52 protein-coding genes and 2 pseudogenes (1 of these 54 cut by a window edge) are annotated in these 56,530 nt (G+C 62.0%); 24 read left to right on the top strand and 30 right to left on the bottom strand.

Annotation, left to right across the window (positions count from 1 at the left end):
• Positions 1 to 25: 25 nt before the first annotated feature.
• Positions 26 to 4,462, top strand: a complete 4,437-nt coding sequence (locus tag BKP54_RS28685; RefSeq protein WP_210190576.1) for an autotransporter domain-containing protein — start codon at positions 26 to 28, stop codon at positions 4,460 to 4,462.
• Between the two features lie 162 nt (positions 4,463 to 4,624).
• Here BKP54_RS28685 and BKP54_RS28690 read toward each other — a convergent pair whose 3' ends face one another.
• On the bottom strand, positions 4,625 to 5,512 hold the full coding sequence (locus BKP54_RS28690) for a helix-turn-helix domain-containing protein (RefSeq protein ID WP_025429138.1): 888 nt from the start codon (positions 5,510 to 5,512) through the stop codon (positions 4,625 to 4,627).
• 114 nt (positions 5,513 to 5,626) lie between these two features.
• Between BKP54_RS28690 and pobA the strand changes: the two genes are divergently transcribed.
• A complete protein-coding gene (gene pobA, locus BKP54_RS28695; protein ID WP_025429137.1) occupies positions 5,627 to 6,799 on the top strand; it encodes a 4-hydroxybenzoate 3-monooxygenase in 1,173 nt (390 codons plus the stop codon).
• On the opposite strand, the gene BKP54_RS28700 is transcribed toward pobA, so the two are convergent.
• Together BKP54_RS28700 and pcaQ are read right to left on the bottom strand one after the other, a co-directional pair.
• Complete coding sequence (locus tag BKP54_RS28700; RefSeq protein WP_025429136.1) at positions 6,796 to 7,317, bottom strand: GNAT family protein; 522 nt, start codon at positions 7,315 to 7,317, stop codon at positions 6,796 to 6,798. The genes pobA and BKP54_RS28700 overlap by 4 nt on opposite strands.
• Positions 7,318 to 7,419: 102 nt before the next feature.
• Positions 7,420 to 8,346, bottom strand: coding sequence for a pca operon transcription factor PcaQ (gene pcaQ / locus BKP54_RS28705; protein ID WP_084815293.1), 927 nt, complete (start codon positions 8,344 to 8,346; stop codon positions 7,420 to 7,422).
• Between the two features lie 93 nt (positions 8,347 to 8,439).
• On the opposite strand from pcaQ, the gene pcaD reads away from it, so the two are divergent.
• From pcaD to BKP54_RS28730, 5 genes are all read left to right on the top strand, one after another.
• On the top strand, positions 8,440 to 9,252 hold the full coding sequence (gene pcaD, locus BKP54_RS28710) for a 3-oxoadipate enol-lactonase (RefSeq protein WP_025429134.1): 813 nt from the start codon (positions 8,440 to 8,442) through the stop codon (positions 9,250 to 9,252).
• Complete coding sequence (gene pcaC, locus BKP54_RS28715) at positions 9,245 to 9,649, top strand: 4-carboxymuconolactone decarboxylase (RefSeq protein ID WP_025429133.1); 405 nt, start codon at positions 9,245 to 9,247, stop codon at positions 9,647 to 9,649. The genes pcaD and pcaC overlap by 8 nt, the downstream gene beginning before the upstream one ends.
• Before the next feature lie 13 nt (positions 9,650 to 9,662).
• Positions 9,663 to 10,412 carry a protocatechuate 3,4-dioxygenase subunit beta gene (pcaH, locus tag BKP54_RS28720; protein ID WP_084815270.1) on the top strand — a complete coding sequence of 250 codons (750 nt, stop codon included), beginning with the start codon at positions 9,663 to 9,665 and terminating at the stop codon, positions 10,410 to 10,412.
• Positions 10,412 to 11,026: a protocatechuate 3,4-dioxygenase subunit alpha gene (gene pcaG, locus BKP54_RS28725; protein ID WP_084815271.1), complete on the top strand. Its 615-nt coding sequence runs from the start codon at positions 10,412 to 10,414 to the stop codon at positions 11,024 to 11,026. The genes pcaH and pcaG overlap by 1 nt, the downstream gene beginning before the upstream one ends.
• Before the next feature lie 117 nt (positions 11,027 to 11,143).
• Complete coding sequence (locus BKP54_RS28730; protein ID WP_084815272.1) at positions 11,144 to 12,199, top strand: 3-carboxy-cis,cis-muconate cycloisomerase; 1,056 nt, start codon at positions 11,144 to 11,146, stop codon at positions 12,197 to 12,199.
• 99 nt (positions 12,200 to 12,298) lie between these two features.
• Here the strand turns inward: BKP54_RS28730 and BKP54_RS28735 are convergent, their stop codons facing one another.
• From BKP54_RS28735 to BKP54_RS28745, 3 genes are all read right to left on the bottom strand, one after another.
• Complete coding sequence (locus BKP54_RS28735; protein WP_084815273.1) at positions 12,299 to 12,634, bottom strand: tetratricopeptide repeat protein; 336 nt, start codon at positions 12,632 to 12,634, stop codon at positions 12,299 to 12,301.
• A 33-nt stretch (positions 12,635 to 12,667) separates the two neighbouring features.
• Positions 12,668 to 13,258 (bottom strand): flavin reductase family protein, encoded by a 591-nt coding sequence (locus BKP54_RS28740; RefSeq protein WP_025429128.1) that lies wholly within the window; start codon positions 13,256 to 13,258, stop codon positions 12,668 to 12,670.
• 61 nt (positions 13,259 to 13,319) lie between these two features.
• Positions 13,320 to 13,928 carry a superoxide dismutase gene (locus BKP54_RS28745; RefSeq protein ID WP_025429127.1) on the bottom strand — a complete coding sequence of 203 codons (609 nt, stop codon included), beginning with the start codon at positions 13,926 to 13,928 and terminating at the stop codon, positions 13,320 to 13,322.
• A gap of 105 nt (positions 13,929 to 14,033) precedes the next feature.
• Between BKP54_RS28745 and BKP54_RS28750 the strand changes: the two genes are divergently transcribed.
• A complete protein-coding gene (locus BKP54_RS28750; RefSeq protein ID WP_025429126.1) occupies positions 14,034 to 14,732 on the top strand; it encodes a metalloregulator ArsR/SmtB family transcription factor in 699 nt (232 codons plus the stop codon).
• A 147-nt stretch (positions 14,733 to 14,879) separates the two neighbouring features.
• Here the strand turns inward: BKP54_RS28750 and BKP54_RS28755 are convergent, their stop codons facing one another.
• Positions 14,880 to 15,647 (bottom strand): 3-hydroxyacyl-CoA dehydrogenase, encoded by a 768-nt coding sequence (locus tag BKP54_RS28755; protein WP_025429125.1) that lies wholly within the window; start codon positions 15,645 to 15,647, stop codon positions 14,880 to 14,882.
• 314 nt (positions 15,648 to 15,961) lie between these two features.
• On the opposite strand from BKP54_RS28755, the gene queC reads away from it, so the two are divergent.
• From queC to BKP54_RS28775, 4 genes are all read left to right on the top strand, one after another.
• Positions 15,962 to 16,672, top strand: a complete 711-nt coding sequence (gene queC, locus BKP54_RS28760) for a 7-cyano-7-deazaguanine synthase QueC (RefSeq protein ID WP_025429124.1) — start codon at positions 15,962 to 15,964, stop codon at positions 16,670 to 16,672.
• The gene (gene queD / locus BKP54_RS28765; RefSeq protein WP_025429123.1) at positions 16,672 to 17,028 is read left to right on the top strand and encodes a 6-carboxytetrahydropterin synthase QueD; all 357 of its coding nucleotides are present in this window, start codon (positions 16,672 to 16,674) and stop codon (positions 17,026 to 17,028) included. The genes queC and queD overlap by 1 nt, the downstream gene beginning before the upstream one ends.
• Positions 17,025 to 17,753 carry a 7-carboxy-7-deazaguanine synthase QueE gene (queE, locus tag BKP54_RS28770; RefSeq protein ID WP_025429122.1) on the top strand — a complete coding sequence of 243 codons (729 nt, stop codon included), beginning with the start codon at positions 17,025 to 17,027 and terminating at the stop codon, positions 17,751 to 17,753. The genes queD and queE overlap by 4 nt, the downstream gene beginning before the upstream one ends.
• Before the next feature lie 467 nt (positions 17,754 to 18,220).
• Entirely contained in the window at positions 18,221 to 19,534 is a 1,314-nt protein-coding gene (locus BKP54_RS28775) for an alkyl/aryl-sulfatase (protein WP_025429121.1), read from the top strand.
• A 345-nt stretch (positions 19,535 to 19,879) separates the two neighbouring features.
• Here BKP54_RS28775 and pcaF read toward each other — a convergent pair whose 3' ends face one another.
• From pcaF to BKP54_RS28825, 9 genes and pseudogenes are all read right to left on the bottom strand, one after another.
• A complete protein-coding gene (pcaF, locus tag BKP54_RS28780) occupies positions 19,880 to 21,082 on the bottom strand; it encodes a 3-oxoadipyl-CoA thiolase (RefSeq protein WP_025429120.1) in 1,203 nt (400 codons plus the stop codon).
• Entirely contained in the window at positions 21,079 to 23,058 is a 1,980-nt protein-coding gene (locus tag BKP54_RS28785) for a 3-hydroxyacyl-CoA dehydrogenase NAD-binding domain-containing protein (RefSeq protein WP_025429119.1), read from the bottom strand. Before BKP54_RS28785 ends, pcaF begins: the two co-directional genes overlap by 4 nt.
• 11 nt (positions 23,059 to 23,069) lie before the next feature.
• Positions 23,070 to 23,466, bottom strand: a pseudogene (locus BKP54_RS28790) (RidA family protein).
• A gap of 92 nt (positions 23,467 to 23,558) precedes the next feature.
• Positions 23,559 to 24,755, bottom strand: coding sequence for an acyl-CoA dehydrogenase family protein (locus BKP54_RS28800; protein WP_025429117.1), 1,197 nt, complete (start codon positions 24,753 to 24,755; stop codon positions 23,559 to 23,561).
• A 2-nt stretch (positions 24,756 to 24,757) separates the two neighbouring features.
• Positions 24,758 to 25,600, bottom strand: a complete 843-nt coding sequence (locus BKP54_RS28805) for an enoyl-CoA hydratase family protein (RefSeq protein WP_084815274.1) — start codon at positions 25,598 to 25,600, stop codon at positions 24,758 to 24,760.
• Positions 25,601 to 25,602: 2 nt separating this feature from the next.
• Entirely contained in the window at positions 25,603 to 26,379 is a 777-nt protein-coding gene (locus BKP54_RS28810) for an SDR family NAD(P)-dependent oxidoreductase (RefSeq protein ID WP_084815275.1), read from the bottom strand.
• Positions 26,376 to 28,697: a bifunctional salicylyl-CoA 5-hydroxylase/oxidoreductase gene (locus BKP54_RS28815; protein ID WP_084815294.1), complete on the bottom strand. Its 2,322-nt coding sequence runs from the start codon at positions 28,695 to 28,697 to the stop codon at positions 26,376 to 26,378. The genes BKP54_RS28810 and BKP54_RS28815 overlap by 4 nt, the downstream gene beginning before the upstream one ends.
• A gap of 220 nt (positions 28,698 to 28,917) precedes the next feature.
• On the bottom strand, positions 28,918 to 29,442 hold the full coding sequence (locus tag BKP54_RS28820) for a MarR family transcriptional regulator (RefSeq protein WP_225906420.1): 525 nt from the start codon (positions 29,440 to 29,442) through the stop codon (positions 28,918 to 28,920).
• A 94-nt stretch (positions 29,443 to 29,536) separates the two neighbouring features.
• A complete protein-coding gene (locus tag BKP54_RS28825) occupies positions 29,537 to 30,310 on the bottom strand; it encodes a GntR family transcriptional regulator (RefSeq protein WP_025429113.1) in 774 nt (257 codons plus the stop codon).
• A 161-nt stretch (positions 30,311 to 30,471) separates the two neighbouring features.
• Here BKP54_RS28825 and BKP54_RS28830 point away from each other — a divergent pair, with 161 nt between their 5' ends.
• The 5 genes from BKP54_RS28830 to BKP54_RS28850 all read left to right on the top strand — a co-directional run bounded on the left by BKP54_RS28830 (position 30,472) and on the right by BKP54_RS28850 (position 35,551).
• Entirely contained in the window at positions 30,472 to 31,452 is a 981-nt protein-coding gene (locus BKP54_RS28830; RefSeq protein ID WP_025429112.1) for an ABC transporter substrate-binding protein, read from the top strand.
• 63 nt (positions 31,453 to 31,515) lie between these two features.
• Positions 31,516 to 32,295, top strand: coding sequence for an ABC transporter ATP-binding protein (locus BKP54_RS28835; protein ID WP_025429111.1), 780 nt, complete (start codon positions 31,516 to 31,518; stop codon positions 32,293 to 32,295).
• Positions 32,296 to 32,300: 5 nt separating this feature from the next.
• Positions 32,301 to 33,224, top strand: coding sequence for an ABC transporter permease (locus BKP54_RS28840; protein WP_025429110.1), 924 nt, complete (start codon positions 32,301 to 32,303; stop codon positions 33,222 to 33,224).
• Between the two features lie 15 nt (positions 33,225 to 33,239).
• Positions 33,240 to 34,487, top strand: a complete 1,248-nt coding sequence (gene kynU, locus BKP54_RS28845) for a kynureninase (protein WP_025429109.1) — start codon at positions 33,240 to 33,242, stop codon at positions 34,485 to 34,487.
• 92 nt (positions 34,488 to 34,579) lie between these two features.
• Entirely contained in the window at positions 34,580 to 35,551 is a 972-nt protein-coding gene (locus BKP54_RS28850; protein WP_025429108.1) for a pyridoxal-phosphate dependent enzyme, read from the top strand.
• A gap of 8 nt (positions 35,552 to 35,559) precedes the next feature.
• Here BKP54_RS28850 and BKP54_RS28855 read toward each other — a convergent pair whose 3' ends face one another.
• The 7 genes from BKP54_RS28855 to BKP54_RS28885 form a co-directional block, all read right to left on the bottom strand.
• On the bottom strand, positions 35,560 to 36,246 hold the full coding sequence (locus BKP54_RS28855; protein ID WP_025429107.1) for an ABC transporter ATP-binding protein: 687 nt from the start codon (positions 36,244 to 36,246) through the stop codon (positions 35,560 to 35,562).
• Positions 36,243 to 36,992 carry an ABC transporter ATP-binding protein gene (locus tag BKP54_RS28860; RefSeq protein WP_025429106.1) on the bottom strand — a complete coding sequence of 250 codons (750 nt, stop codon included), beginning with the start codon at positions 36,990 to 36,992 and terminating at the stop codon, positions 36,243 to 36,245. Before BKP54_RS28860 ends, BKP54_RS28855 begins: the two co-directional genes overlap by 4 nt.
• Positions 36,985 to 37,956 (bottom strand): branched-chain amino acid ABC transporter permease, encoded by a 972-nt coding sequence (locus BKP54_RS28865; protein ID WP_025429105.1) that lies wholly within the window; start codon positions 37,954 to 37,956, stop codon positions 36,985 to 36,987. Before BKP54_RS28865 ends, BKP54_RS28860 begins: the two co-directional genes overlap by 8 nt.
• 7 nt (positions 37,957 to 37,963) lie before the next feature.
• A complete protein-coding gene (locus tag BKP54_RS28870; RefSeq protein ID WP_025429104.1) occupies positions 37,964 to 38,884 on the bottom strand; it encodes a branched-chain amino acid ABC transporter permease in 921 nt (306 codons plus the stop codon).
• 93 nt (positions 38,885 to 38,977) lie between these two features.
• On the bottom strand, positions 38,978 to 40,117 hold the full coding sequence (locus BKP54_RS28875; protein ID WP_025429103.1) for an ABC transporter substrate-binding protein: 1,140 nt from the start codon (positions 40,115 to 40,117) through the stop codon (positions 38,978 to 38,980).
• Between the two features lie 42 nt (positions 40,118 to 40,159).
• Entirely contained in the window at positions 40,160 to 40,996 is an 837-nt protein-coding gene (gene kynA / locus BKP54_RS28880) for a tryptophan 2,3-dioxygenase (protein WP_025429102.1), read from the bottom strand.
• Between the two features lies 1 nt (position 40,997).
• A complete protein-coding gene (locus BKP54_RS28885; RefSeq protein WP_025429101.1) occupies positions 40,998 to 42,617 on the bottom strand; it encodes a benzoate-CoA ligase family protein in 1,620 nt (539 codons plus the stop codon).
• A gap of 325 nt (positions 42,618 to 42,942) precedes the next feature.
• Between BKP54_RS28885 and BKP54_RS28890 the strand changes: the two genes are divergently transcribed.
• Positions 42,943 to 43,794 carry an alpha/beta hydrolase gene (locus BKP54_RS28890; protein WP_084815276.1) on the top strand — a complete coding sequence of 284 codons (852 nt, stop codon included), beginning with the start codon at positions 42,943 to 42,945 and terminating at the stop codon, positions 43,792 to 43,794.
• A 204-nt stretch (positions 43,795 to 43,998) separates the two neighbouring features.
• Here BKP54_RS28890 and BKP54_RS28895 read toward each other — a convergent pair whose 3' ends face one another.
• From BKP54_RS28895 to BKP54_RS28915, 5 genes and pseudogenes are all read right to left on the bottom strand, one after another.
• Positions 43,999 to 44,913, bottom strand: a complete 915-nt coding sequence (locus tag BKP54_RS28895; RefSeq protein ID WP_057204686.1) for a TIM barrel protein — start codon at positions 44,911 to 44,913, stop codon at positions 43,999 to 44,001.
• 26 nt (positions 44,914 to 44,939) lie between these two features.
• Entirely contained in the window at positions 44,940 to 46,061 is a 1,122-nt protein-coding gene (locus BKP54_RS28900; RefSeq protein WP_084815277.1) for a sn-glycerol-3-phosphate import ATP-binding protein UgpC, read from the bottom strand.
• Between the two features lie 41 nt (positions 46,062 to 46,102).
• Positions 46,103 to 46,991, bottom strand: a pseudogene (locus BKP54_RS28905) (ABC transporter permease subunit).
• A gap of 7 nt (positions 46,992 to 46,998) precedes the next feature.
• On the bottom strand, positions 46,999 to 47,889 hold the full coding sequence (locus BKP54_RS28910; protein WP_057204681.1) for a sugar ABC transporter permease: 891 nt from the start codon (positions 47,887 to 47,889) through the stop codon (positions 46,999 to 47,001).
• A gap of 74 nt (positions 47,890 to 47,963) precedes the next feature.
• Positions 47,964 to 49,268 (bottom strand): extracellular solute-binding protein, encoded by a 1,305-nt coding sequence (locus tag BKP54_RS28915; RefSeq protein ID WP_245317922.1) that lies wholly within the window; start codon positions 49,266 to 49,268, stop codon positions 47,964 to 47,966.
• A gap of 801 nt (positions 49,269 to 50,069) precedes the next feature.
• On the opposite strand from BKP54_RS28915, the gene BKP54_RS28920 reads away from it, so the two are divergent.
• The 5 genes from BKP54_RS28920 (at position 50,070) to BKP54_RS28940 (ending at position 54,962) form a co-directional block, all read left to right on the top strand.
• Entirely contained in the window at positions 50,070 to 51,242 is a 1,173-nt protein-coding gene (locus BKP54_RS28920; protein ID WP_057204677.1) for an ABC transporter substrate-binding protein, read from the top strand.
• 391 nt (positions 51,243 to 51,633) lie between these two features.
• Positions 51,634 to 52,500 (top strand): branched-chain amino acid ABC transporter permease, encoded by an 867-nt coding sequence (locus BKP54_RS28925; protein ID WP_084815279.1) that lies wholly within the window; start codon positions 51,634 to 51,636, stop codon positions 52,498 to 52,500.
• The gene (locus BKP54_RS28930; protein WP_113568333.1) at positions 52,497 to 53,501 is read left to right on the top strand and encodes a branched-chain amino acid ABC transporter permease; all 1,005 of its coding nucleotides are present in this window, start codon (positions 52,497 to 52,499) and stop codon (positions 53,499 to 53,501) included. Before BKP54_RS28925 ends, BKP54_RS28930 begins: the two co-directional genes overlap by 4 nt.
• Positions 53,501 to 54,265, top strand: coding sequence for an ABC transporter ATP-binding protein (locus BKP54_RS28935; protein WP_084815280.1), 765 nt, complete (start codon positions 53,501 to 53,503; stop codon positions 54,263 to 54,265). Before BKP54_RS28930 ends, BKP54_RS28935 begins: the two co-directional genes overlap by 1 nt.
• Positions 54,246 to 54,962: an ABC transporter ATP-binding protein gene (locus BKP54_RS28940; RefSeq protein ID WP_057220321.1), complete on the top strand. Its 717-nt coding sequence runs from the start codon at positions 54,246 to 54,248 to the stop codon at positions 54,960 to 54,962. The genes BKP54_RS28935 and BKP54_RS28940 overlap by 20 nt, the downstream gene beginning before the upstream one ends.
• A gap of 73 nt (positions 54,963 to 55,035) precedes the next feature.
• On the opposite strand, the gene BKP54_RS28945 is transcribed toward BKP54_RS28940, so the two are convergent.
• Both BKP54_RS28945 and BKP54_RS28950 read right to left on the bottom strand, forming a co-directional pair.
• Complete coding sequence (locus tag BKP54_RS28945; protein ID WP_084815281.1) at positions 55,036 to 55,389, bottom strand: hypothetical protein; 354 nt, start codon at positions 55,387 to 55,389, stop codon at positions 55,036 to 55,038.
• Between the two features lie 194 nt (positions 55,390 to 55,583).
• A complete protein-coding gene (locus tag BKP54_RS28950; RefSeq protein ID WP_025429087.1) occupies positions 55,584 to 56,270 on the bottom strand; it encodes a GntR family transcriptional regulator in 687 nt (228 codons plus the stop codon).
• 205 nt (positions 56,271 to 56,475) lie between these two features.
• Here BKP54_RS28950 and BKP54_RS28955 point away from each other — a divergent pair, with 205 nt between their 5' ends.
• Positions 56,476 to 56,530 carry the 5' end (the start) of a 4-hydroxythreonine-4-phosphate dehydrogenase PdxA gene (locus BKP54_RS28955; RefSeq protein ID WP_057223056.1) on the top strand. The gene runs 989 nt beyond the window's last position, so the window shows 55 of its 1,044 coding nt (coding positions 1-55); the start codon lies at positions 56,476 to 56,478; its stop codon lies off the right edge, out of view.

Genomic DNA, 56,530 nt, shown 5'->3' on the forward strand with positions numbered 1-56,530 from the left:
CCGGCGGGGGGAGCGTCGGGAGGCGTTGGGGATTGGTGGCAGCGGTGGTGACGGCGGTGATGGCGCCGCGCTGATCGGTGGCGGCACATTGACGGTGAACACGCAGCTTACCGGCGGCAACGGCGGCAACGCCGGCGCCGGCGGCGACGTTACCGAAAAGCGCAATGGTGATGGCGGCATCGGCATTAGCGCGTTGAACGGCGGCACGCTGATCATCAATGGCAGCGTGACGGGCGGCGTGGCAGGAAGCGGCGGGACGGGCGGCGCGCATGGAGCCGGCATTTTTGGCCGAAACCTGGATGTAACCCTGGGCGCCTCCGGGTCGATCATCGGCGGCAATGGCGGCAGCGCCAATGCCATGACCTTCGATGGTGGTGCGAACACGTTCCGGTTTCTCGCGGCGACGCCGGGTCTTGCGGGCAACATCGCGATCAACAATTCCGCCAGCCTGACGATCGACCAGACCGGTAGTGGCAGGATCAGCAATACGATTACCGGCAATGGCTCCCTCATTAAATCCGGCAACGGCACGCTGACGCTGACGGGGATGAACACCTATACGGGTGCGACGAGCATTGCGGCTGGCGGCACGCTTGCGCTTTCCGGCCAGGGTCGGATCAGCGCCTCGAGCGGCTTGACCGCCAATGGCATCTTCGACGTCTCGGCGGCTTCATCGGCACAAATCAACTCGCTTGCCGGCAGCGGGCAGGTGGTGCTCGGTGGCAAGACATTGATGATCAACAACGCCGCGGGCACTTTCTCCGGCGCGATCAACGGCACCGGCGGCATCTCGGTCAATGGTGGCACGCAGGTGCTGACCGGCACCAACGGCTTCACCGGCGGTGCCGGTATCGCTCAGGGTGCGACGCTGCAGATCGGCAATGGCAGCACCGGTGGTTCGCTCGCATCTGATGTGACCAACTACGGTGCACTGACCTTCAACCACTCCGACAATGTCACCTATGCCGGCTCGATCAGTGGCCCCGGCTCGTTCTCCCAGATCGGCAGCGGCACGCTGACCTTGACGGCGACCAGCAGCAGCCGCGGTCCGGTGACGATCGGAACGGGCAGCACGCTGCAGCTCGGCAATGGCGGCACGACCGGCTGGATCGGCGGAACCAACAACTTCGTCGGCTCGATCACCAACAATGGTGCTCTGGTCTACAACCACTCCAACAATGTCAGCTATGCCGGCAAGATCAGCGGTACCGGCACACTTTCACAGGCCGGAACAGGCAGGCTCACACTGACGGGCGACAGCTCGTTGTTCGGCGGCGCAATGTCGGTTACGTCGGGTACGACTTATGTCAACGGCCAGCTTGGCGGCAACGTCAATGTCGGCACCGGCGGTACGCTCGGCGGATCGGGCAGGATCGCAGGCGACGTGACGGTCGATGGCACGCTTGCGGCCGGAAACAGCCCGGGCACACTGACGATCGGTGGTGACCTGATACTGAACGGTGGCTCCACATCGGTATTCGAGCTGAACACGCCCGGTATCGCCGGCGGCGTGGGTGCTGGCGGAAACGACCTGGTGAAGATCGGTGGCAACTTGACGCTCGGTGGCGCGCTGAACGCTCAGGTGGCATCCGCCGGATATTACCGGCTGTTCGAATATGACGGTTCGCTGTCGGGTAGTTTTGCCGCGACCGCGGCGACATCGACGGCGCCGGGCTTCAGCGTTGCCAGCCATCAGGTCCAGACGGGCATCGCCAAGCAGGTCAACCTGTCGGTGCTCGGCAGCGGCCAGACCCTGCATTTCTGGGATGGAGCAGATACGGCCGGCAATGGCGCGGTCAATGGCGGCACCGGCACTTGGACGTCGACCGGCACCAACTGGACGGGCGATCCGTTGCACGCCGGCATCAATGGCAGCTTTGGCGGATCCGTCGGCGTCTTTGCCGGCGCGACCGGTGGTGTGGTCAATGTCGTTGGCACGCAGAGCTTCGACACGCTGCAGTTCTCCACGACGACCGATGGCAGCGGTTACACCATCAATGGCGGCGTGCTCGCCTTCAATCCGGCTAGCGGCATGGCGGCAACGATCAATGTCGGCAGCGGCGTCGCAACGACGATTGGCACGGTGCTGCAGAACGGTGCAACCGGCAGCGGGCTCAACAAGGTCGGCAACGGTACGCTGACGCTGACGGGAATGAACACCTATACGGGCGCGACGAGCATTGCGACCGGCGGCACGCTTGCGCTGTCCGGCCAGGGGCGGATCAACACCTCGAGCGGCTTGACCGCCAACGGCGTCTTCGACGTCTCGGCGGCTTCATCGGCACAAATCAAGTCGCTTGCCGGCAGCGGGCAGGTGGTGCTCGGTGGCAAGACATTGATGATCAACGCCGCCGCGGGCACGTTCTCGGGCGCGATCAACGGCACCGGCGGCATCTCGGTCAATGGTGGCACGCAGGTACTGACCGGCACCAACGGCTTTACCGGCGGTGCCGGTATCGCTCAGGGTGCGACGCTGCAGATCGGCGACGGCGGCACCGGCGGATCCCTTGCATCTGATGTGACCAACTACGGTGCGCTGACCTTCAATCGCTCCGACAATGTCACCTATGCCGGCTCGATCAGCGGCCCCGGCTCGTTCTCGCAGATCGGCAGCGGCACGCTGACCTTGACGGCGACCAGCAGCAGCCGCGGTCCGGTAACGATCGGTACGGGCAGCACGCTGCAGCTTGGCAATGGCGGCACGACCGGCTGGATCGGCGGCACCGGCAACTTCGCCGGCTCGATCACCAACAATGGTACCATGATCTTCAACCGCTCGAACGACGTCAGCTTTGCCGGCACTTTTTCCGGTAGCGGTGCGCTGAGCCAGATTGGTACCGGCAAACTTACGCTGACGGGCGTCAACACATTTACCGGTGACACGGCCATCACGTCGGGTTCGCTGGTCGTCAACGGCTCGCTTGCAACCTCCCGCCTGACGACCATCTACCGCGGCGCTCGCCTCGGCGGCACCGGCACGCTTGGAAACACGACCATCCAGAGCGGCGGCGTGCATGCGCCCGGCAATTCGATCGGCACACAAACCATTGCCGGCAACTATACCAACAACGGCGTCCTACAGATCGAAGGCACGCCTGCGAGCACCGACAAGCTTATCGTTTCGGGCGCAGTTGATATTTCCGGTGCGACGCTTGATCTTCTGCTCTCTCCCAACACGGCGGCGAGCTGGAGCCCGGTCAACGGCCCGTTCATCCTCATCGACAAGCAGAGTTCAGGCGCCATAACCGGGACCTTTGCCTCGATCGTCGACAATCTGGTCTTCCTCGATCCGACCGTCGATTATAGCGGCGGCGACGGTAACGACCTGTCGCTTAAGCTGACCCGCAACGACATCAGCTTTGCCAGCGTCGCCCGGACGCGCAACCAGATTGCCGCTAGCACCGGTGTTGATGGACTGGGGGTTGCGAGCCCTATCGTCAATGCACTCTCGCTTGCAGCAACGCCTGAGGCCGCGCGCACGGCCTTCGACCTGCTTTCCGGCGAAGTGCATGCCTCCTTCCAGTCGATCCTGATCGAGGACAGCCGGTTCCTGCGCGACGCGGCAAACGATCGTTTGCGCTCGGTTCTTGGCGCTGTGGGTGCCAAGCAGACTTCCGGAAACATCACGGCGGCTGAGACGGGCGAGCTCGCCATCTGGTCGCAGGGTTTCGGCTCCTGGGGCCGATGGGATGGCGACGGCAATGCGGCAAAGGCGGATCGCTCCATCGGCGGCTTCTTCGTCGGTGCCGATACGCAGGTGGACGAATGGACCGTCGGCGCGCTTGCGGGCTATTCGCGCTCTTCGATGGACGTCGACGCACGGTTTTCTTCGGCGACATCCGACAACTATCATCTCGGGCTCTATGCCGGTGGACAATGGGGCGACGCTTCGCTGCGAACAGGCGCCGCCTATAGCTGGCATGACATTGAGACGAGCCGCTCGGTTTCGTTCCCAGGGTTCTCCGATCGTCTTGACGCCGACTATGATGCCGGCACCGGCCAGGTCTTTGGCGAGTTCGCCTATGCCGTCAGGACCAGCAAGGTCGAGTTTGAGCCGTTTGCCAATCTCGCCTATGTGCAGCTCAACCGCGATGGTTTTGCGGAACACGGCGGGGCAGCTGCGCTCGTGGGCAGCGACGCGTCGCAGGACACGACATTCACGACCCTCGGTCTGCGCGCAGCATCCAGTTTCGACCTCGGCGGTGTACTGGCAACGGCGCGCGGCACGATCGGTTGGAAACACGCCTTCGGCGATACGCTGCCGCTGTCGTCGAACGGGTTCTCGTCTGCGAGCACCTTTACCATCGCCGGTGTTCCGATCGCCGAGGATGCGGCGGTGCTCGAAGCCGGTCTCGACTTTGCTCTTACGCCGGATGCTAATCTCGGGCTGATTTACGCCGGACAGTTCGCCAGCGGCGTCAGCGATCAGACGTTCAAGGCAAATCTGAGCCTCAAGTTCTGAGGGATCCGATTCGACGCAGACAGCCGCTTGCCTAGGTCCTGTGTGATTTTGGCCGGCGGCTGTTTCGTTTCGGAAACGGAGGCGAAAAAGCAGGTGGCGCAATAGGCAGCGCCATCACCAGCGGCGCGCGGCCGGCTCGGCAATTGATTGCCATCAGAGTGCCTATGCTCCGAGCTTCGAGCGCTCGGCAAGCCGCCAGGCCCTCGGTGTCATGCCGGTCTGGCGCAGGAAGAAGCGAGAGAAATAGGCGGGATCGGCGAAGCCGAGCCGGAAGCTGATCTCCTGCACGCTGCCGCGGGTGAAGACCAGCTCGCGCCGTGCTTCATCCGTCAGCTTGCGCGCGATGATCTCGTGGGCGCTTTGGCCGGTGATGCTGCGGGCGATACGGTTGAGATGCGTCGGCGATAGGCCGATCTCGCGTGCGTAGAACGCTGCAGGCTTGTGCGCGCGATGATGTTGCTGGACGAGGCTGAGGAAAAGTTCGACGCGCTGTTCGTTTTCTGTGTCGGCGGCGTCGTCCTCGACGGGTTGCGCTTCATCGAGGCGGGCGCCCAGCGTCAACGCCGACGTCAGATAGGCATCGAGCAGGTCGGTGCGGTGGCTCCGGCTGGCTTCCCATTCCGCACCCAGCCGCGCAAGGGTCAATGCCACATAGCGGCCGTCGTCGCTGCCGTCGAGGCGGGTGAGACGTGGCGTCGCCATCCAGGCGCCGAGCCGGCTGCGCTCGCCGGGCGATACCCTGAGATGCGTGGCGAGGACCGTGAACACGAACCCGTCGACATCTCGGGAAAAGCGGAAGCCATGGCTGATCGCCGGCGGCACGGTGATCATCACCGGGGGACGAATAGGGTGCGCCGTGTCGCCGAACACTGCGTCTCCCGATCCGCCGGCAATGTACAAGATCTGAAAGAAACTCTCATGACGATGCAGCCCGATCTCCCAATGATGCAGGCTGCTGCGCGACGGGATCGTCTCACAATGCAGCCAGAAATCCGGCCGTTCCAGCGATTGTTCGCCGTAAAGCTGGTAGGTTGGAACCGTTCTTTTCATCGCCCGCACCCGTTGGTGATGTTCGATTAGTGCAATTTCCTGACCGAAATGTCCATTGAGCCTGATGGCTCTCCCGAGCAGAGTCTTGTCAAAAGGCAATTTCGGGAGGAATGCATGCGCACACAGGTCGTCATCATCGGGTCAGGTCCATCGGGCCTTCTCCTCGGGCAATTGCTGACCGGTGCCGGCATCGACAACGTCATCCTCGATCGCGTGAGCAAGGACTACATTCTTGGCCGGGTGCGGGCCGGCGTGCTGGAGGAGGGGACGGTCAACCTGATGGACCTTGCGAAGGCCGGCAAGCGCATGCATGCCGAAGGCCTGCCGCATGACGGCTTTTCGCTCGCCTTCGATGGCCGGGATCATCGTATCGACCTCTACGACCTGACCGGCGGCAAGCGCGTGATGGTCTATGGCCAGACGGAACTGACGCGCGACCTGATGGAAGAGCGCGCGCTCACCGACGCACCGTCGATCTACGCTGCGGCAAATGTCGAGCCGCATGATTTCGATGGTCACAATCCGTACGTCACCTATGAACTGGACGGCATAAGTCACCGTATCGATTGTGATTTCATCGCCGGTTGCGACGGCTTTCACGGGATCAGCCGCAAGTCGGTTCCTGAAAAGGCGATCCGCACCTTCGAAAAAGTCTACCCCTTCGGCTGGCTCGGCATTCTTGCCGATGTCCCGCCGGTCAGCCATGAACTGATCTACGCCAACCATCCGCGTGGGTTTGCCCTTTGCTCGATGCGCTCGCAGACCCGCAGCCGCTATTACCTGCAGTGCGCGCTCGACGAGAAGATCGAGGCTTGGACGGATCAGCGCTTCTGGGACGAACTCAGGCGGCGATTGCCGGCGCACCATGCCGAGGCGTTGGTCACCGGCGCGTCGTTTGAAAAATCGATCGCGCCGCTCCGCTCCTTCGTCGCCGAGCCGATGCGTTTCGGGCGGCTGTTCCTGGTTGGCGACGCCGCGCATATTGTGCCGCCGACCGGTGCCAAAGGTTTGAACCTTGCGGCAAGCGACGTGCACTACCTCTTCGAAGGGCTGCTGGAACATTACCAGGACCGCTCGAATGCCGGGGTCGAGGCCTATTCGACGCATGCCCTAGCGAGAGTGTGGAAGGCGGTGCGGTTTTCCTGGTGGATGACCACGATGCTTCACCGTTTTCCGGATACCGGCGATTTCGACCAGAAGATCCAGGAGGCGGAGCTCGATTATCTCACCCATTCGCGCGCCGCCTCGACAGCGCTTGCCGAAAATTATGTCGGGCTGCCGTTCTAAGCCAGGTTGTTCGCCGCGAGATCGCTGCGCAGCATGCCGTAAATGGCGGTGTCCCACCTGATATCGCCAACCCTGGCCGACGACCGCCGAACGCCTTCCCCGATAAAACCGAGCTTCAGATAGGTGCGGATTGCGGCCGTGTTGAAGGTATAGACGTTGAGTTCCAGTCGCTCGAAGCGGGCGTCTGCGAAGAAGCGCGCGATGATGCGCTGGAGAAACGGATGGGCGAGGCCTTGGCCACGAAGCCGCGGATTGATCGCCACGCGGCTGAGCCGACCGACGCCATTTTCCCAGTCGAGCGCGACCTGGGCGTGACCGGCCAGATTGTCGTCGACAATGCCGGCAAACATCCAGCGCGTCGGTGCATCCCCGGATGTCGAAGCTTGCATCTCCTCGAGCTGCGTCTCATCAAGCGGAAAGCGGAGCCCGGGCCCGCCCCATTGAATGAGCGCTTCGGCAGTCGGGAACCAGTCCAGCATGTCGGCAATGTGGTGTCCGGCGAAGATTTCGAGCTGCATTGGATCGATCGCATGGTGGTTTCGGTGAACGGATGAGGGCCGCAATCTCGGCTGACGAGGAGGTTTTGTAAAGGTGGCTCGGTGTCCGTTACCGGACGACCGTCAGGCTTTCGGCGCGATAGCCGCTGCCGCCTCGCGGATGGTCTGCATCAGGATGGAAAGCGGCAGCGACGGAATGGAGTCCGCGCGCATCGTCAGGCCAACCGGGCCCTTTGTCTCGCTGGTGTCGATCGGCAGGACCGCAAGTGTGCCATCCTCGATGTCGCTGGCAACGACACCCGCCGAAATGATCCAGATCGCGTCGCTGGCGCGCACGAAGGCGCGGCCGAAGGCGTCGGAGACCGTTTCGATCTGGTTCGGCAGGCCCGGTATGCCGTTGGCAATCAGGAAGTGTTCGACGAAGGGGCGGATGATGGAGGCACGCGTCGGCATCAGCACCGGGTAGTCGCCGAGATGAGCGAAGGCCGATTGCGCGCCGGAAAGCAAGGGATGACCGGCGCGAACGGCAAAAACCACCTGTTCGGAATAGAGGTGCTCGAAGGAAAGGCCGGTCATCTTTTCCGGTGCCGCCAGCCGGCCGACGACGAGGTCGAGATCGCCGACCCGCAACTGTTCGAGAAGCACGGCATTTTCGCCGGTGACGATCTTGATCCGTGCGCCTGTATCTTCCTTCAGGAAAAGCGACATCGCCTTCGGCATGATCCGTGTCGAGACTGTCGGCAATGCTCCGATGCGCACCGGTACGCCATCACCGGAGCGCTCCTGCGAGACCGAATCGAGGCCCTGGCGCAGTGCCGTCAGTGCCGCACCGGCATGGCGAAGAAAGACCTCGCCATAGCGGGTGATCTTGATGCCGCGTCCTTCGCGTTCGAATACCGCAACCCCCAGAACCTCTTCCAGCTCGCGGATCGTCTTGGTAACAGCCGGCTGGCTGACATGCAGAAGTTCGGCCGCCTTCATGACGCTCTTCTGCCTTGCGACCTCGACAAAAGTCTGCAGATGACGAAACTTGACCCGGGCGTCGACCATGGAATTCATAACTCTTGAGTTAATGGAATGCCGTGAAATATCATTTTACCTAACCAGATTAAACAGACAATTTGGTTGCAGAGGAGAAGCGCCGTGCAGTTTGCCCGCATCAACGACATCACAATCCACTATCAGGTCATCGGCGCCACGGCCGAGCGGCCGGTGCTGGTCTTTGCCAATTCGTTGGGCACTGACTTTCGCATCTGGCGTGACGTCATCGTGCGCCTTGCCGGCGACTATGCGATCGTTCTCTACGACAAGCGCGGCCACGGTCTCTCCGATATCGGTCCGCTCCCTTACGCGATCGAAGACCACGCCAATGACCTTGCCGGCCTACTCGACATGCTCGCGGTCAAACAGGCAATCGTCTGCGGCCTCTCGGTCGGCGGATTGATCGCCCAGTCGCTCTATCAACGGCGGCCGGATCTCGTGCGGGCCCTCGTTCTCTGCGATACCGCGCACAAGATCGGCACGCCGGAACTGTGGGCGCAGCGCATCGCGGCCATCGAAGCCCATGGCATTGAGGCGATCGCCGACGGCATCCTTGAACGCTGGTTCACGCCTGAGTTCCGACGCCCTGAAAATGCAGCGTTGATAGGCTACCGCAACATGCTGATCCGCCAGTCGGTAACGGGCTATGCCGCCACCTGCGGTGCGATCCGCGATGCCGATTATACCGAAGCGGCTGGGCGCATCGCCGTGCCCGTCCTTTGCGTCGTCGGCGACCAGGACGGATCGACGCCGCCGGATGTGGTGCTTGGCACCGCTCGCCTTATTCCCGGCGCCCGCTACGAGGTCATCCGCGATGCCGGGCATATCCCTTGCGTTGAAAAGCCGGAGGCACTGACTGCGGTATTGCGCGCCTTTTTTGAGATTGTAACGCATGGAGACAACAGCCATGAGTGATGCCTTCGCGCCCTCCGACCGCTATCGCCAGGGCATGGCGACGCGGCGGGCCGTCCTTGGCGACAACCACGTGGACCGTGCGCAATCGGCCTCGACCGATTTCGACCGGCCGTTCCAGGAACTGATCACCGAGGCGGCCTGGGGACACGTCTGGTCGCGACCGACCTGGACGAAACGCGAGCGTTCGATCGTAACCATCGCGCTTCTGGCGGCACTTGGCCAGGACGAAGAGGTTGCCATGCACGTGCGTGCGACCGCCAATACCGGCGCCAGCCGTGACGATGTCTGCGAGGCGCTGTTGCATGTGGCGATCTATGCCGGCGTTCCGGCGGCCAACCACGCAATCAAGATCGTCAAACAGGTCTTTGCGGAAATGGACGCCGGCAAGGCGGCCTGACGGGAGCAACGAGATGTCCGATAGAGCCAACCGGAAGCCGGAGACCGGCGCCTTTTTTCCCCGCGACAGGAACTGGCATGCGCCGGCGCTGACGCCAGGCTACAAGACCTCCGTGCTGCGCTCGCCGCAGAAGGCGCTTTTGTCTCTCGACGGCACCATTTCCGAAATCACCGGCCCGGTCTTCGGTCATTCGATTCTGGGCGAACTCGACAACGATCTCATCCACAACTTCGCCAAGCCGGGCGAAAGCGCGATCGGCGAGCGCATCATCGTTCATGGGCGCGTACTTGACGAACGCGGCCGGCCTGTTCCCGGCGCTCTTCTTGAATTCTGGCAGGCCAATGCCGGCGGGCGCTATCGTCACAAGAAAGAAAGCTATCTCGCAGCGCTCGATCCGAATTTTGGCGGCTGCGGTCGCACGATCACCGACGAAGACGGCTTTTACTCCTTCCGTACGATCAAGCCCGGACCCTATCCCTGGCCGAATGGTGTCAACGACTGGCGCCCTGCCCATATCCATTTCTCGGTTTTCGGCCACGGCTTTGCCCAGCGATTGATCACCCAGATGTATTTCGAGGGCGATCCGATGATCTGGAAGTGTCCGATCGTCAACACGATCGCCGATCGCCGTGCTATCGAGCAATTGATCGCACCACTCGATTGGGCAAACACCATCCCGATGGATGCGCGGGCATACAAGTTCGATATCGTCTTGCGCGGTCGCCGCTCGACGATGTTTGAAAACCGCATGGAGGGCAATTGATGGTCCAGGCGCTCGGCTATCTCAAGGAAACGGCGTCGCAGACAGCCGGTCCCTATGTGCATATCGGCCTCACGCCGAATTTCTGTGGCATCGGCGGCGTCTATGACGCCGACCTCGGCACAACGATGGTGAGCGAACGCACGCTCGGCGAACGCATCACCCTCAGCGGCCGGGTGCTCGATGGTACGGGGACGCCGCTTCGGGATGCGCTGGTGGAAATCTGGCAGGCAGACGCGGCGGGGCTCTACAATTCTCCGTCGGAAATGCGCGGCGCGGCGGATCCGAGCTTCTCCGGCTGGGGACGGTGTCCGACCGGTGCAGAAGACGGCGTCTTCCGTTTCGAAACGATCAAGCCGGGGCGCGTGCCCTTCAAGGACGGCCGGCCGATGGCGCCGCACATCACATTCTGGATCGTTGCGCGCGGTATCAATATCGGCCTGCATACGCGGATGTATTTCCCCGACGAAGCCGAGGCGAACGCCGCCGATCCCTTGCTTTTGCGCGTCGAGCATCGCCATCGCGTCGCGACGCTTGTCGCGACCGGCGGCGCCCCTAGTTATGTCTTCGACATTCACCTGCAGGGTGAGAAGGAAACGGTCTTCCTCGACATCTGAAGCCGGAATGTCACGCGAGAGGCCGATCCGTTGCATCTTGCTGCATGGACGGCGCAAGGCAGACCGTGGCATTCCGTTCAAGCGCGAGCGGGCATCGCGACATCAATCGGGGGGACCATGACCTATTCCGCTTTCGATCATCCTTATCTCTCCGGCCTTCTGGGCGACGAGGCGGTCGCCGCCGAGTTTTCGACTGCCGCCGACATTCATGCGATGCTCTCCTTCGAGGCGGCACTGGCGCGCGCGGAAGCGATCCACGGGGTCATCCCGGAAAGTGCTGCCGACCGCATCACCGAGGCCTGTCGCGGGTTTTCTCCGGATGTCGCAGCGCTCAGGCGGGCCATGGCTGTCGACGGCGTCGTCGTTCCTGAACTTGTTCGACAGTTGCGTGCGGCCGTCGGCGGTGAGGCCGCAGCGCATGTGCATTTTGGTGCGACCAGCCAGGATGTCATCGATACGAGCTTGATGCTGCGCATGAAGGCTGTTGCTGAGCTTTTCGGCACTCGTCTTGGTGATGTCGTTTCGGTGCTTGAGGAATGCGACGATCGATGGGGCGAGCGGATGCTGATGGGCCGCACGCGCATGCAGGCGGCTATACCAATCACGGTATCCGATCGCTTGCGCACCTGGATCGAACCCTTGCTCGATCACAAGGATCGGCTGCAGGCGATGGATCGCGACCTCTTTGCGGTCCAGTTCGGGGGTGCGGCAGGCACGCTCGACAAGCTGAATGACAAGGCCGACGATGTTCGTGCCACGCTGGCTGAGGAACTGGCGCTTGCCGACTTCCCGCAATGGCATAGCCAGCGTTCCGAAATTGCCGACTTCGCCAACGCGCTGTCGCTCGTCACCGGCAGCCTCGGCAAATTCGGGCAGGACGTCGCGCTGATGGCGCAGCAGGGCGATGAAATCGAACTTGCCGGTGGCGGTGGATCGTCGGCGATGCCGCACAAGCAGAACCCGGTTGCCGCCGAGGTGCTGGTGGCGCTTGCGCGGTTCAATGCGACGCAGCTTTCCGGCATCCATCATGCGCTGGTGCACGAGCAGGAGCGCTCCGGTGCTGCCTGGACGCTCGAATGGCTGATCATGCCGCAGATGGCGGGGGCAACCGCAGCGGCGTTGCGTCTAGCAGCCGAGCTTGCCGGCAATATCAGGCGGCTTGGCTCCGCCTGACGCCTAGCGCATCGCAATCCCTAGAAGTCGCGACTGCGCTTCAGGTTCTTGTTTTGCGCATGTCGGTATCGCCACTTTTGCGCGACATGCTTTGAGCCGTTAGGGCGAGCCTTTGTTCGCGGCCGCACACTGCTTGTCCAGCCGCTTGAGGAAGACGTTGATCTCGCGCGCCACCTGCAGGTCGCCCTTTTTCTCGGCCACGGATCGCCCCTCAGTCCAGATGCGCCGCGCCTCTTCGATGCGGTTCAGTTTCAGCATCGCCGCGCCGATGAGCTTCCAGGCGGCCGAATAGCTGGGATCGAATTCGATTGCACGCCTGAGGTGGAGAAGGGCGGTCTCGGCATCCGTCTCCTGCAGACAGATGCTGCCGAGGGTGAAGCGCAAGAGCGCGTCATCACGCCCGTCGTCCAGAAGTTTTTCAAGCACCTGTCGCATGATCGCTCCCAAATGGGTGTCCGTTCGCGCCGCTCAGAGTGTTGGGCACGAGGTGGCCGATGGCAATGGGCGCCCGCCAGATGTGGCGGAAAAGGGCGCCGATCGCTCAAGTGCCTGGTATTGCCGCTCGCTCCAGAGCAGCGGGTCGGCGTAGGCGGCGGTTTCCGTGGCGATGATCGTTCCGACAAAGAGCCGGTGGTCGCCGACGAGGATGGAAGCGCTGAGCACGCAGTCGAGCCCGGCGGCGGCACCGAGAAGACGCGGACGGCCGGAGGGCCAATCCGCCCAGATGCCGACGAGATAGCGACTGGCTGCCGCGACCCGGCCGGCGAAGGCATCGGCAACCAGCTCCTGCCCCTGTGCGAGCATCGCCAGCGCAAACCCATCCTGCTTCGAGATGGTGTCCGCAAGGCCGCTGTCGGCCTTGATCGAGACGACGATGGACGGAGGGTTTGCTGAAAGCGAGAAGACGGCGGTCGCTGTCCGGCCCAGGCACTCGGAGCCGCTGCCGGAACTGACGACGCAGACTGTGGACGCCAGCCGCGCCATCGTGTCGGCAAACTGAAGTCTGGTGACGGCACGTTCGGCGTGAGCGTCGATATCGACAGAGACGGTCTGGGTCATGGGCGCAATCCGGCTGAGGCATGGGCGTGGCGCCGCCGGCGCGGCGCCACGGTAGGCGTGATCAGGCGGACTTAAGCTCAGCCTCGGCAAACTCGTAGTTCGCCAGCCGGTCGAGGAAATTGCTGACATAGTCGGGGCGGCGATTGCGGTAATCGATGTAGTAGCTGTGTTCCCACACATCGAGACCGAGCAGGGCCTTGCCCTCATTTGTGGCGATCGGGTTTGAGCCGTTGGCGGTCTTCGTCACCTTGAGCTTGCCGCTGGCGTCGAGCACGAGCCAGGCCCAACCGGAACCGAACTGGCTGGTGGCCGCAGTCTTGAACGCGTCCTTGAAGGCGGCGACGCTGCCGAAGTCCTCCACGATCTTCTTCTCAAGACTGTCCGGAATGCGCCCGCCCTTGGGGGAGAGATTGTTCCAGAACAGAATGTGGTTCCAATGCTGTCCGGCATTGTTGAAGACCGGCGCCAGTTCGGCCCCACCGTTGGTATGGCGAATGATGTCTTCCAGCGAAAGGCCGGCGAGAGCCTGATCTTTTTCAACGAAGCCGTTGAGGGCGGTGACATAGGCCTGGTGGTGCTTGCCGTGGTGGAATTCCAGCGTCTCGGCGCTCATGCCGGCTTCGGCCAAAGCGCCGATGGAAAAGGGGAGGGAGGGGAGTTCGAAAGCCATGGTTGAAATCCTCTTCGGCCGGATGGAACGCAGCGAATGTCTTGTGCGAGATCCATCCGGCGTGTATTTAACAAGACAATTCTTTGTAAATCTCCGGGCAATAATATGTCAAGCGATCACTTGTTAAATCCGGATCAAAGCCAGGGACGTTCGCCGGCCGAACGCATCCTGCTGGCGCTGAAGCTGCATGGGCCGCAGACGGCGGCGGCACTCGGCAAGCGCCTGTCGATATCAGGTGAGGCGGCGCGCCAGCAACTCGTGCGCCTGGCCGAGGAGGGGCTGGTAAATTCCTGGTCGGAGGCGCGGGGCGTCGGCCGACCGTCGCAGTTCTGGGGGCTGACCGCCTCGGGCCATGCGGAATTTCCCGATACCCATGCGGAGTTGACTGTCCAGCTGCTGCGCACAATCCGCCAGACGCTCGGCGACGCGGCGGTCGATCGGGTCATCGCGGCGCGCGAGGAGGAGACGCGAACCGGCTATCGCGCAGCGCTCGACGGCGCCATTAGCCTGCGTGATCGGGTGGAGAAGCTCGTGCGCCTGCGAACCGCCGAAGGCTACATGGCCGGCTACGAGGAGACGGGCGACGGCACTTTTCTCTTCGTCGAGAACCATTGTCCGATCTGCGCCGCCGCTGCCAGTTGCCAGGGCTTTTGCCGTGCGGAGATCAATATCTTCCGCGACATTCTCGGTCGCGACGTCGCGGTCGAGCGCACCGAACATATTCTCGCCGGCGCACGCCGTTGCGCCTATGTCATTGCCCCGGCTCAATCGCGGGCGGTGCACGGTGAGCGTTCCGGCGCCTGATTTTCAGATGCTGTACGGAAATGCTTGTGGCGCCGCGCGACAAACACGGCGTCCAAGGGATGCCATACCGTTCGAAACACGCTGCCTGTTCAGACAGTAGCACATTTGGCCGGACGCAACGCGCATCCGGGCTCTCAGATATCAGTCTCAGCGTGCGCCCATGCGAAGCGCTCCGTCGAGGCGGATGACTTCGCCGTTCAGCATCCGGTTTTCGCAGATATGCTGGACAAGGGCCGCGAATTCCTCCGGCTTGCCGAGGCGCTGCGGGAAGGGAACGCTCTTGCCGAGCGAGTCCTGTACTTCCTGTGGCATGCCGGCCATCATCGGTGTTTCGAAGATGCCCGGCGCGATCGCCACGACACGGATGCCGTGCCGTGCCAGTTCGCGGGCAATTGGCAGCGTCATGGCGACGACGCCGCCCTTCGAGGCGGAATAGGCAGCCTGGCCGACCTGCCCGTCGAAGGCAGCGACAGATGCGGTGTTGATGATGACGCCACGCTCGCCGTCGTCGCCGGGCGCTTCCTTTTCCATCGCCGCCGCCGCCAGGCGGATCATGTTGAATGTGCCGATCAGATTGATGCCGACCGCACGCGCAAAGCTGTCGAGCCGATGAGGGCCGTCGCGCCCAAGTACCCTTTCGCCCGGCGCGATGCCGGCGCAATTCACCAGCCCATTGAGATGGCCGAAGGTATCGACGGCGGTGGCGACTGCAGTTGCGCCATCGGTCTCGCTGGTGACATCCGTCTTGACGAAAAGAGCATTGCTCCCAAGCGCCTCGGTCATCGCCCGCCCGGCGTCTTCGTTGATATCCGCAAGGACGACACGAGCGCCCTTGCCGTGCAGCAGGCGGGCAACGCCGGCGCCAAGACCCGATCCGCCACCGGTCACAATGAAGACTTTTCCGTCGATCAGCATTCCAGAACTCCTCCAATACCGAACTCCGCCACCCTTTGGCACTTGTCGCCAACGACGGGGGCCGGAGATCACCGCCATCAGGCGGTGATGGCGAGACGTTAGCCTCTTTGAAACGCGGCGGAAATCGGCCGAAGTGATTTTTCATTTTGCGCAGAGGATAAAATTGCTCGTCTTTCGTTCCGACCGATTGGAATGGCGCCGCCGCCGCCGCAAGCAAGGCTCACCGCTAAGGGCTGGTCAAAACCGCAGCAATGGCTTAGAAGCGGCCCGCATCCGGTCGCAGCCCACCCGGTCAAAACAAGGGACCCATTATTATGAGAACTATCGTCATCTGCTCCGGCGGATTGGACTCCGTTTCGCTCGCGCACAGGATCGCGGCCGAGCACGAACTCGTCGGCATTCTTTCCTTCGATTACGGCCAGCGCCATCGCAAGGAACTCGACTTCGCCGCGGCCTGTGCCCACCGGCTTGGCGTTCCACACCAGATCATCGACATCACCGGCGTTGGCCGGCATTTGACCGGATCGGCGCTGACCGATGACGTCGACGTGCCCGATGGCCATTATGCCGAAGAGACGATGAAGGCTACGGTGGTGCCGAACCGCAACGCCATCATGCTGGCGATCGCCTTCGGCCTCGCCTCGGCGCAAAAGGCCGACGCCGTCGCCGTTGCCGTCCATGGCGGGGACCATTTCATCTACCCAGATTGCCGTCCGGGCTTCATCGATGCGTTCCAGAAAATGCAGGACGAGGCGTTGGAGGGCTACGGCACCGTTCAGCTCCTTGCACCCTATGTCAATGTCCCGAAGGCCGCCATCGTTACGGACGGCGCCAAGCACGGCACGCCTTTTGGCGAGACGTGGTCCTGCTATAAGGGCGGTGCACGCCATTGCGGTCGCTGCGGCACCTGCGTCGAGCGGCGCGAGGCCTTCCATCTCGCCGGCGTCGATGACCCGACCGAGTATGCCGATCCGGATTTCTGGCGCGCTGCCACCAGCCGCTTCTCGGCAGAGGAGGTTCGCTGATGTACCGCATCACCAAGGAATTCCACTTCTCCGCCTCGCATCAGTTGAGCCATCTGCCCGCCGATCACCAGTGCGCGCGGCTGCACGGCCACAACTACATCGTCGAGGTCGAGCTTGCCGCCGCGGATCTCAACGACGACGGCTTCGTGCGGGATTATCACGACCTCGCCCCGCTCAAGCACTACATCGACGGCAGCTTCGACCACCGTCATCTCAATGATGTGCTCGGTCACGACCGGGTGACGTCGGAGTGCCTGGCGAGGCATTTCTACGACTGGTGCAAGGAGCGACTGCCGGAAACGTCGGCAGTTCGCGTCAGCGAGACGCCGAAGACCTGGGCGGAATATCGGCCATGACGGGCGCTGCGATCCGCGTCAGCGAGATCTTCGGGCCGACAATCCAGGGTGAGGGCGTGTTGATCGGCCAGCCGACGGTGTTCGTGCGCACAGGCGGCTGCGACTACCGGTGCTCCTGGTGCGATACGCTGCACGCCGTTGACAGCAAGTATCGCGAGCAGTGGCAGCCGATGTCGGCCGAGGAGATCTGGGGGGAGGTCAGGCGGCTCTCGGGCGGCGTGCCGCTGACAGTCTCGCTCTCCGGCGGAAACCCCGCCATCCAGCCGCTCGGGCCCTTGATCGATCGCGGCCATGGCGAGGGCTATCGCTTTGCGCTTGAGACGCAGGGCAGCGTCGCCAGGGACTGGTTCGCTGACCTGGACGTCCTGGTCCTCAGCCCGAAGCCGCCGTCGAGCGGCATGGAAACCGATTTCGCAAAGCTCGACGAATGTCTTGCGATGGCGGCTGGCCGGCCAATGACGGTGCTCAAGATCGTCATTTTCGACGATCACGACTATGGCTTTGCCAAGGATGTGGCGCAGCGCTATCCATCGCTGTCGGTCTATCTGCAGCCGGGAAACCACACCCCACCACCGCCGGACGACGACAGCGCGACGGTGGACATCGATGGCGTGATGAACCGCATGCTCTGGCTGGTCGACAAGGTAACCGGCGACAAATGGTTCGATGCGCGGGTGCTGCCGCAGTTGCACGTCTTGCTATGGGGCAATCGACGGGGCGTTTAAGACAGGGAAAGCGCTGTCCAAAGTGTGGGTCGGGAGGACGCGCATGCCGCGCGTCACAGGCGGCTAGTCGAGCGTATACCCCTGCGCCACTGCAGTTTGGCAGTGCTAAACAACCCTATCTCTACAATGCTGCGGATCTGCTGACTGCCACCGCTATCCGCATCCCGATATGAGGGGCATCGCCACCGCCCAGACAGGAGCCGTCACGTAGGCTTTCCTGTATCGCGACCGCCTGGCGTCGGTCCGCCTGGTCACCGGTGCCGATGGCAACCTTGCCCAACAGACCGGCTATGCCGCCTTCGGCGAGCGCACCAACACGAGGATTCTCAAAATGAAAGGTACCATTCCCATGTGGTATCTATTACCTCCCTTTGCAGCAGCAACTGCAGCGGCTCGACGGACTGCCAGTCGCCGCCATTCCTGGAGGCATGCCAGGATCATGGAGCCCTGGGGTAGGAGTAGCTTTGATGGTCGTTTCAATTCTTAGCCTGTCGTCGCACGCTTTTGAAGATGAGTTTGCCGGACGTGAGCAACTACGGGAGAGTTCCTCCGAATTCCGGAAGGAGATCATTAAAATCACGGATGGCGTCTTCGCCGCCGTTGGCTACTCGGCGAGCAACGTCACGCTGATCCAGGGGTACAAGGGCTCGATTATCGTCGACACATCCGCGAACCCTGTCGACGCGGAGGCGATCGTGGACGCCTTTGGGGATCGCCTGGTCCGTCCTGTCCGGGCGATCATCTACACCCACAATCACCCGGACCATTCTGGCGGCGCGAAGGTGTTTGTCGGGACTGACAAACCCGAAATTTACAGCCATCAGACGCTGGTGGAATCCGGTCCAGAGTTCGGAAGGGGACCGCGCGACGGCGGCGACGCTTTCGGCACGAAGCTACCCGACAACCTGTTCATCAACGCAGGCACGCAGCTCGAATACGGCCGTGTGACACCGCATACGCGGGAGGGCTACCTGCCGCCGACCCGCACCTTCAGTGGTGACAGCGAGACCATCGAGGTGGCGGGAGTCCGGATGCAGCTCATCCATACGCCAGGAGAATCTCCCGAGAACACGGCCATCTGGATCGCCGACAAGGGCGTGCTAATCCCCGGAGACGATTTCCTCAAATCGTACCCAAACCTTTCGCCGATTCGTGGCCTTAAGCTGCGCCCCCCGGAGAAGTGGATCGCCAGCCTCGACAGGATGCTCGCCTTGAACGCCACCTACCTGGTCCAGGGTCACATGCGTCCGATCCTCGGGAAGGACGAGGTGCGCAAGGCTCTCGCCGACTATCGGGACGGCATCAAGACCGTCCTCGACCAGACCCTTGCCGGCATCAAGCAGGGAAAGACGCCGGACGAGCTTGTGCAAGAGGTGAAACTTTCTCCTGAGCTGGCAACGAGCCCATACCTGCAAGAGTACTACGGCAGTGTCGCTTGGACCGTACGCGGCATTTACGCCGATTATGTCGGATGGTTCGATGGGAACGCCACCAATCTGAATCCTCTGCCACCTGCGGAGCGTGCCCGCAAAATGCTCGAAATGACAGGAGGGGCAGAGCAGATGATTGCCCGTGCCAGGGAAGCAGTCGAAGCAAAGGAGTTCCAATGGGCGGCCGAGATGATCGATTATGTACTGGCCATTGACCCTGCGAACATAGCAGCCAACGAGATCAAAGCCCGGGCACTTACCGAGTTGGGCGAGCGCCAGATCAATGCCACCGCCCGTAACTATTACCTCACCACAGCTCAGTATCTGTCGAAGGGAAAGGAACAGAACTAGTCTTCACAACGGAGTGGCCGTCACTAGACGGCGTCCGATGCCGGCGTTTTGCGCAACGGTAATGAAAGAGCTCCCGTCATGGCTCCGAACACCACACGATAACCAGTTTCCGAGCCCTAGGTCCCCCTCAAACTCGTGCTCGCGCGGATCGCGAAAGGCGGCGACCGATAACCGCGTTCTTTCACAAAGATCGGCTACGTCGCTTACCCAAAAAGGGTGCCGCCAGGCCGCACGGGTATCAACTGCCTGAATGGGGCGTTCTCGATTTTGTTTCTACAACATGGACTGACGATCTGCGCAGACCGTGAGACACGCCAGGCCGTAATGCAGGAGCATCCGTCGGCATCACGGTCGCGTCAGTAACATCGAGATGCCTTGTCCAACGCCAATACACATGGTGGCGACAGCTCGCCTTGCTCCTCGAAGTTCAAGTTCCAGTGCTGCGGTCAGCGCAAGGCGCGCACCGGACATGCCGAGAGGATGTCCCAAGGCAATGGCGCCGCCGTTGGGATTTACGTGGGCGGCATCATCTGCAAAGCCTAGCTGCCGCATGCAGGCGAGAGCCTGGGCTGCGAAAGCTTCATTGAGCTCGAGGATATCGATATCGCCGATGCCAACGCCGAGACGGTCCATGAGCTTTCTGGTGGAAAAGACGGGGCCCATGCCCATGACGCGTGGAGGAACCCCCGCCGTTGCCATCCCCTCGACGCGAGCAAGTGGCGTGAGGCCGTAGTGTTCGACCGCGCGGCCTGAGGCAAGCAGAAGTGCGGCCGCGCCGTCGTTGACACCGGATGCATTGCCGGCTGTCACGGTGCCATTGGTGCGGAACGGCGTCGGCAGGCTGGCGAGCTTCTCGAACGTTGTCTCGCGCGGATGCTCATCCTCTAAGACGTGCGTCGTCTCGCCCTTGCGCCCTTTGATCGGATAGGGGGCGATTTCGCGCGCGAAGCGGCCATTCTTTTGCGCAGCCGCAGCGCGGGCCTGGCTGCGGAGTGCAAAGCCGTCCTGGTCCGCGCGCGAGATATCAAACTCGGCTGCAACGTTTTCGGCGGTCTCCGGCATGGACTCGATGCCGTACCGTTCTTGCATGACCGGATTGACGAACCGCCAGCCGATCGTTGTGTCGTGTACTTCGGTGCTGCGTTGGAAGGCGTTTTGGGCCTTCGGCATGACGAAAGGCGCGCGCGACATGCTTTCGACGCCACCGGCAATCACGACTTCCGCCTCGCCGAGCCGGATCGCGCGTGCGGCGTAACCGACGGCATCCAGCCCCGAGCCGCAAAGCCGGTTGATTGTCGTGCCAGGAACCGCGTCCGGCAATCCGGCAAGCAAGGCGGCCATGCGGGCCACGTTGCGGTTGTCTTCGCCCGCCTGGTTGGCACAACCGAAGACGACCTCATCGATCGCTTCGGCCGGTACCGACGCGACGCGCGCCAGCGCCTCGCGGATTACGTGCGCGGCGAGGTCGTCGGCACGGGCGACCGACAAAGCGCCGCCGTATCGGCCGATGGGCGTGCGGACGCCATCAATGATATAGGCCTCGCTCATGATTTCAGGTCCTTGCCTTGCTGCGCGGTAAACATCGGCCCGCCCTTGTGGGCCGGAAAGCCGTAACCGTTGATCATCACCAGATCGATGTCGCCGGGGCGCGCGGCGATGCCTTCGGCCAGCAGCGCCGTTCCTTCATCGACCATCGCCTTCAAAAGCCGGCCCATGATCTCTTCGGCAGTGATGGCTCGCGGCGTGATGTTCTTGGCGGCGCGCGCCGCCTTGATCATCGCCGTCACTTCCGGATCGACGGTGCGCTCGCCATTGGGGTAGGCGTACCAGCCGCGGCCACTCTTGCGGCCAAGACGGCCCGCCTCGCAAAGCCTATCGGCGATCTCGACATAACGTGCGGCAGGATCCCGCGTCGCGGCCTGCCGCTTCCGGCGCGCCCAGGCGATCTCCAACCCGGCCATGTCATTGACGGCGAAGATGCCCATCGGAAAACCGTAAGCTTCGAAGGCGGCGTCGATCTCGTCGGGCACGGCGCCATCCTCGAGCATGAACTCTGCCTCGCGACGATAGGCGGAGAAGATGCGGTTGCCGATGAAGCCCTCGGTAACGCCGCAGACGACGGGTAACTTGCCCAGGCGTTTGACGAAGGCGAGTGCACTCGCCAGCACATCGGGCGCGGTCTTGGCGCAATCGACGACTTCGACAAGCCGCATGACATTGGCGGGCGAGAAGAAGTGCAATCCGACCACCCGCGACGGATCGGTCGTCGCCGCGGCGATCACGTCGGGATCGAGGTAGCTGGTGTTGGTCGCCAAAATGGTGCCTGGCGCAAGGATGCCGTCGAGCCGGCGAAACAGGTCCATCTTGACCTGGAGGTCGTCGAACACCGCTTCGATGACGAGATCAGCGGTGACGAGGTCTGCCGCTTCAGCGGTGGTCTGTAATCGGGCGATGCAGTCGTCGCGTCCATCCGCGTTCATCCGTCCGGAGCGGACGGTTTTGTCGAGTGTCTCGGCAATGCGGGCGCGCGCGTCGGCGGCTGCTTCCTTTGTCTGCTCCAAAGCGATGACGCGACAGCCGCTGGTCAGGGCCGAGACCGCAATGCCTGCCCCCATCAGCCCCGCGCCGACCACCGCAATTGTCTCGATTCTGCGTGGCGAGACTGTCTCTAAGCCTTCGACCTTGCCGGCGGCGCGTTCGGCAAAGAATACGTGCCGCAGGGCAGCGGACTCGACGGAGTCGCGTAAACGCAGGAATGTGCCGCGTTCTTCCGCCAATCCCTGTTTCAGATCGACTTGACCGGCCGCCTTGACGAGACGTACCGCCTCGACCGGAGCGGACTGGCCGCGGGCTCGCGCCAGGACCTTCGCCTCCGCCGCGCTGACGGCTGCTGCGTCCACCGTCGGGACCGCCATCAAGCCGGTGCGACGGAGCGGCTTTGCACCCAGTTCGCGCAGGAGCGTAAGGGCGGCGGCTACAGGGTCCGCGGCGGTGCCATCGGCAAGGCCGAGTGCGACAGCTTCGCTCGCGTTGACGGTGCGCCCCGTTCCGATGAGATCGATGGCCGCGATCGCGCCGATCAGCCGTGGCAGGCGTTGTGTCCCGCCAGCACCCGGAACGATGCCGAGCTTCACTTCGGGCAGTCCGAACGCGGCCTTTTCTCCGGCTATGCGACCGTGGCAGGCGAGCGCCACCTCGCAGCCTCCGCCAAGGGCGGAGCCATTCACCGAGCAGACGACCGGCTTCTCGAAAGTCTCGATGCGATCGATCACCTCGGGAAGCATCGGCTCCATGGGAGGTTTGCCAAACTCCTTGATATCAGCACCGCCGATAAACGTGCTGCCCGCACCGGTGATCACGAGACCGGTAATCGTCGGAAGGTCAGTAGCATGATCCAAAGCAGCCATCAGGCCGGACCTGACATGCGCCGACAGCGCGTTGACGGGCGGGTTGTCGATGGTGACGACGAGAGCACCGTCTTCCCGACGGGCGGAAACGCACTGCGAAAATCTGATCTCTGGCATGTCGGCAATCCTCAATCGGGGATGACGGCCGTGGCCTGGATCTCGATCTTGGCCCGGTCTTCGACCAGCGCGACCACCTGCATTGCCGCCATTGCAGGGAAGTTCCTGCCGATGATGTCGCGGTAGGCTTGGCCGATACCGCGGAGGTTACCGATATATTCCTGCTTGTCGGTGAAGTACCAGGTCATCGTCGTGATGTGGTGCGGCTCCGCCCCCCCCGGCGGCGAGCACCGCGACCACATTTTTCAGCGTCTGGCGGACCTGCTCGACGAAATCATCGGTTTCGAACTCGGAGCGCTCGTTCCAGCCGATCTGACCGCCGACGAAGAGAGTGCGGCCCTTCGCAGCGACGCCGTTGGCATAGCCGATGGGCTTTGCCCAACCTTCAGGTTGCAGGATGGTGTGCATTGGTTGTCTCCAGATGTTGCGTCAGTGCGGCTCGGATATCGTCCGGCCATGCAAGGGAAGCGTGGTTGGCGAGCGAGGTGGTGACGCCACCGTTATCGTGCGGTGCCCTTCATCAGCTCGCGGCCGATGATGAGCTTTTGAACTTCGGTCGCGCCCTCGTAGATGCGCAGCGCACGGATCTCACGATAGAGCCGCTCCGTGATCTCGCCGACGCGTACCCCCCGACCGCCGAAGAGCTGCAGCGCCTGGTCGATGACCCACTGCGCATTCTCCGTCGCCGTCATCTTGGCCATTGCCGCCTCGCGAGTCGTCGGCCGCTTTTGCACGTCGCGTTGCCACGCCGTGCGGCAGGTCAGAAGGGCTGCGGAGTCGATCGCCGTTGCCATCTCACCGAGTGTGCTTTGCGCGGTCGGCAGGTCGGCAAGCGTTGCGCCAAACATCTTGCGGTTCTTCGCATGTGCCACCGCCTCGTCGAGCGCGCGACGGGCAAAGCCGATCGCGGCGCCAGCGACGGATGGGCGGAAGATGTCGAGCGTGCGCATGGCGATCTTGAAGCCTTCGCCCGGGCTGCCGAGAAGCTGTGACGACGGAATACGGCAATTGTCGAAACAAAGCCGGGCGAGCGGATGCGGCGCAATCGTCTCGATGCGCTCGGCGATCGTGAAGCCCGGCGTGTCGGCAAAGACCACGAAGGCGGATATGCCACGCGTGCCGGGCGCCTCGCCGGTGCGGGCAAAGACAGTGTAGACGTCGGCGATGCCTCCGTTCGAGATCCAGGTCTTCTCGCCGTCGAGCACGAAATGGTCGCCGTCGCGGCGCGCCGCACAGGCCATCGCCGCAACATCCGAGCCCGCATCGGGTTCGGAAAGCGCAAAGGCGGAGATGCACTCGCCGCGGGCGACCTTGGGCAGGATGGCCTGCTTCAGCGCCTCGGAGCCGGAAAGGCTGATCGCGCCAGTCCCCAGCCCCTGCATGGCGAAGGCGAAGTCGGCAAGCCCGTCGGTATAGGCGAGCGTTTCGCGGATGAGGCAAAGCGATCGGCTGTCGATGTCTTCGCTCGTACCGCCGAACGCCTTCGGCACGCAATGGCGAAGTACGCCTGCAGCGCCGAGCGCTGCGACCAGATGTTTGCAGGCGGCATCCACATCCCGGTGATCGACTTCGCCAAGACCGCCGCCGGCAACGAAGCCGTCCAATTCGGCGGCAAGCGCGCGATGCCTATCCTCGTAGAATGGCCAGTCGAGATGGTCGCGGGTTGGTGGGCGCAAAGCCGTCTCATGGGAACTCATGCTCAATTCCCTTTGAATTCCGGCTTCGCCTTGGCGGCAAAGGCCTCGAAGGCGCGGCGGAAGTCGCCGGTCGCCATGCAGATCGCTTGGGCCTGCGCTTCCGCTTCGATCAGCTGATCGATGCCCATCGCCCATTCCTGGTCGAGCATCTTCTTCGTCATTGCATGGGCGAACCACGGGCCGTCAGCGATGCCGCGTGCGAATTTCTGCGCCTCGACAAGCAGCGACGGACGCTCGTGGAGGGCGTTGTAGAAGCCCCAGGCGCGGCCCTCGGTCGCGGTCATGACCCGGCCGGTGAAGAGCAGTTCGGCGGCACGGCCCTGGCCGATAATGCGGGGAAGGATGCCGCAGGCGCCCATGTCGGCGCCGGCCAGCCCGACGCGGGTGAAGAGAAACGCCGTCTTCGCCTCCGGCGTCGCCACGCGGAAATCGGAAGCCATCGCCAGGATCGCGCCGGCACCGGCGCAGATGCCGTCGACGGCTGATATGACGGGCTGCGGGCAGGCGCGGATCTGGCGCACCAGTTCGCCGGTCATGCGGGTGAAATCAAGCAGATCCGGCATCGACATGCGCGTCAGCGGCTCGATGATCTCGAAGACGTCGCCGCCGGAGGAGAAGTTGTCGCTGGCGCCGGTCAGCACCACGGCGCGCACATCGCTGGCGCGACCAAGCGCCCGGAAGAGATCGCAAAGCTCCTCGTAACTTTCGAAGGTCAGTGGGTTCTTCTTTTCCGGACGGTCGAGCGTGATCGTGGCGACCCGGCCGTCAGCGTCCGTTTCGAACAGGAAGTGCTTGGCCGTATGGTCTTTGAAGGCGCGCTTCTTGGCCTGCATCGGGTTTGTCATGTCTATCCTCCGAGAACTTCGCCGCCCGCCACTGGGATGGCCTGGCCGGTGATCGCGGTTGCCTTCTCCGACACGAGCCAGGAGACGGTGTGTGCGACCTCGTCGGGCGTCACCAGGCGCCCTTGCGGATTGGAACGGGCAAGGCTGGCGCGCGCCTCCTCGCGCGAACGGCCAGTCTTCTCGCTGATCGTGTCGAGCGCACCGTCGATGAGCGGCGTGTCGGTGAACCCCGGGCAGACGGCATTGACGGTCACGTCGGAGCGGGCAAGTTCGAGCGCCAGCGCCCGCGTCAGGCCGATGACGCCGTGTTTCGAGGCGCAATAGGCTGAAACATAGGCGTAACCGGTGAGGCCCGCGGTGCTTGCGACATTGACGATCCGGCCGTTGCCGGCCCGGCGCACGGAGGCAAGGGCTGCCTGCGTCACAAGAAACACCCCGGTCAGGTTGACCGTGAGCACTCGTTGCCAGAGTGAAAGATCGGTTTTCTCGAACGGCGCCGAAGGAGCCTCGCCGGCGCAGTTGACGAGAACCGCAATCTCTCCGCTCTTCGCAATCGCAGCCGAAATGCCTTGCTCGACCGCTGCCGGGTCGGTCACATCGAACTCATGGTGGACGTGGGCTTCGCCGCCTGATGAGTGGATTTCCTCTTTCACGGCTTCGAGCGGCGCGGCGCGGCGCCCCACAAGGCTGACGATATGGCCATCGGCTGCGAGTGCTAGCGCGATCGCCTTGCCGATGCCGCTTCCGGCGCCCGTGACGAGGGCGTGTCTGCGGTTCATGGCTTGCCTACCGTCGTTGCGGCGCGCGCCAGATTGTTCACATATTGCGCGCGGGCGGAGTGGTATTGCTTTGGCCAGGGCTGCCCGTCATAGCCGATCTTCGACGCCTCGTGCATGACGAAGGACGGGTCGGCCAGATGCGGACGCGCAATTGCGCAGAGGTCGGCACGGCCGGCCGCAATGATGGAATTGGCGTGGTCGGCTTCGGAAATCGCTCCGACGGCGATGGTCGGAACCTGGATCTCGTTGCGGATCTTGTCGGAAAATGGTGTCTGGAACAGCCGGCCGTAAACAGGTTTTTCTTCCTTCACCACCTGACCGGAGGAGCAGTCGATCATATCGGCGCCGGCTTCCTTGAACAGGCGGGCGAAAATCGCCGCATCGTCAGGAGTGTTGCCGCCTTCGTGCCAGTCATGCGTCGAAAGGCGCACCGACATCGGTCGGTCCTCGGGCCACGCCTTGCGGATCGCGTGGAACACTTCGAGCGGAAAGCGGGCGCGGGACGCATGGTCGCCGCCATAGTCGTCCGTGCGGAGGTTGGTGAGCGGCGACAGGAAGCTCGACAGCAGGTAGCCGTGCGCCACGTGCAGTTCGAGGATGTCGAAACCGAGGTCACGGGCGCGTCCGGTCGCCTGCACGAAGTCGGCGACGACGAGGTCCATGTCGGCTCGGGTCATTTCGCGCGGCGTATCCGAATGCGCGAGGTAAGGCAGGGCCGACGCGGAAATGAGCGGCCAGGCGCCCTCGTTCAAGGGCTGGTCGATCCCCTCCCAGGCCAATTTGGTCGCACCTTTTCTTCCGGCATGCCCAAGCTGGATGCCGATCTTGGCAGGCGTCTGCTGGTGCACGAAATCGACGATGCGCTTGAAGGCCAACGTCTGTTCGGCGTTCCAGAGTCCCAAGCATCCGGGCGTGATGCGGGCGTCAGGCGACACGCACGTCATTTCAGGAAAAACGAGGGCTGCGCCGCCCATGGCGCGCGCACCGAGATGCACCAGGTGAAAGTCGTTGGGCACGCCGTCGGTCGCCGAATACATCGCCATCGGTGAAACGACGATGCGATTCCTGAGCGTCAGGCCGCGAAGCTTGAAAGGCGTGAACATCGGCGGCGGAACCGTGCCATTCGACGCCGGCTCGGCGCCGGCACGTTCGGCGAACCAGCGTTCGAAACCTTCGAGCCAGTCCTTGTCGCGAAGGCGAAGATTCTCGTGGCTGATACGCTGTGAGCGGGTCAGCATCGAATACATGAATTGCTCCGGCTCCAGCGTATCGGCATAGCGCGTGCCGGCGACTTCGAACCACTCCATCGCATTGCGCGCCGCATTTTGGATGCGGGCGACATCAACCCGGCGTATCTCCTCGTAAGCCACGAGCACAGCCGGGATGTTGGCTTCGTCGTGGCCGAGGATATCGAATTGTCGGGTAAGCTCGATGGCGTCGTCGATCGCAAGCTTGGTGCCCGAGCCGATGGCGAAATGCGCCGTGTGGGCGCTGTCCCCCATCAAGACGACGTGGCTATTGCCGTTGAAGTGGCTCCACTTCTCGCAAATCAGCCGGCCGAAGTTCAGCCAGGCAGAGCCGCGCATATGGCGCGCATTGGTCATCAGCTTATGGCCGTCGAGCGTCTCGGCAAAGAGTTTTTCGCAGAACTCAATCGACTGCTGCTGGTCCATATGGTCGAGACCATGGGCCTGAAAGACGTCATCCGTGGTTTCGACGATGAAGGTCGAAGTGTTCTCATCGAAGCGGTAGATATGCGCCTGGAACCAGCCGTGTTCGGTGCGTTGGAAGTCGAAGGTGAAGGCGTCGAAGCGCTTGTCCGTGCCGAGCCAGACATAACGGTTTGGCCGAACGACCATGTCGGGTTGGAATACGTCGGCGTATCTATTGCGGATCCTCGAGTTGACGCCGTCGGAGGCGATGATGAGGTCCGCATCGGCGAATTCCTCGTCGCTTTCGACGTCGTGCTCGAACGCGAGTTCGACACCGAGTTCGAGGCAGCGATCCTGGAGGATATTGAGCATCTTCTTGCGGCCGATGCCGACGAAGCCGTGGCCCGTCGTCCTGATCTTACGGCCCTTGAAAACCAGTTCGATGTCGTCCCAGTGGTTGAAAGCGACCTCGATCGCCTCGGCAGTCTCCGGATCCCATTGGCGCATCGACTGCATCGTCGCATCCGAGAAGACCACCCCCCACCCGAAGGTGTCGAAGGCGCGGTTCCGCTCGACGACCGTTATGCGGTGTTCCGGGTGCTGGCGCTTCATCAGCAGCGCAAAATAGAGGCCGGCTGGCCCGCCACCGATACAGACGATCCGCATGTCGTTCTCCTCCCGAGCTCCGGCTGCGTGTGTCACCGTCCAGATGTCGTCGACCGTCATCCCGGACTGCGAGGAGCAGGGTGGACTCGTTCCAGAGAAATTTCAAGCTTAAAATTGTTTCGGCAAATGTGACGACGCTACATGCGTCCGGAGTGCGGTGCGCGAGTGGCGAACCGTTTCGGAGAATCTCGGGAGACGGCGGAAAGAAAGGCGCAGTGCCTTAAGTGTTCCGGGCCAACGCAGCAACGATGGATCGCTTGAGCTTGGCAAGCTCGTCCATCAACACACCGCCCTCCTTCGCTGAAAGTCCAGCGAACAGGTCGGAGATCCAGTCGGAATGCCTTGCCGCCATTTTCTCGAATTCGGCGCGGCCGAAGGGCGTCAGCGCGATGATCTGTACACGTCGATCCGTCGGCAGTGTCGTACGGCTGATGTGACCGCTCTCGGTCAGCCGTTCCACAAGAACCGTTATGTTGCCGGGTGAGACCATCATGCGCTTAGAGACTTCCCCCAGCACCATGCCATCAGGCGCTCGCTCGAGCTGGGCCATCAGGTCGAAACGTGGCAGCGTGGAGTCGAATTCTTCCCGGAGCCGCCGGCGGACTTCGCTCTCGACCAGTGTCGAGCACGTCAGCAGACGCAGCCAGAGCCTGAGCTCGACACGGTGATCGCCGGGAGCCTCGAGGGCCTTGGTCTCGCCATCCACCCATTCCGGCGAGATGTCGAACTTGTCTTCACCCATCATACCAAACGTCCACTTTCGCAAAGCTGCAGGCGTATACTGCCGCCTTGCCCTTATTAGAGATGTTTCCGGCTCTTGGACAGGCTGCGTTGGGCCGTCATTTGGACGCAACCCCCGGCAACGACGGGTGCCCGGAAGATTGAGAACGGCCACCGTCCTCGGATTGGACATAGACATTGACGGTAAAGCCGATGTGGTCGGCCATCAGCGTCCTGGCGCGCTCGAAATCTCGATCAAGTGCCGCCTCCATCAGCTCAGTGTGATGCTCGATCGCCATGGCGTCTTGCAAGGCGGCGACCGCTTCCTCGTATCCCTTGCTCATCCCTGCGGCAGCCCTCAATGTCGGGGCCAGGCTGAGGAAACGGTGGTGGCGACGAAGCTGATCGGAAATGGTTGACTGGAAGCGGGTCAACCAGTTCGATCGTGCCGCACCGATCAGCGCTGCGTGGAAGGCGGCGTGCTTTTCGTCCCACTCGTCGATCTCGCTTTCGGAGAAATGCTCGACCGAGACTTTGCAGCGGGACAGCCGGTAATGCGCTGTGACGACGGCGGATTCCCATGCGCTGTCGCCGTTCTCGATCGACTCGAGAAGCAGCGGCATTTCGACGGCCAGGCGCGCGCGTGTGAGATCGTCCAGTTCCTCGCGTGAAACCGGAGCAACGGCAAAGCCGCGGTTGCTGATCGCCGTGACCAGGCCTTCCGCCTCCAGACGCGACAGCGCTTCGCGCAGAGGTGTCCAGCCGATTCCGTAGCTTTCGCGCAGCACGCTCAGCTTCATCGGCGCGCCAGGCTTGAGACGCGTCGCCAGAATATCGCGTCGCAGCAGCCGGTAGGCCAATTCGGTTTTGGTCGACTGTTCGTGGTCTTGCATCAAGTTCCCTTAACGCCCGCATCGCATCGATACAAATATATATAGTTCTGCGCCTCTGATGAAAATATATATATTTGTTTGACAAGAAGTCTGACCGTCTCCATCATCCACCCACGCCGCCGAGGAGGGCGGTAACGCTCGTCAAATTCTGGGAGGGATGTATGAGCAAGAGGACTTGGCTTTCGGGATTGGTTGTCGCCGGCGCGCTGGCGTGGGGAGCGGGAACGGCCGCTGCCGATCCGATCCGTATTGGCATCGCCAATTTCGGCGAACATCCGCAATTGAGTGCGTCGATCGCCGGGTTCAAGAAGGCACTGGCTGAAAACGGCTTCGTCGAGGGCACCGATGTCGTTTACACTGAAAGCCACACCAACTTCGACGCCTCGCTTGTTCCGCAGATGATTGCCAAGCTGCAGGCCGAGCAGCCGAAACTGATCTACACGATCACAACGCCGGTCTCGCAGATCGCCAAAAAGGCGCTCGCCGGATCCGGTATTCCGGTTGTCTTTTCCGCCGTCACCGATCCGGTGGCCGCGAAGCTGGTTCCGTCCTGGGGGGCGGGTGACGACGGCATGACTGGCGCGACGGACCTTCAGGACGTGGCTGCCGTGATGGCCTTTACCCGCAAGCTCCTTCCGGAGGCCAAGCGCTTCGGCGTGCCGTACAACCCTGGCGAGGCGAACGACACGGCTCTGCTCGACAAGATCAAGGCGGCTGCACCGGCCGCCGGCTTTGAGGTCGTGGCCGTTGGCGTCGACAACGTCAACGACATCCAGCAGCGCATTGCCTCCTTCGCCGGCAAGGCCGACGTGATCTATACGCCCGCATCCAACCTGCTCCAGCCGGCAATCGGCGCCGTCTCGGCGGCTGCACGCCAGGCGCAGATCCCGATCGTCAACTCCGACGATGGTGCTGTGCGCGACGGCGTCGTGCCGGCAAGCTTTGCCGTCAACTACGAGCAGGTCGGCATGAATGCCGGCAAGATTGCCGCGGAGATCCTTGGGGGCAAGGACCCGAAGACGATCGCGCCGTCGCGTCCGAGCTATGAGGACCATGCGCCGCTGATCTCGAAGAAAGCGGCGGCGGCCTTCGGCATCGCAATACCGGCATCGCTCGCCGATTGCGGCTGCCTGGTCGACTGATTTTGGGCGAATAGGTGACGGCGTCGGGAGCGCCGTCACTTCATGGGTTATGAGGGGGAGCCAATGCTGGAAATCAGATCGGCCCGCAAGGTCTTCTACAAGGGGCAGGCAGACGAAAAGGTCGCACTCGACGGCCTCAGCCTCAGCCTTGCAACAGGCGAGTTCGGCGTCGTCATCGGCTCGAACGGCGCCGGCAAGAGCAGCATGCTCAACGCCATCTCCGGGGCGCTCGCGCTCGATAGCGGCCAGATCGTCATCAATGGCGACGACGTGACGGCGACGCCCGTGCACAAACGCGCCATGCGGCTTGCGCGCGTGTTCCAGGACCCGATGCGCGGTACCGCCGCCAGCATGACGGTGGCCGAAAACATGCTGCTCGCCGAGCTTCGAAGCAACAAGCGCACCCTGCGCCGCGGGCTGAACGCGGCAAGACTCACCGCCTACAAGGAGCGCCTGTCGCTTCTGGGCCTCGGCCTTGAAAAGCGTCTCGACACGCGCGTGGAGCTACTGTCGGGTGGCCAACGGCAATCGTTGTCATTGATCATGGCGGTCGGCGGTTCGCCGGAGCTGCTGTTGCTCGACGAACACACCGCGGCGCTCGACCCGCGCACCGCCGACATCGTCATGCAAGCAACGATCCGCGCCGTCGAAGCCTTGAAGCTGACGACGCTGATGGTGACGCACAACATGCAGCATGCCGTGGATTTCGGCCACAAGGTCGTCATGCTCGATGCCGGGCGCGTCCGCCTCGAAATCGATGGCAAGGACAAGGCCCAGACGACGGTGCCGGACCTGATCGGCCATTTCTCCGTCAAAACCGACCGCATGTTCCTGGCGAGCTGACGATCATGGATATTATTCAAAACACCATCGCGAGTTTCGTCTCGCTCGTTCCCGTCACGCTGGCCCAGAGCCTGATCCTTGCCTTCGTCGTGCTGGGGATCATGATCCCGTTTCGCATGCTGAGTTTCCCGGATCTGACCAGCGAGGGCGCGTTCCCGCTTGGCGGTTGCGTCTGCGGTGTACTGATGGCAGCCGGCATGTCGCCGCTCGCCGCGATCGCCATCGCACTCCTCGCCGGTTTTGTCGCCGGCTGCTGCACGGCGTTCATCCATCTGAGATTCCGCATTCACACGTTGCTTGCCGGCATCCTGATGATGACGATGCTCTATTCGATCAATCTGCGCATCATGGGCCGGTCGAACCTATCGGTTTTCGGGGCGCCGACGATGTTCGACTGGGTGCCAGGGCTGCAGCCGGGCTTCCCGGCAAGCAAGATCGTTGTCGCCGGCCTCATCGCACTCATCGTCTTCTTCCTGCTCTATCATTTCTTCAGGACCGAGAAGGGAACGGCGATCCGGGCCGTCGGCGCCAATCCCGACATGGCGGAAGCGCAGGGCATCAACGTCTGGCTGGCGACGATCGGCGGCGTCGGGCTTGCCGGCGCGTTTTCGGCGGCAGGCGGAGCGCTGATGGTGCAGTCGCAGGGCTTTGCCGACGTCAACATGGGCCTCGGCATCCTTATCAATGGGCTCGCGGCGCTGATGATCGGCGAGGCGATCGTCGGAAAGCAAAGCGTGTTGCGCCAACTCGCCGCCCCGTTTGTCGGCGCGGTCGTCTACTATCAGCTCGTCTCCTTCTGCCTGGCCGCCGGCATGCCACCACCGGATCTGAAACTTGCGACTGGCCTCTTCGTTCTCGCCATGCTGGCTCTTCCGAGCCTCAAGCGAAGCCGCGGGCCGGCACCCGCCCGCGAAACCGTTCGTGAATAACCAAGGACCATCTTCATGAGTGCAGTTCCTGATTTTGCAGCGATCGAGGCGATGGATGCGGCCGACGTGCTACGTCCGATGCGCGATCGTTTCATCCTGCCACCGGGCCTCATCTATCTCGACGGCAACTCGCTCGGCGTTGCTTCGACCGCTGCCTTCGACGAGCTCCGCAAGGCGGCGACGGAGGAATGGGGCCAGGATCTCATCCGAAGCTGGAACACGGCCGGATGGTTCGAGATGCCGCTTGCGCTCGGGGACCGGGTTGGCCGACTGATTGGCGCGGCGGCCGGCCAGACGGTCGTTTGCGACACCACATCGATCAACATCTACAAGGCCCTGCATGCGGCGATGGCGCTGCGGCCGGAGCGCTCGGTGATCGTCAGCGAAGGCAGCAGTTTCCCGACCGACCTCTACATGGCCGAGGGCGTGGTCTCGACGCGTCCGGGTGCGGCGCTGCGTCTCGAAGGGGTCGATGCGCCCGAGATCGAAGACCTGATCAACAGTGACGTTGCCGTGGTTCTGGTCAACCACGTGAACTACAAGTCCGGCGAACTGCGCGACATGGCGGCGCTGACGCGCAAGGCGCATGAGCATGGCGCGCTGATCATCTGGGATCTCTGCCATACGGCAGGCGCGCTGCCGATCGATCTTGACGGCGCTGATGTCGATTTTGCCGTCGGCTGCACCTACAAGTACCTGAACGGCGGTCCCGGAGCACCAGCATTCATCTATGCCGCGACGCGTCACCATGGCGATATCCGCCAGCCGCTCAGTGGCTGGTGGGGGCATGCGCGCCCCTTTGCCTTCGAGAAGCACTACGCGGCCGGCGAGGGGATCCGCCGCTTCCTTTGCGGAACGCAACCGATCCTGTCGCTTCGGGCGCTCAAGGGCGCACTCGACGTCTGGGACGAGGTCGACATGACCAAGTTGCGTGAGAAGAGCATCCGGCTCACCGACCTCTTCATCACGCTGGTTGAGGCGAAATGCGGCGCCTACGGCCTCGAGCTCGAGAGCCCACGTGACGGCGCGAGGCGCGGAAGCCAGGTTTCGTTCAGCCATCCCAACAGCTACGAGATTATGCAGGCGCTTATCGCCCGCGACGTCATCGGCGACTTCCGCGCGCCGTCGACGATTCGTTTCGGTTTCACCCCGCTCTATGTAAGCTACGCCGACGTTTGGCAGGCGGTCGAAATTCTGGAAGAGATCCTGCGCACCGGTACATGGCAGGATGCGCGCTTTGCCGTTCGTGCGGCCGTGACCTGATCTGATAGCATCGACAAGCTGCGGGCGGCATACCGCCCGCAGCGTCACACTGAGACGCCGATAAAGATCGCGCCGCCCAGGGGACTTTCGCAATGACCGCTGCACCACACCGGCCGACATTGGACGAAATCGCCGAGGCGCGTGGCCGCATCGCTCCCCACGTCGCGCGCACGCCGCTGGTCAGGCTCGACCTCGGACTTTCGGACCGGCAAATCTTCCTGAAACTGGAGACGCTTTCTCCGATTGGCGCCTTCAAGCTCCGCCCTGCGCTGAATGCAGTGCTGTCGCGCGACCCTGCTGCTCTGCGGGGCGGCGTGGCGGTCACGAGTTCCGGCAATATGGCCTACGGCATGGCCTGGGCCGCGCGCCTCATCGGTGTTCCGATGGTCGCCTATATGTACCGCGGAGCGCCACAGACCAAGATCGAGGGCGTGTGCGACCTTGGCGGGGAGGTGCGCTTCGTGAGCGCGGAGACCTGGTGGGACTACATTGTCTGCGCGGACAGCCCGGATGCGCCGGAACTGCTGATCAATCCGGTGACCGATCAGGCGGTGCTTTCCGGCAACGGCTCGATCGGCATGGAAATCATCGAGGACCTGCCCGATGTCGACGTGGTGCTGACCCCCTATGGCGGCGGCAGCATGACGACCGGGGTCGCCAGTGCCATCAAGACCGGTTCCCGGCCGGCACGCGTCATTGCGGTCGAAGACGACAGCGCCGCCCCGGTTTGCGCCGCACTTGAGGCGGGGCGGATCGTGGCGATCGAAACCCGCCCGTCCTTCATCAAGAGCATCGGCGCTCCGTCGCTGGTCCCGCAGCTTTGGCCGGTCGCACGCGAACTGATCGACGGGGCCATTGCCGTCAGTCCCGCTGAGGTGACAGACGCGATGCGGCTTTTGTTCAGGAAGGCCAAGATCGTGGCAGAAGGTGCGGGCGCCGCCTCACTTGCCGCCGCGATCGCCCGACCGGACCTTAAGGGAAACATCGTCTGCGTGATTTCCGGCGGCAATATCGACGCTGTGGCCTATTCCGTCGTCCTTGGTGGTGGCATTCCCGCTGCCTGACTGAAAGCTTAGACGCCGAGATAGCGATCCTGAAGCGCCGGCGTCAGCGCTGCCGGCGATCCCGTGAATACCGTCGCGCCCTTCTCCAGCACGAAGCAGCGGTCGGCGAGGGGTAGCAATTCCGAAAGCGTCTTGTCGACGACGAGGATCGACTGGCCGGCCGTCTTCAGCGTACGGATCGCCGACCAGATGTCGTGCCGGATCACCGGCGCCAGGCCCTCGGTCGCCTCGTCCAGAATGAGCAGGCTGGGATTGGTCATCAGCGCCCGGCCGATGGCAAGCATCTGCTGCTCGCCACCGGAAAGCGTATTGGCATATTGGTCGCGCCGTTCGCCGAGGCGGGGAAAGAGCGCGACCACCTTCTCCAAGGTCCACTCGCTGCCACGAGCGGTGGCAACGAGGTTTTCCATGACGGTGAGGTTCGGGAAGCAGCGCCGTCCTTCGGGCACGAGGCCAAGGCCGAGTCTGGCGATCCGGTGCGGCCGCATGCCGAAGATCGCCTTGCCCGCGAAGCTGATCACACCTGAGCGCGGGCGCACGAGGCCGAGGATGGAGTTGATCGTCGTCGTCTTGCCCATGCCGTTGCGGCCCATGAGCGCAACCACTTCGCCCTCCCGCACATCGAGATCGACGCCGAAGAGCGCCTGGGAAGCGCCATAGAAGGTTTCGAGACCTTTCAGTTCCAGCAGGCTCACGCGGCTTCTCCCAGGTAGGCGCGGCGCACTTCCGGGTCGCTGCGTATTTCCTCGACCGTGCCCGTCGCGATGATGCGGCCATAGACAAGCACGGATATCCGATCCGCCAGCGCAAAGACCGCGTCCATGTCGTGTTCCACAAGCAGCATCGGTGCCTGCTGGCGCAACCCATCGAGGAAAGACGTCAGCCGTTTGGAGCCCTCCGGCCCCATGCCGGCCATCGGCTCGTCGAAGAGGAAGGCCTTCGGCGAAAGCGCCAGCGCAATGGCGATTTCAAGCTGCCGGCGTTCTCCGTGCGAGAGTTCGGCTGCGGGTACATGGGCGCGCGCGGCGAGGTCGACGCGCTCCAGCATCGCCATTGCCGGTTCGGTCAGGTCCTTGTCATCGACCACCTGGCGAAAGAAACGAAAGCTGCTGCCACGGCTTGCCTGCACCGCTAGCATGACGTTGCGAAGGGCCGAGAACTCCTGCGCCAGCGAGGAGATCTGGAAGCTGCGCGCAAGTCCAAGCCTCGCACGGGCGGCCATGTCGAGCCCACTGATGTCGTGGCCGAGAAAGCGGATCGTGCCGCTATCGGCCTTGAGCGAGCCGGCGATCTGGTGGATCAGCGTGCTTTTTCCGGCGCCGTTCGGACCGATCAGCGCATGGATTTGTCCCGGGTGAAGCTTAAGGCTCACCCCGTCGGTGGCCTTGAGCGCGCCGAAGGATTTTCTGAGGTCGCGGATTTCAAGAATGGGCTCAGACATGGCGCGGCTTTCCCGAGAGCAGGCCCAGCAGCCCGCCGCGTGCAAAAAGCACGATGCCGAGCAGGATGAGGCCGAGGAAGAACTGCCAGCGCTCGGTGATGCCGCCGAGCACATATTCGAAGAACACGAAGATCATGGCGCCGGCGACGGGCCCGAACAGCCGGCCCTTGCCGCCGAGAATGATGAGAACGATCAGTTCGCCCGACATGTGCCACGACAGCATCGAAGGGCCGACGAAGCGATTGAGATCGGCATAGAGCGCACCGGCAAATCCGGTGATCATCGCGGAGACCGCGAAGGCGACGAGCCGGATGTTGAAGGGCGCGATGCCGACGGCGGCAAGGCGGGTGCCGTTCTGTCGCGCGGCCTGCAGGGCGCTGCCGAAGCGTGAACCCTCGACGATGCGGAACAGGAGAAGCGTTGCCATCAGCGCGGCGTAGCAGACCAGGAAATAGGGCAGGGGCTTGGCGGTATTGACGCCGGGAAAGGCGTTGCGCACCGACATCGACAGGCCGTCTTCGCCGCCATAGGCCGGCCAGGAGATTGCGAAATAGTAGATCATCTGCGCGAAGGCGAGGGTGATCATGATGAAATAGACGCCTGTCGTGCGCAGGCTGATCGCACCGATGGGCAACGCAACGAGCCCTGCGACCACCACCGCCGTTATCCAGATGAGTGGCATCGACGTGGTTGCCGGAATGTCGGCGAACAGCGGTTCGCCATTGAAGGCGTGCGTCGCAAGGATACCGGCGACATAGCCGCCGAGGCCGAAGAAGGCTGCATGGCCGAAGGAAAGCAGCCCGCCGAGCCCGAGCGCCAGATTGAGGCCGACGGCGGCAAGCGCCAGCACGGCGACGCGGGTTGCAAGCGTCACATAGAAGGGCTCGCCCATGCCGACGGCGACAAGCGGTGCGCCGAGTAGGAGGAGCGCCAGAAGCAGATTGACTGTCGTTTCGCGGTTCATCGGGACCTCACGACTGCGCGGCAAACAGGCCGCTCGGCCTGAAGGCGAGGATGAGGGCCATGACGACATAGATCAGCATCGAGGCCAGCGCCGCCCCGATCGTGGTTGCCTGCGATGCGGGCATGGTCAATGCCAGCAGCGAGGGCAGCAGGAAGCGGCCCATGGTATCGACGACCCCGACGATCACAGCGCCGACGAGCGCACCCTTGATGGAGCCGATGCCGCCGATGACGATGACGACGAAGGCGAGGATAAGCACCGGTTCGCCCATTCCGACCTGCACCGACTGGAGCGCCCCGACCAAGGCGCCGGAAAGGCCTGCAAGGGCTGCGCCGAGCGCAAAGACGACTGTGTAAAGCGTGCCTATATCGACGCCGAGCGCTGCGATCATCTCGCGGTCCGACTCGCCCGCCCGGATGCGCATGCCGAGCCGGGTCCTGGAGATCAGTAGATAAAGGCTGACGGCAACCGCGATGCCGACGCCGATGATCGCCAGGCGATAGAGCTGATACTGACCGCCGCCAGGGAGCGGCACAGCGCCCTGAAGCAGGGGCGGTATATCGAGATAGAGCGGGAACGAGCCGAAAATCCAGCGCGCACCTTCGGACAGGATCAGGATCAGCGCGAAGGTGGCAAGCACCTGATCGAGATGATCACGGTCGTAGAGCCTGCGGATGACGGCGACCTCGATGATCGCACCGACGCCGGCGGCGGCCGTGAGGCTGGCGATCAGCCCCAGCCAGAAGGAGCCGGTCGCGGCTGCGACGGTGGCGCAGGCGAAGGCGCCGATCATGTAGAGCGAGCCATGGGCGAGATTGATCAGACCCATGACGCCGAAAATCAGCGTCAGGCCGGCGGCCATCAGAAACAGCATCACGCCGAGCTGGAGCCCGTTGAGCAGTTGTTCGATCAGGAGTGCGGTGAACAAGAGACCGGTCCAAGCTTGGTGTGAGGGGCGCATGGATCATCGACCGGATGTCAGCATGAAAGCCGAGCACCCGGGCGACGACGGGTGCAAGTCTTACATCCCGCACTTCTCGGCGTAGGCATCCTTGTGATGCTCGAAGGCAGTCGCGATGATCTTGTTGGTCAGGACGCCGTCATCTTCCTTCACCACCTCGCGAACGTAGATGTTCTGGATCGGGTGGTTGTTGTTGTTGAAGGCGAACTCGCCGCGCACGGACTTGAAATCCGCTGCCTTGAGCGCCGCACGGAAGGCGTCCTTGTCCTTGACGCTCGCCTTTGAAAGCGCTGCGAGGATCAGGTTCGCCGTATCCCAGCTCTGCGCCGCGTAGATCGAGGGCAGGCGCTTGTACTCGGCCTTGAAGGCTTCGACGAATTTCTTGTTGGCTTCGTTGTCGAGATCCTTGGACCAGGTCGCCGAATTCTTGACGCCAAGGGCCGCGTCGCCGATCGCCGGCAGAACGTCCTGGCTAAAGGAGAACCCGGGCCCCATAACCGGGATGCCGACGCCCGACTGGGCATATTGCTTCATGAAAGCGATGCCCATGCCGCCGGGCAGGAAGAAATAGACGCTATCGGCACCGGAGGCGCGGATCTGGGCGATCTCTGCGGCATAGTCCGTCTGGCCGACCTGGGTATAGATCTCGCCGGCAAGGTCGCCCTTGTAGTAGCGCTTGAAGCCGGTCAGCGCGTCCTTCCCGGCCGGATAGTTGGGCGCCAGGACAAAGGCGTTCTTGTAGTCTTTGTTGGCGTATTGTCCCATCGCCTCATGGAAGTTGTCGTTCTGATAGGCGACGTTGAAATAGTTCGGGTTGCAGTTCGCACCGGCAAGCGCCGAAGGGCCGGCATTGGGCGAGAGATAGATCACGTCCTGTGCTACCGCGTTCGGAACGACGGCCATGGCGAGGTTCGACCAGATGATCCCTGTCATCAGGTCGACCTTGTCGCCCTGGATCATCTTCTCAGCGATCTGCACCGCAAGTTCCGGCTTCTGGGCATCGTCTTCGATCACCAGCTCGACGTCCTTGTTGCCCGATTGCTTAATCGCAAGCGTGAATGCGTCGCGCATGTCGATGCCGAGACCGGCGCCGCCGCCCGAAAGCGTGGTGATGACGCCGATTTTCACCGGCTCGGCGTAGGCAAGGCTCGACGTCGCAAGCACGAGGCCAAAAACGCTCGCTGCCAGAATGCGGTTCATGCTGTTCTCCTCCTAGTAGGTTCCCTTTTGAGTTGTGTTCTATCAGAGACCTGTGCGCACATGCCAGAGCTCTGGGAAGAGTTCCACCTCGAGCATCTTCTTGAGGTAGGACGCGCCGGATGTTCCCCCGGTTCCGCGTTTCATGCCGATGATGCGCTCCACCGTCGTGACGTGGTTGAAGCGCCATCGACGGAAGTAATCCTCGAAATCGACCAGCTTCTCGGCGAGCTCATAGAGCATCCAGTAGCGCTCGGGATCGCGGTAGACCGTCTGCCAGGCCGTGAAGACCTTGTCGCTTTCCGTGCGCGTTTCGCGCCAATCCGTCCTGTCTGCTTCCTCGCCGACATCGAACCCTTTGCGAGACAGGAGCCGGATCGCCTCGTCATAGAGCGACGGTGCGGCTAAGATCGCTTCCAGCTTTTTAAGGATCTCGGGACGATGCGTGTGTGGTCCGAGCATGGCGACGTTGCGATTGCCGGCGAGGAACTCGATCGCCCGGTATTGCCACGACTGGAAGCCGGATGACTGCCCCAGAGACTCGCGGAACTGCGTGTATTCGCTGGGCGTCATCGTGCGAAGCACGTCCCAGGCGCTGTTCAACTGTTCGAAGATGCGCGCCACGCGCGTCAGCATCTTGAAGGCGGGTTCCAGCCGGTCTTCACGGATCGACCGGACAGCCGCGTTGATCTCGTGCAGCGCGAGTTTCATCCAGAGTTCAGACGTCTGATGCTGAATGATGAACAGCATCTCGTCATGAGCCTTTGAGAGCGGCTCCTGTGCGTCCAGCACTTTCTCCAGCATGAGGTAGTCGCTGTAGGACATGCGCCCCTTAAACGACATCTGGGCGCCTTCCTTGGAAGGATCGTATGGTTCGCTCATTTCAGTTCTCCAACCGCAATCGGAACCGCTGGATCTTGCCCGTGGCTGTCTTCGGCAGGCTGTCCAGGAATTTTACCGACCGTGGATATTTGTAGGGCGCGATCGTCGCCTTCACGTGATCCTGCAAGCGCTTGATCGTCGCCTCGTCTGCCGACACGCCGGCCGACAGCACGACATAGGCCTCGACGATCTCGCCGCGCTCGGCGTCGGGTGCACCGACGACGGCACACTCAACGACTTCCGGATGCGAGATCAAGGCCGCTTCGACTTCTGGGCCGGCGATGTTGTAGCCCGCGGTTATGATCATGTCGTCGGATCGGGCGGCGAAATGGAAGAAGTCGTCCTCATCCTGATAGAAGGCGTCACCCGTGAGATTCCAGCCATCGCGGACATAGTCACGCTGGCGCGGATCGGCCATGTAGCGGCAGCCGGTCGGGCCGCGCACTGCAAGCTTGCCGATCGTGCCGCGAGGAACTTCCTGCATCTCGTCGTTGACGATCCGTGCTTCGTAGCCGCCGACGGGCTTCCCGGTCGAGGCGGCCTTGCGGTCCTCGAACCGGTTGGAAATGAAGATGTGCAGCATCTCTGTCGCGCCGATCCCGTCGAGGATCGGCTTGCCAGTCTTGTTCGTCCATTCCTCGAAGACGGGGCCCGGCAGTGTCTCGCCGGCCGAAATTGCAACCCGCAGTGATGAAAGGTCCGCGCCGTTGTCCATCGCCTTCATCATCGCCCGATAGGCGGTAGGGGCGGTGAACGAGATCGTTGCTTTGTATTTCTCGATAATCTCCACCATGTTCGCGGGCGTCGCGTGCTCAAGAAGCGTTGCTGCCGCCCCGAAGCGTAAGGGAAAGATCGCAAGGCCACCGAGGCCGAAGGTGAATGCAAGTGGAGGCGAGCCGACAAAGATATCGTCGGGTGTGACCCCTAGGACTTCACTGGCGTAGCCGTCTGCGATCATCATCAGATCGCGATGGAAGTGCATGGTTGCCTTCGGGATCCCGGTCGTGCCCGAGGTGAAACCGAGAAGCGCCACGTCGTCCCGACCGGTGTGCACCGCCTCGAAGAGGACGGATTTGTCGAGTGCAATCCGGTCAAGTTCAGCGTCGTGGTTTGCAGTCCCGTCGAAGCTGACGACCTGTTTCAGGTAGCGGCTATCCTTGGCGCAGGCGACCATCTCGTCCATCAGACGTGTGTCACAGAGCGCCAGGCTGATCTCGGCCTTGTCGATGATCTTAGTCAGCTCTCCGGCTCTGAGCATCGGCATCGTATTGACGACGACGGCGCCGGCCTTGGTGGCTGCCAACCAACAGGCGACCATGGCGGGGTTGTTGGCCGAGCGTATGAGCACGCGGTTGCCGGGCCTGACTCCGTAATTCTCGACAAGCGCATGGGCCAGCCTGTTCGTCCAGTCGGAAAGTTCCTTGTACGTTCGCCGACGACCGTTGCCGATCAGGGCGGTGTGGTCGCCAAACCCCTTGGCGACCATGGCGTCGGTCAGTTCGACGGCGGCGTTAAGGTGGTCCGGATAGTCGAAGCCTTCGAGAAGGAAGTCTGGCCATTCTTCCGGCGGAGGCAGATGGTCACGGGTAAACGTATCGACGTGTGAAGTCGGTCCAAGCATGTGGCGGCTAATCCCCTGTTCCGTTCCTGCCTGTTGCTCAGGCATTTTTAAAGCCGGCTATAATTCTTGCGTTCGTGCGGAGCCCGGCCGTGCAAACCGGTTGCGGGCGTCGCCGGATCGTTGCCGATGAAGCGCGTCGTCGCTGAGACGACTCCAATGATGGTGATAGGCACAGCGAGACCTCCACTTCTCGGCTGAACATGGGGCAGCATCGCACCGCTCAAAAACTATTTCAAGCCTAAAGTTTTTTTGGATGATGGCATTGTGTTTACCAGTCTGGCAGGCGATTGCTACGCCTGAGGAGAAAACTAGGAGGATTAAATCGATGCTGGAACGCCGCATTACCGATTGGGACGACGCCTATGCGAATGGCTCGAATATCGCTCGTGGCGACCTGTGGCCAGAAGCGTGGGTCAAGCCAGCCGAAGCCTTTCGCAGTGCCCTTCGGGCAGCGGGGCGTGCAAAACTCGACCTCCGCTATGGCGAGCGGACGAGAAACCGCATGGACCTGTTTTTCCCTGATGGCTCAGCCAAGGGCCTTGTCGTCTTCGTGCATGGTGGATACTGGCTGCAACTCGATAAGAGCTTTTGGTCGCATTTGGCCGCCGGCGCTGTTGCCAGCGGCTACGCCGTCGCCATCCCCTCGTACACGCTTTGCCCCGAAATTCGCATCGCTGGGATCGTCGAAGAGGTAGCTGCGGCAATCGACGAGGCCTCGAAGCTGGTCGATGGGCCGCTGAATTTGACCGGGCATTCGGCCGGAGGGCATCTCGTCAGCCGGATGATCACGACGACCGCGCCGCTGGCGCCGCATGTACAGCAGCGGATTCGAAACGTCGTCTCGATCTCGGGCGTTCATGACCTGCGTCCGATCATGGCAACCACGATGAACGAGAGGCTTGCGATCGACGAGAGCGAGGCGCTTTCGGAAAGCCCGGCTCTGCTGCGCCCCATGGCAAATGCCCGCATCACCTGCTGGGTCGGGGGCGGCGAACGGGCCGAGTTCTTGCGCCAGAGCGCTCTGCTGGCCAATATCTGGACCGGACTGGGTGCAACAACGGCCGCGACCGCGGAACCGGACAAACATCATTTCAACGTTATCGACGGCCTCGCCGACGTCGGACACGCCCTCACGCGGGTGCTGCTTTCGGAGGAGCGGAGCAGTATCGCTTTCTGATCACTGCCAAGTCAGAAACTGCGCCCCGGAAAGCGCCGGCGTGCCGGAATGAGTTCCGCCGTGCGTCGGTCTGTATCGGTTCGTAATAGCGATCAAACGGGCCGTCTGACGAACGCGCTTCTAGGGATGGTGCAGTTGTCCCGCCGCACATGTGCGGCCGGACAACCAATCAACATGGATGGTAACGCGCTATCCGGAACTTCGTCAGGCAGCTGATCGAAGGCCCACCACGGTAGCCAAACGCCTTGCCCGTTCCAGGCTCGCAGGTTGCTGATCAGCAAAACGCTCGGCGTTTATTTCCATGATTAATGCCGTGTCTGGAAGGAAGATCAGTTCGGCGAAGATGTCATCCCAAGGAATATCGCCCCAACCAATTGGCAGATGCAAATCTCCGATGCCTAGTGCCGTCGCCTCAGCTGGATGATAGAAGCGGTTCATGGAGTAGGGCAGCCCAAAACTGTCGTGAACATGCAGGTGGCCTGCCACCGGTGCCATTGCCCGCAATTGCTCGCGAAAATCCAGCCCGCGATGCGTGGCCTCGATGTAGGCATGCGAGAAGTCGATAAGCGCAACGACGTTGTCGGAGCCGATCGAACGGACTGTTTCGGCGACCTGGCTCGGTGTTTGCCGATACTGTCCCGTTTCCGTCGTGAAAATGTTTTCAAGCGCGATGCGTACCCCATATCCTTTTGCGATATCCGACATCTCTGCGAGTGCGTCGCGTTCCATCTTGTCGAGATCAGCGGCGCTCTCTCCGGCGGCAAGCTGCGCCGCGCCGGAGTGATGGACAAGGATTCCCGCGCCGAGCCGATCGCACAGCTCGAGCATCGCTCTCACGACCTTCTTCTGCAAATCGTGATGCTGGCGATCCATGAAGTTGGATACGATCTGACCGTGCAGCGAAAGCTTCTTGAAACGGTACTTGCGCGTGATGTCGGCGACGCGCTGGAGCCGATCCTCGATGAGGCGACCTCGGCTGATGATCTCCTCGCCATAGATCCCGATCTCGCAGGCATCCGCGCCCGTATCGGCGATTTCGCGCAAAGAAGCGTCAAGGCTTGACAGATCTCCCTTGCCCGTCCGGTTGCAAAAGCCAATAGCGGATATGAACTCGTTCATTTCCATCTCCTTCGATGTTGCGATGATCAGACTGCTTCGAGCACCTGCCGCGCATTGCGGCCACTGCGAGGCTCGACTTCAAGCTCGATACGCCGACCAGTCTCTCGGTCGAACAAATGCAAATGTGCAAGCGGCAGTTCCAGCGCGATCCGGTCGCCAGGCCTTACGTACGTCTCTTCATCGACACAGGCTGCAAAGGGCTGGCCACCCAATTCCGAGTGGATGACGCGGCCAGCTCCGAGCTCTTCTACAAAGTCCACTTTCATCGAGATGCCTCTTGCCCCAGTGGCAACAACACACTGTTCCGGACGAATGCCCACGGTCACACGTCTTTCACCCAAGCGTGTGGCAAGAGCCCTGTCGATCGGCATCTTCGTGCCGCTGAACGCAAGGCAGGCGTCATCGACGTTGATGTGAGCGTCAAACAGGTTCATCGCCGGCGAACCGATGAAGGAGGCGACGAAAATGCTTGCTGGGCGGTGGTAGATGTCAAGCGGCTGGCCCACCTGTTCGACGACGCCCTTGTTCATGACGACCAGCTTGTCTGCGAGAGTCATCGCTTCTACCTGATCATGCGTGACGAAAACGGACGTTGCCGACAGGCGCTGATGGAGCTTGCGGATCTCGGCGCGCATGGTGACACGAAGCTTGGCATCGAGATTCGACAACGGTTCGTCGAAAAGGAATACGTTCGGTTCGCGGATGATCGCGCGCGCCATGGCAACCCGTTGCCGCTGGCCACCGGAGAGGGCCGCGGGTTTGCGATCGAGATAGTCGGCGAGCCCGACGATCTTGGCTGTCTCCTCGATGCGGCGAAGGCGCTCTGCCTTTGGTACGCCAGCGACTTTCAGGGCATAGCCGATGTTTCCCGCGACCGTCATGTGCGGATAGAGGGCGTAATTCTGAAACACCATGGCGCAACCGCGTTCGCGCGGTTCAAGCCTGTTAACGACCCGTCCGTTGATGGCGATCTCACCCGCGGTGATTTCCTCCAGTCCCGCGATCATCCTGAGAAGTGTGGATTTGCCACAGCCTGATGGGCCGAGGATCACGACGAATTCTCCCGACGCAAAAACAAGGTCGATGCCATGCAAGGTGGGGGTCTTGCCGTAAGATTTACGCACGGCGCGAATTGCGATGTCAGCCATGAACGCGGACCTCTTTTTTTCTGCAGATGGGGGAAGCGGTTTCATTTTTCGGTGGCCACCAGGCCCCGTACGAACCAGCGCTGCAAGACGGCAACGACGACCAATGGGGGCAGCATGATGATCAGCGATCCGGCGAGCGTCACATTCCAATCCGGCGTGCCGTTGTCGGCCGGCAGGAGTGCGACCAGCGACATCATCGTGGTCTTATAGGCAGGGTCCGTCACCATCAGGAGCGGCCAGAGATACTGGTTCCAGCCGTAGACGAACATGATCGTGGTCAGAGCGAGCATGTTGGTGCGCGAGAGCGGCAAGAGCATATCGATAAAAAAAACGGACCGGGCCCGACCCGTCCATTCGCGCGGCCTCGGCTAGTTCATCGGGCAGAGTTAGGTAGAATTGGCGGTAAAGGAATGTTCCGGTGGCCGTTGCGATTAGCGGCAGCGTGAGACCGGCGTAGGAGTTGAGAAGGTTCCAGTCGAGGGACACCTCGAAACCAGTCGCAGCGGAGATGAGAAGCCGTACGGGCTGAAACAAATCGGCAGCGACTGCGTAGGTGGGCACGACACGCACCTCAAGCGGCAGCATCAACGTGATGAACACCATCCAGAAAAAGAAGCCCTTCAGCGGGGTTCGGAAGAATACGATGGCAAAGGCAGTCAACGCTGACAGTGCGACCTTCCCGACAGTCACGAGGCTGGCCATCACGAAGCTGTTCAACATCGCCGTCCCGAGGTTCGCCCGCGTCCAGGCGGCGCTCATATTCTCAAACAGGCGATCCTGCGGCAGGAAACTGAAGGGTATGGCGTTGACCTGCTGAAACGTTTGGCTCGCGCCCGACACGATGACGATGAAGGGACCTATCAGCAGGAGGAAGCCGAAGATCATCACGCCATAGGTGAGGGCGTTTGCGAAAGGGGTCCGCTGAATCATGACTGCCTCACTTGTAATGGACCTGGCGCTCGATGAAGCGGAACTGGATAAAGGTGAAGATCATGATGAGGCCGATGAGCACGAGGCTCTGGGCCGACGCGCCGGAGTAGTTCAGTCCACGGAACGCCTCCTCGACGATGCGGAAGACCATCACATCCGTGCCGTGGTTCGGGCCGCCATCCGTCGTACGCGCGACGATGCCGTAAGTGTCCGCACCGACGAAACCTTCGGTCATCATGATCACGAGCAGGAAGAAAAGCGTGGGCGCAAGCATCGGTATCTGGATGTCGAGCGCGCGGCGTATCGGGCCGCAGCCGTCCATCGCTGCAGCCTCGATGAGCGACCGCGGGACAGACTGCAGACCTGCGAGAAGGAAGATGAAAGTGTAGCCCGCCCATTTCCAGGCAAACACGACGATGACGAGAATAAGGGCATGGCTGCCATACTTGGCTGGGTTCCAGAAGTCCGGAAAGGCGGCGTTGACCGATGCCATCAGCCCGCGCTCTGGCGACAGGATGAAACGGAAGGCCATGCCGGCAGCAGGTCCCGCAATCGCGTAAGGCAGGATGTAGAGGAACCTGAAGGGCGCGGAACCCGGTAGCTGGCGGTCAACCGCCAGGGCAAGAACAAGGCCGATAAAGATCGTAGCCAAGGTGCCACAAAGGGCGAACGCCAGGCTGACCCCAACGGAATTCCAGTAGAGCGGGTCGGCGAACACTTCCTTGAAATTGGCAAGTCCGACGAATTCCGCAGTTCCACCGAAGGGCGGTTCGAGCGTGAATGCCCAGCGCAACACCGCGACCGCCGGCCAGTAGAAAAAGAACAGGATCAGGATGATCTGCGGCAGGGCGAATAGGCTGGGCAGCCACCAGCTACGAAAGGCCGCGCGCTTGTCCATGTGTGCAAATTCCGTGCGTAAGAACAGGTATGGGAGCCTGCCATCGCTCAGGCAGGCTCCCGACGGATCAGATTTTAGTTCAGCGTCTGACCGGCGTAGGTTTTCTCGAAGCGACGCAGCACTGCGTTGCCACGTTCGACCGTCTTGTCGAGCTCGGCCTGTACGTCTGCATTCTGCATGAAGATCGCTTCGAGGGCCGTTGCGAATTCCTTGCGGATCTGAGTGAAGCCGCCCAGGCGAATGCCACGGGTATTTTCCGACGTCGGCGTGAACGAGAGGCTCTGGATGGCAAATTCACGCCCCTTGTAGGGCGCCTTGTCGTAGAAGCCGTTGGACTTCATCGCGTCGAAACCGGTCTTCGTTACCGGAATGTATCCCGTCACCGTCGACCACCACTCGGCCATTTCCGGTGTCGCGATGTAGTTGAGGAATGCTGCTGCACCCTTGTATTCCGCTTCCGGACGGCCAGCCAGCACCCAAAGGGATGCGCCGCCGACCAGCGAATTCTGACGCTCTGTGCCTTTCCATACCGGCAACATGGCGACATCCCACTTCACGCCCTCGGGAAGGGACTTGCCGATGGTGCCATGGTCGGCGATCGAGGTCTGTATCATCTGGCAGGTCTGGGACGTGAAGGCAGGGACGGTATCCATGCCAAGCTGCTTGGTCTTGACGACGAAGAGCTTCTCGTCTGCCATTTTCTTGAAGAACTTCACGTGATCGACGAACTTGGTCTTGTTGACGACGAGTTCGGCATCCAGCCCCTGGTAACCATTCGCCTTGGTGGCGATCGGCTGGTTATGAATGGCCGAAAACTGCTCCATGAGCGGCCATGTGTCGAAGTTGAAAGCGAGCGGGCATTCGAAGCCGGCGGCCTTCAGCTTGCGGGCCGCTTCCTCGACCTGTTCCCAGGTGTCGGGCTTGAAGTCCACGCCGGCCTTCTGGAACGCATCGACGTTGTAATAGAACATTGCAGTCGAGGAATTGAAGGGGAAGGAATTCAGTTCGCCCCCAGCGGTCGCATAATAGTTGGCGATGCCGCCGAAATAATTGTTCCAATCGATCGTATAGCCGTTGTCGGCCATCAGCTTCTTGGCCGGCACGAACGCGCCGGACAGCATCATGTCCAGGGTGCCGGCATCGTAGATCTGCGTGATCGCGGGCTGTTTTTTGGCGCGGTATGCCGCAATAGTGTTTTGCAGGGTCGTGTCGTATCCGTTTTGCGAGGTGCAGACGATTTCGAATTCGGGCTGGCTATCGTTGAACTTCTTGCACGCTTCCTGAACCCGCTCTCCAAGATCACCCGAAAGACCGTACCAGAATTCGAATTTCGTCATTTCAGCTGCTGCTGGTGAAGGGCCAAACGCGGCGGTTGCCATCAGGCTGATAAGTGCGAACGTGGTGGCGGAGTCTCTCATTGCAAAACGCTCCTTGCAGAATGGCGGTCACCAAAATCGGCGACACGAATGAGCCGGAGCGCTTGCTAACAGTTGAGTGTGACATTCCCAGCCAAATCGAATGATGAAACGATGAAAGTTCGATTACGGTATTATGAAGGGCCGAGCGCGCATTGGCGTTAGGCTTCTTCCCAGGTGGTCGGAACGACTGCCGCCAAACCAAAGTTTGTGCGAACGAATGAAGTGTTCAATTTTTTTGATTGAACCGATCTGCGAACGCGAACCAGTTGATCGCTGCGCCAGATGGTGCGCTATCGACCATCGCTCTCCTCGTGGAGCTGGAAGTCACTGCTGCTATTGCAGGATCGCGTAGAAGCTGCGCTCGCTTCGCCGCAGCACGAATTTCCTGCGTGAATTCATGCGTGGAAGTGCGCTCCCTGAGAAGTATTCCGCACCGAAGATCTCGAATTCAAAGGTTGGTCACGCGGCGAGATTCTGCCGGTGCCGGGAGGAATCGGTACGCACCTTGGGTTAAGCGCTAAATCTCTGTCTTCGCCGGGCAGCGCTTTGTTCAACACGCTTTGGACCCAGGTCTCCGGTGCTAGTGCCATAGTTAAACGCTCACCGAAAACCAAGACAAAACATAACTGTTGAATTATGATTTCCACCCCATATTTCATTTTTGCATCACCGTTTCGCATGGCAAACTGACAGACATCAAAATCGGATTGCTTTGTGATGACGGTGCCGCAGCGGGAGTGGACGGTGCCACAGGGAGGAAATATGAAACGGACAATTCTGGCCGCGCTTGCGGCCTTGGCCTTGAGTGGTGCTGCCTATGCGGACACGATCAAGATCGGCGTCGTTGGACCCTTTTCCGGTCCCTTCGCGCTGCAGGGCAAGAACTTCAAGGCTGGCATCGACGCCTATATGGCATTGAACGGCAGCAAGGTCGGCGACGATGATATCGAGATCATCTATCGCGACGTGCCGCAGGCCGATCCGGCGCAGTCCAAGGCGCTTGCCCAGGAACTGGTTGTCAAGGAAGGCGTGCAGTATCTGGCCGGCTTCTATTTCACCCCCGATGCAATGGCCGTCACGCCGCTTCTGGAACAGGCCAACGTGCCGCTGGTGATCATGAACGCGGCGACGTCGGCGATCGTGACCAAAAGCCCGCTGGTGGTGCGTACCTCGTTTACCACTTGGCAGACCTCGACGCCGATCGCCAAGGTGGCGAAGGATGCGGGCGTTTCCAAGGTCATCTCGGTGGTCAGCGACTACGGCCCGGGCGTCGATGCTGAACATGCCTTCAAGGCCGGTTTTGAGGCGGCCGGTGGACAGGTCGTCGAAGCCATTCGCATGCCGCTTGCCACCAACGACTTCTCGCCGATCATGCAGCGCATCAAGGACTCTGGTGCCGAAGGCGTCTTCGCCTTCCTGCCGTCGGGCCCGACCACGCTTGGTTTCGTCAAAGCCTATAACGAAAACGGCCTGAAGAGCGGCGGCATCAAGTTCTTTGCTCCAGGCGATCTGACGCAGGAATCCGATCTGCCGGCGCTTGGCGAAGCAGCGCTCGGCATCCAGACGACGTTCCACTACGCCGTCTCGCACGACAGTCCGGAAAACAAGACTTTTGTCGAAGCGGCCGCAAAGGCCATCGGCAATCCGGCCGAACTCTCCTTCCCCTCGGTCGGCGCCTATGATGGCATGCATGTGATCTACAAGATGATCGAGGCGACCGGCGGCGAGCAGGACGCGCAGAAGGCCGTCGATGCAGTCAAGGGTCTTTCCTGGACGAGCCCGAGGGGCCCGGTTTCCATCGATCCGGAATCGCGCCACATCACGCAGAACATCTACCTGCGCGAAGTAACCAAGGCTGATGACGGCACCTACTACAACAAGGAAGTTCAGACTTTCGAGAAGCAGGGCGATCCCGGTCTGGCGGCGCTGAAATAGGCTTTTGGGCAATTTGGGTTCCCGTTGAGCCCCGCCCACATTGGCCGCAAAACACCGGCGTCCGGCGAATAGAGCGATCCGGGCGCCCCAAAGCATTTCCAGGAAAAGTGCGAAGCGGTTTTCCGTGAAGGGAATGCAAAAGATAGGGATGCATTTCCAGGAAAAGTGCGAAGCGGTTTTCAGTGAAGGGAATGCCTAAGATAGGGACGCATTTCCAGGAAAGGCGCGATGCGTTTTTCCATCCGGGAATACCTGAAATGGAAAGATGGAGCGTTTCGGTGCCTCCGTTGAAGGCGGAAACGAACCACGCGCGTGCGGCTGTTTGCCGGGGATGGGTTCGTCTCGTCCGCCCCTCAGCCGTCAGTGATAACGAAAGGCATCGGATAGCCCCATGCAAACAGTCTTCAGCATCGCGATCGATGCCCTTGCTTATGGCATGGTGCTCTTCGTCATCTCCATCGGACTTTCCGTCACCATGGGGCTGATGCGCGTCGTCAACCTTGCGCATGGCGCATTTGCCATGATCGGCGGATACATCGCCTCCTATGCGGCGCGCGACCTCGGCCTTGCCTATGGATTTGCCATCGTGCTTGCCGTGTTCGGCACGATCCTGATCGCCATCCCGATCGAGCGTCTGCTTTATCGTCGCATCTATGGGGCGCCGGAACTGACCCAGGTGCTGATGACGATCGGCATCACCTTCTGCATCATCGGCATCGCCAACTATGTCTTCGGGCCGACGCTGAAGACCGTGCCGCTGCCGGGGCAACTGCAGGGCTCTGTCGATCTCGGTTTCCGCGCGATCGCCACGCATCGGCTCTTTGCGATCCTTTGCGGCCTCGCCGTAGCCATCGCCCTCTGGTACGCGATTGAAAGGACGGCGTTCGGCGTCAAGCTGCGGGCCTCGGTCGACAATGCCGCCATGGCCGCTGCACTCGGCGTGCGCACCGAGATCGTCTATGCCGTGAGTTTCGCGGTTGCCGTTGGCCTTGCCGCCTTCGGTGGAGTGGTCGGTGCCGAACTTCTGCCGGTCGAACCCTATTATGCGCTGCGCTACATGGTGACCTTCCTGGTCGTCGTGTCGGTCGGCGGTGCGGGCTCGATCCCCGGCGCGCTTGTCGCCTGCCTGCTGCTCGGCGGCATCGACACGACCGGCCGCTACCTGATGCCCGAGTTCGGCGAATTCTTCTTCTATCTGGCCGTCATCGCAATCATCTGCGTCTTCCCGCGCGGACTTGCCGGGAGAGCCAAGGGATGACCATGACCACCACCAACGACCTGATTGCACGGACAGCGGGCAAGCGCCGCTTCGGCGGCGGCGACCTGATCGGTCTCGGCGTCATTCTGGCGCTCGCTATTGTCGGCTACTTCCTGTTTCCCAACAATCTGGCGCTGCTGACGCGCATCATCGCCATCGCGCTGTTGGTGCTCTCGCTTGACCTCGTCACCGGCTATTGCGGGGTGGCGACGCTCGGACACGCGGCGCTGTTCGGCGCCGGTGCCTATGCCGCGGGAATTGTCTCGGCGCATTACGGCATCAACGATCCCTTCGCGATGCTCGCCTTCGGCATTGCCGCCGGCGCCGTTGCCGGCCTCATCTGCGGAGCGGTGATCCTGCGTGCACACGGTCTTCCGCAACTGGTGCTGTCGATCGCCCTCATCCACCTCTTCCATGAGTTCGCCAACAAGGCGTCGTCCTGGACCGGCGGCAGTGATGGCCTGTCCGGCATCGCGCCGAGCGCTTTGCTCGGTCTTTACGAGTTTGACCTGTGGGGACGCACGGCTTACGTCTTCGGCGTCGTGCTGCTGGTGCTTGTCTTCGCCGTCCTGCGGCTGATCGTGCGCTCGCCCTTCGGCATGCTGTGTCGCGCCATCAAGGAAGACCCGATCCGCATCCGCTCGATGGGGGCATCGCCGAAGGGCGCGCTGATGAAGATGTATGTCATCTCCGGGGCCGTGGCCGGTGTCGGCGGCGCGCTCAACGCCATCTCGACGCAGGTGGTCGGTCTCGACAGCCTGTCCTTCACCATGTCGGCCGAAAGCCTGGTGATGCTCGTTCTCGGTGGAACTGGTTCGCTCTTCGGCGCGCTCACGGGCACCATTGTCTTCATGTTCTTCGAAGACGTCGTTTCCGCCGCCAATCCGTTCCACTGGCTGACGATGGTCGGCGCCCTGCTGATCGCCGTCGTCCTCTTCGCGCCGAAGGGGCTCTACGGAACGGCAGCCGCCTTCGTTGCCCGCCGCCGGGAGGCAAAGTGATGCAGCCCATCTTTGAAGTTCGCAACCTCAAGCGTGCCTTTGGCGGCCTGGCAGTGACCAATGACGTAAGTCTCAGAATGGCGCCGGGCGACCGCGTGGCGCTGATCGGCCCGAACGGCGCCGGCAAGACGACGTTCGTCAATCTGGTCACGGGCAACCTTGTTCCTGATTCTGGCGAGGTTCGCCTCGGCGGCGAGACGGTCACCCGTATCGATGCCATCGGCCGGGTGAGGAGAGGGCTGGTGCGCTCCTTCCAGGTCACGCGCCTGTTTCTCGACATGACGCCGGCCGAGCATGTGGCGCTCGCCGTCCTGCAGCGCGACGGCCGCTCCGGTCGTCTGTTCGGCAATTTTCTCTCGATGCCTGATGTGATGGATGAAGTCGGGCAACTGCTTGGCAAGCTCGGGCTTCGCGAACTGATGCATCGCAAGGTCAGTGAGATCGCCTATGGCCAGCAGCGCCTGCTTGAAATCGCCGTGGCGCTTGCCTTGAAGCCGAAGGTGCTGCTGCTCGACGAGCCGGCCGCCGGCGTGCCGCAGAGCGACACCGGTCGCATCGAGCAGGCGCTCGCCGATCTACCGGCGGATCTCGCCGTGCTGATGATCGAGCATGACATGGATCTGGTCTTCCGTTTTGCCAAGCGCGTCGTCGTTCTGGCGGCTGGCGCCATTATCTTTGACGGTTTGCCGTCTGATGTCACCCAGGATCCGCGGGTGCGAGAAGCCTATCTGGGGAGCTATGCCAATGCCAGCCACGCCGCTTGAGGTGGAAAACCTGTCCGCCGGTTATGGGCCGACGCGGGTGCTCGAAGGTATTTCGTTCTCGGTTCCAGCGGGCGCGCGCCTGGCCGTTCTCGGCCGCAACGGCATGGGCAAGACCACGCTGCTGGCGACGCTTGCCGGCCAGACGAAACGCTACGACGGGCGCATTCGCATGGGTGATGCTGACGTGACAGCACTGCCAAGCGCGTCACGCGCTCGCAAGGGCTTAGGCTTCGTGCCACAGGCGCGTTGCGTGTTTCCGACCCTGACCGTCGAGGAAAACCTGTTCGTCGGTCTCAAGGACCGGCCGAAGACCGCACTGCAGGAGGCTTACGACATGTTCCCGCGGCTTCATGAGCGGCGGCGGAACCTCGGCAGCCAGCTTTCCGGCGGCGAGCAGCAGATGCTGTCAACGGCGCGCTCGATCCTCGGTCGTCCGTCGGTCCTGCTGCTGGATGAGCCCCTCGAGGGGCTTGCCCCGGTGATCTGCGAGGAACTGATGAGGGCCTTTGCCGAACTCGCCAAGACCGGCGACATGACGATCGTGCTGGTCGAGCAGCGCATCCAGAGCGCGCTCGATTTCGCCGATCAAGTCATCGTGCTGGAGCGCGGACGCATTGCCTGGACGGGCACGCCGCAGGCGCTTTCAAGCGACCACGACGCCGTCGAGCGATTGCTGGGCGTCGGCGGACTTCACTGAAGCGATTGAGCGCAGTTTTTGCGGCCCTAAGGTTTGAGCGCGACCGAGCTGTCTTTGCCGTGGAGTGAAAGCGTCAAACGGCGTGGGTCTCAATGTCGTCAAGTATGGACAACATCTTCCTTCCCATCGCAAAGGCTCTGGCATCGCCTCTTTCGATGAGCGCATTCGCTACGACCCGTGACCGACTTGGGACATCAACGAGCCTCTCGACGTCGATATTGTCGAATATTCGCAAGCCATAACGCTCGGCCGCCAGCTTGAGATATTCTGCTAAACGATCCTTGCGCTTTCTGTGATCTTCGCGCATGTCTGCGGCGGCGCTGACAATATCATTGCGTCGATCGCGCGGAACCAGCACTTCCGCTCGAACGAGGTCAGCTGCGCCACTACGCTCAGGGTGCCTTTTCATCCTGTCTCGAGACGCCATCGCCGATCCCCTTCCTCGCCAAAATATGCGTATCCCGGATACGCATCAAGTTGGATCACGGACATGTCATCTCGGCGCCGCCATACATGGGGCGACGGACAGGGCGGGGCCGCTCAATATATGGGGTCGATCCTGAGAATAGGACCCAGGGCAAGAAAGAGCCCGTTAGCTTAGAACGCGACTGCGACGCTTCTTCAAACCGAAGCGCGAACGCGCTCCCAGGCGTTCATCAGGTGACGGCCGAGCACTTCGGACAGCTTGGCCTTGTCGCGGGCTTCGAGCGCAACGATCATCTCGTCATGCTCGGCAACCGCGGCCGCCCATTTTTCCGGGCCTTCGTGGCCGATGAAGCGGATGCGCTTCAGCCGTGTCTGCAGAACGCTGTGCATGTCGGCGAGCGCCGCATTTTCGGCGAGCTGTACGATCGCCGAGTGAATCTGCTGGTTGAGCTTGTAGTATTGCAGCCGGTCGCCGACCTTGTAGCGACGGACCATTTCGTCATGTAGCGCGCGGACTTCGGCAATGCCGGCGTCGCTTGCCGCATCACAGGCAAGCTTGCCCGCAAGTTCCTCCAGCGTCTGCAACACGGTCAGCATGTCGTGCACGTCCTTGGCGCTGAAGCGCTTCACGACGGCGCCGCGACTGGGCACGAGTTCGACCAATCCCTCACTCGCCAGGTACTTGATGGCTTCGCGCAAGGGTGTGCGGGAGACGCCGAGCTGCTCGCCGAGCTGGCCCTCATGCAGGCGCGTACCGGGCGAAAGGTCACCTTCAATGATCATGTCGCGCAGGTGGCTGACAAGAGTGTCATGCAGAGCGGTTCGCCTGATCGGGCCGGGGCCGCCGTCGGCGCGTCTCTCCAGTGGTGTGATTTCGTTCATCATTTTGCTTCTGCGCTTGGTGGCCGCGTGTCGGCCATCCGTTCCCCGTGCGTGCCGATTGAATCAGCACTGTCTGATTGAAGCATGGAGACAGGGCTCGCCATCGTCAACAGAAAATGCTGCATACAGAATACAAAAGACTTGATGCAGAATTTTGAATAACGTATGACAGCCTGCGAAAAGCATGAAGTGGAGGACATCTCACATGACGACCAATGGTGCTGCCGGTAACGGCGCGCGTCCTGTCATCGCGCTTGCCA

The organism is Ensifer sp. 1H6, from assembly GCF_001976035.1.
GTDB classification, from domain to species: domain Bacteria; phylum Pseudomonadota; class Alphaproteobacteria; order Rhizobiales; family Rhizobiaceae; genus Ensifer; species Ensifer canadensis.

Excerpts from the sequence above, each read along its gene's own strand:
- pobA (WP_025429137.1), top strand. The coding sequence starts at position 5,627 with ATGCGCACACAGGTCGTCATCATCGGGTCAGGTCCATCGGGCCTTCTC.
- BKP54_RS28735 (WP_084815273.1), bottom strand. The coding sequence starts at position 12,634 with ATGCGACAGGTGCTTGAAAAACTTCTGGACGACGGGCGTGATGACGCG.
- pcaQ (WP_084815293.1), bottom strand. The coding sequence starts at position 8,346 with ATGGTCGACGCCCGGGTCAAGTTTCGTCATCTGCAGACTTTTGTCGAG.
- BKP54_RS28785 (WP_025429119.1), bottom strand. The coding sequence starts at position 23,058 with ATGCCAGAGATCAGATTTTCGCAGTGCGTTTCCGCCCGTCGGGAAGAC.
- BKP54_RS28700 (WP_025429136.1), bottom strand. The coding sequence starts at position 7,317 with ATGCAGCTCGAAATCTTCGCCGGACACCACATTGCCGACATGCTGGAC.
- BKP54_RS28850 (WP_025429108.1), top strand. The coding sequence starts at position 34,580 with ATGACCGCTGCACCACACCGGCCGACATTGGACGAAATCGCCGAGGCG.
- pcaG (WP_084815271.1), top strand. The coding sequence starts at position 10,412 with ATGGTCCAGGCGCTCGGCTATCTCAAGGAAACGGCGTCGCAGACAGCC.
- BKP54_RS28745 (WP_025429127.1), bottom strand. The coding sequence starts at position 13,928 with ATGGCTTTCGAACTCCCCTCCCTCCCCTTTTCCATCGGCGCTTTGGCC.
- queE (WP_025429122.1), top strand. The coding sequence starts at position 17,025 with ATGACGGGCGCTGCGATCCGCGTCAGCGAGATCTTCGGGCCGACAATC.
- BKP54_RS28890 (WP_084815276.1), top strand. The coding sequence starts at position 42,943 with ATGCTGGAACGCCGCATTACCGATTGGGACGACGCCTATGCGAATGGC.
- kynA (WP_025429102.1), bottom strand. The coding sequence starts at position 40,996 with ATGAGCGAACCATACGATCCTTCCAAGGAAGGCGCCCAGATGTCGTTT.
- BKP54_RS28930 (WP_113568333.1), top strand. The coding sequence starts at position 52,497 with ATGACCATGACCACCACCAACGACCTGATTGCACGGACAGCGGGCAAG.
- BKP54_RS28915 (WP_245317922.1), bottom strand. The coding sequence starts at position 49,268 with ATGGCAACCGCCGCGTTTGGCCCTTCACCAGCAGCAGCTGAAATGACG.
- BKP54_RS28900 (WP_084815277.1), bottom strand. The coding sequence starts at position 46,061 with ATGGCTGACATCGCAATTCGCGCCGTGCGTAAATCTTACGGCAAGACC.
- BKP54_RS28815 (WP_084815294.1), bottom strand. The coding sequence starts at position 28,697 with ATGCGGATCGTCTGTATCGGTGGCGGGCCAGCCGGCCTCTATTTTGCG.
- BKP54_RS28865 (WP_025429105.1), bottom strand. The coding sequence starts at position 37,956 with ATGAACCGCGAAACGACAGTCAATCTGCTTCTGGCGCTCCTCCTACTC.
- pcaF (WP_025429120.1), bottom strand. The coding sequence starts at position 21,082 with ATGAGCGAGGCCTATATCATTGATGGCGTCCGCACGCCCATCGGCCGA.
- BKP54_RS28775 (WP_025429121.1), top strand. The coding sequence starts at position 18,221 with ATGGTCGTTTCAATTCTTAGCCTGTCGTCGCACGCTTTTGAAGATGAG.
- queC (WP_025429124.1), top strand. The coding sequence starts at position 15,962 with ATGAGAACTATCGTCATCTGCTCCGGCGGATTGGACTCCGTTTCGCTC.
- BKP54_RS28755 (WP_025429125.1), bottom strand. The coding sequence starts at position 15,647 with ATGCTGATCGACGGAAAAGTCTTCATTGTGACCGGTGGCGGATCGGGT.
- BKP54_RS28860 (WP_025429106.1), bottom strand. The coding sequence starts at position 36,992 with ATGTCTGAGCCCATTCTTGAAATCCGCGACCTCAGAAAATCCTTCGGC.
- BKP54_RS28740 (WP_025429128.1), bottom strand. The coding sequence starts at position 13,258 with ATGACCCAGACCGTCTCTGTCGATATCGACGCTCACGCCGAACGTGCC.
- BKP54_RS28875 (WP_025429103.1), bottom strand. The coding sequence starts at position 40,117 with ATGAACCGCATTCTGGCAGCGAGCGTTTTTGGCCTCGTGCTTGCGACG.
- BKP54_RS28810 (WP_084815275.1), bottom strand. The coding sequence starts at position 26,379 with ATGAACCGCAGACACGCCCTCGTCACGGGCGCCGGAAGCGGCATCGGC.
- queD (WP_025429123.1), top strand. The coding sequence starts at position 16,672 with ATGTACCGCATCACCAAGGAATTCCACTTCTCCGCCTCGCATCAGTTG.
- BKP54_RS28925 (WP_084815279.1), top strand. The coding sequence starts at position 51,634 with ATGCAAACAGTCTTCAGCATCGCGATCGATGCCCTTGCTTATGGCATG.
- BKP54_RS28825 (WP_025429113.1), bottom strand. The coding sequence starts at position 30,310 with ATGCAAGACCACGAACAGTCGACCAAAACCGAATTGGCCTACCGGCTG.
- BKP54_RS28935 (WP_084815280.1), top strand. The coding sequence starts at position 53,501 with ATGCAGCCCATCTTTGAAGTTCGCAACCTCAAGCGTGCCTTTGGCGGC.
- BKP54_RS28940 (WP_057220321.1), top strand. The coding sequence starts at position 54,246 with ATGCCAGCCACGCCGCTTGAGGTGGAAAACCTGTCCGCCGGTTATGGG.
- BKP54_RS28910 (WP_057204681.1), bottom strand. The coding sequence starts at position 47,889 with ATGGACAAGCGCGCGGCCTTTCGTAGCTGGTGGCTGCCCAGCCTATTC.
- BKP54_RS28840 (WP_025429110.1), top strand. The coding sequence starts at position 32,301 with ATGGATATTATTCAAAACACCATCGCGAGTTTCGTCTCGCTCGTTCCC.
- BKP54_RS28950 (WP_025429087.1), bottom strand. The coding sequence starts at position 56,270 with ATGAACGAAATCACACCACTGGAGAGACGCGCCGACGGCGGCCCCGGC.
- BKP54_RS28835 (WP_025429111.1), top strand. The coding sequence starts at position 31,516 with ATGCTGGAAATCAGATCGGCCCGCAAGGTCTTCTACAAGGGGCAGGCA.
- BKP54_RS28885 (WP_025429101.1), bottom strand. The coding sequence starts at position 42,617 with ATGCTTGGACCGACTTCACACGTCGATACGTTTACCCGTGACCATCTG.
- BKP54_RS28920 (WP_057204677.1), top strand. The coding sequence starts at position 50,070 with ATGAAACGGACAATTCTGGCCGCGCTTGCGGCCTTGGCCTTGAGTGGT.
- kynU (WP_025429109.1), top strand. The coding sequence starts at position 33,240 with ATGAGTGCAGTTCCTGATTTTGCAGCGATCGAGGCGATGGATGCGGCC.
- BKP54_RS28895 (WP_057204686.1), bottom strand. The coding sequence starts at position 44,913 with ATGAACGAGTTCATATCCGCTATTGGCTTTTGCAACCGGACGGGCAAG.
- BKP54_RS28730 (WP_084815272.1), top strand. The coding sequence starts at position 11,144 with ATGACCTATTCCGCTTTCGATCATCCTTATCTCTCCGGCCTTCTGGGC.
- BKP54_RS28750 (WP_025429126.1), top strand. The coding sequence starts at position 14,034 with ATGTCAAGCGATCACTTGTTAAATCCGGATCAAAGCCAGGGACGTTCG.
- BKP54_RS28805 (WP_084815274.1), bottom strand. The coding sequence starts at position 25,600 with ATGACAAACCCGATGCAGGCCAAGAAGCGCGCCTTCAAAGACCATACG.
- BKP54_RS28800 (WP_025429117.1), bottom strand. The coding sequence starts at position 24,755 with ATGAGTTCCCATGAGACGGCTTTGCGCCCACCAACCCGCGACCATCTC.
- pcaH (WP_084815270.1), top strand. The coding sequence starts at position 9,663 with ATGTCCGATAGAGCCAACCGGAAGCCGGAGACCGGCGCCTTTTTTCCC.
- BKP54_RS28690 (WP_025429138.1), bottom strand. The coding sequence starts at position 5,512 with ATGAAAAGAACGGTTCCAACCTACCAGCTTTACGGCGAACAATCGCTG.
- BKP54_RS28830 (WP_025429112.1), top strand. The coding sequence starts at position 30,472 with ATGAGCAAGAGGACTTGGCTTTCGGGATTGGTTGTCGCCGGCGCGCTG.
- BKP54_RS28945 (WP_084815281.1), bottom strand. The coding sequence starts at position 55,389 with ATGGCGTCTCGAGACAGGATGAAAAGGCACCCTGAGCGTAGTGGCGCA.
- pcaC (WP_025429133.1), top strand. The coding sequence starts at position 9,245 with ATGAGTGATGCCTTCGCGCCCTCCGACCGCTATCGCCAGGGCATGGCG.
- BKP54_RS28820 (WP_225906420.1), bottom strand. The coding sequence starts at position 29,442 with ATGATGGGTGAAGACAAGTTCGACATCTCGCCGGAATGGGTGGATGGC.